General features: G+C 69.8%; 46 protein-coding genes, 2 tRNA genes and 5 pseudogenes (1 of these 53 cut by a window edge). 21 read left to right on the plus strand and 32 right to left on the minus strand.

Going from position 1 to position 57,671, the window contains the following annotated elements:
• Positions 1–230 precede the first annotated feature (230 nt).
• Complete coding sequence (locus tag ACQPZF_RS06745; RefSeq protein ID WP_433269360.1) at positions 231–3,200, minus strand: tetratricopeptide repeat protein; 2,970 nt, start codon at positions 3,198–3,200, stop codon at positions 231–233.
• A gap of 189 nt (positions 3,201–3,389) precedes the next feature.
• Here ACQPZF_RS06745 and ACQPZF_RS06750 point away from each other — a divergent pair, with 189 nt between their 5' ends.
• Positions 3,390–4,580, plus strand: a complete 1,191-nt coding sequence (locus tag ACQPZF_RS06750; protein WP_433269362.1) for a hypothetical protein — start codon at positions 3,390–3,392, stop codon at positions 4,578–4,580.
• Positions 4,577–4,924: a hypothetical protein gene (locus ACQPZF_RS06755; protein ID WP_433269364.1), complete on the plus strand. Its 348-nt coding sequence runs from the start codon at positions 4,577–4,579 to the stop codon at positions 4,922–4,924. Before ACQPZF_RS06750 ends, ACQPZF_RS06755 begins: the two co-directional genes overlap by 4 nt.
• Here the strand turns inward: ACQPZF_RS06755 and ACQPZF_RS06760 are convergent.
• Both ACQPZF_RS06760 and ACQPZF_RS06765 read right to left on the minus strand, forming a co-directional pair.
• Complete coding sequence (locus ACQPZF_RS06760) at positions 4,886–6,979, minus strand: ATP-binding protein (RefSeq protein WP_433269366.1); 2,094 nt, start codon at positions 6,977–6,979, stop codon at positions 4,886–4,888. The genes ACQPZF_RS06755 and ACQPZF_RS06760 overlap by 39 nt on opposite strands.
• A gap of 253 nt (positions 6,980–7,232) precedes the next feature.
• Positions 7,233–7,305 (minus strand) — tRNA-Lys (locus ACQPZF_RS06765).
• Positions 7,306–7,527: 222 nt separating this feature from the next.
• Between ACQPZF_RS06765 and ACQPZF_RS06770 the strand changes: the two genes are divergently transcribed.
• Entirely contained in the window at positions 7,528–8,721 is a 1,194-nt protein-coding gene (locus ACQPZF_RS06770; protein WP_433269368.1) for a L,D-transpeptidase, read from the plus strand.
• Here ACQPZF_RS06770 and ACQPZF_RS06775 read toward each other — a convergent pair.
• The 3 genes from ACQPZF_RS06775 to orn form a co-directional block, all read right to left on the minus strand.
• Positions 8,718–10,346 carry an ABC-F family ATP-binding cassette domain-containing protein gene (locus ACQPZF_RS06775; RefSeq protein ID WP_433269370.1) on the minus strand — a complete coding sequence of 543 codons (1,629 nt, stop codon included), beginning with the start codon at positions 10,344–10,346 and terminating at the stop codon, positions 8,718–8,720. The genes ACQPZF_RS06770 and ACQPZF_RS06775 overlap by 4 nt on opposite strands.
• Before the next feature lie 60 nt (positions 10,347–10,406).
• Positions 10,407–10,482, minus strand: a tRNA-His gene (locus ACQPZF_RS06780).
• A 63-nt stretch (positions 10,483–10,545) separates the two neighbouring features.
• Positions 10,546–11,157 carry an oligoribonuclease gene (orn, locus tag ACQPZF_RS06785; RefSeq protein WP_433269372.1) on the minus strand — a complete coding sequence of 204 codons (612 nt, stop codon included), beginning with the start codon at positions 11,155–11,157 and terminating at the stop codon, positions 10,546–10,548.
• Between the two features lie 83 nt (positions 11,158–11,240).
• On the opposite strand from orn, the gene ACQPZF_RS06790 reads away from it, so the two are divergent.
• Together ACQPZF_RS06790 and ACQPZF_RS06795 are read left to right on the plus strand one after the other, a co-directional pair.
• Entirely contained in the window at positions 11,241–12,758 is a 1,518-nt protein-coding gene (locus ACQPZF_RS06790) for a helicase HerA-like domain-containing protein (protein WP_433269374.1), read from the plus strand.
• A 35-nt stretch (positions 12,759–12,793) separates the two neighbouring features.
• Positions 12,794–13,036, plus strand: a complete 243-nt coding sequence (locus tag ACQPZF_RS06795) for a hypothetical protein (protein ID WP_433269375.1) — start codon at positions 12,794–12,796, stop codon at positions 13,034–13,036.
• 39 nt (positions 13,037–13,075) lie between these two features.
• On the opposite strand, the gene ACQPZF_RS06800 is transcribed toward ACQPZF_RS06795, so the two are convergent.
• A complete protein-coding gene (locus ACQPZF_RS06800) occupies positions 13,076–14,365 on the minus strand; it encodes an MFS transporter (RefSeq protein ID WP_433269377.1) in 1,290 nt (429 codons plus the stop codon).
• Between the two features lie 71 nt (positions 14,366–14,436).
• Here ACQPZF_RS06800 and ACQPZF_RS06805 point away from each other — a divergent pair, with 71 nt between their 5' ends.
• Entirely contained in the window at positions 14,437–15,405 is a 969-nt protein-coding gene (locus tag ACQPZF_RS06805) for a GlxA family transcriptional regulator (protein ID WP_433269379.1), read from the plus strand.
• A gap of 71 nt (positions 15,406–15,476) precedes the next feature.
• Here ACQPZF_RS06805 and ACQPZF_RS06810 read toward each other — a convergent pair whose 3' ends face one another.
• The 9 genes and pseudogenes from ACQPZF_RS06810 to ACQPZF_RS06850 form a co-directional block, all read right to left on the minus strand.
• The gene (locus ACQPZF_RS06810) at positions 15,477–18,617 is read right to left on the minus strand and encodes a BTAD domain-containing putative transcriptional regulator (RefSeq protein ID WP_433269381.1); all 3,141 of its coding nucleotides are present in this window, start codon (positions 18,615–18,617) and stop codon (positions 15,477–15,479) included.
• Between the two features lie 221 nt (positions 18,618–18,838).
• A complete protein-coding gene (locus tag ACQPZF_RS06815) occupies positions 18,839–20,263 on the minus strand; it encodes a PH domain-containing protein (RefSeq protein ID WP_433274458.1) in 1,425 nt (474 codons plus the stop codon).
• A 68-nt stretch (positions 20,264–20,331) separates the two neighbouring features.
• Positions 20,332–20,823, minus strand: coding sequence for a PH domain-containing protein (locus ACQPZF_RS06820; protein ID WP_433269383.1), 492 nt, complete (start codon positions 20,821–20,823; stop codon positions 20,332–20,334).
• Between the two features lie 62 nt (positions 20,824–20,885).
• Complete coding sequence (locus tag ACQPZF_RS06825) at positions 20,886–21,023, minus strand: hypothetical protein (RefSeq protein WP_433269385.1); 138 nt, start codon at positions 21,021–21,023, stop codon at positions 20,886–20,888.
• A gap of 528 nt (positions 21,024–21,551) precedes the next feature.
• Positions 21,552–22,874, minus strand: a complete 1,323-nt coding sequence (locus ACQPZF_RS06830) for a response regulator transcription factor (RefSeq protein WP_433269387.1) — start codon at positions 22,872–22,874, stop codon at positions 21,552–21,554.
• 22 nt (positions 22,875–22,896) lie between these two features.
• Positions 22,897–24,477, minus strand: coding sequence for an AMP-binding protein (locus ACQPZF_RS06835; protein ID WP_433269389.1), 1,581 nt, complete (start codon positions 24,475–24,477; stop codon positions 22,897–22,899).
• Positions 24,474–25,151, minus strand: a pseudogene (locus ACQPZF_RS06840) (SDR family NAD(P)-dependent oxidoreductase); the annotation flags it as partial. The pseudogene ACQPZF_RS06840 and the gene ACQPZF_RS06835, both read right to left, overlap by 4 nt.
• A 51-nt stretch (positions 25,152–25,202) precedes the next feature.
• Positions 25,203–25,427, minus strand: a pseudogene (locus tag ACQPZF_RS06845) (SDR family oxidoreductase); the annotation flags it as partial.
• Positions 25,428–26,057: 630 nt separating this feature from the next.
• Positions 26,058–26,261, minus strand: a complete 204-nt coding sequence (locus ACQPZF_RS06850) for a hypothetical protein (protein WP_433269390.1) — start codon at positions 26,259–26,261, stop codon at positions 26,058–26,060.
• 172 nt (positions 26,262–26,433) lie between these two features.
• On the opposite strand from ACQPZF_RS06850, the gene ACQPZF_RS06855 reads away from it, so the two are divergent.
• Positions 26,434–27,639, plus strand: coding sequence for an NAD(P)/FAD-dependent oxidoreductase (locus tag ACQPZF_RS06855; RefSeq protein WP_433269392.1), 1,206 nt, complete (start codon positions 26,434–26,436; stop codon positions 27,637–27,639).
• A gap of 18 nt (positions 27,640–27,657) precedes the next feature.
• Here the strand turns inward: ACQPZF_RS06855 and ACQPZF_RS06860 are convergent, their stop codons facing one another.
• On the minus strand, positions 27,658–28,128 hold the full coding sequence (locus ACQPZF_RS06860; RefSeq protein ID WP_433269394.1) for a MarR family winged helix-turn-helix transcriptional regulator: 471 nt from the start codon (positions 28,126–28,128) through the stop codon (positions 27,658–27,660).
• Positions 28,129–28,232: 104 nt separating this feature from the next.
• Here ACQPZF_RS06860 and ACQPZF_RS06865 point away from each other — a divergent pair, with 104 nt between their 5' ends.
• From ACQPZF_RS06865 to ACQPZF_RS06890, 6 genes are all read left to right on the plus strand, one after another.
• Positions 28,233–28,838, plus strand: a complete 606-nt coding sequence (locus ACQPZF_RS06865; RefSeq protein ID WP_433269396.1) for an FMN-dependent NADH-azoreductase — start codon at positions 28,233–28,235, stop codon at positions 28,836–28,838.
• Between the two features lie 97 nt (positions 28,839–28,935).
• Positions 28,936–29,928: a tetratricopeptide repeat protein gene (locus ACQPZF_RS06870; protein ID WP_433269398.1), complete on the plus strand. Its 993-nt coding sequence runs from the start codon at positions 28,936–28,938 to the stop codon at positions 29,926–29,928.
• Positions 29,929–29,969: 41 nt separating this feature from the next.
• Entirely contained in the window at positions 29,970–30,305 is a 336-nt protein-coding gene (locus tag ACQPZF_RS06875; protein ID WP_433269400.1) for a hypothetical protein, read from the plus strand.
• 29 nt (positions 30,306–30,334) lie between these two features.
• The gene (secD, locus tag ACQPZF_RS06880) at positions 30,335–32,497 is read left to right on the plus strand and encodes a protein translocase subunit SecD (RefSeq protein WP_433269402.1); all 2,163 of its coding nucleotides are present in this window, start codon (positions 30,335–30,337) and stop codon (positions 32,495–32,497) included.
• Positions 32,494–33,663, plus strand: coding sequence for a cation:proton antiporter (locus ACQPZF_RS06885; RefSeq protein WP_433269404.1), 1,170 nt, complete (start codon positions 32,494–32,496; stop codon positions 33,661–33,663). Before secD ends, ACQPZF_RS06885 begins: the two co-directional genes overlap by 4 nt.
• Before the next feature lie 744 nt (positions 33,664–34,407).
• Entirely contained in the window at positions 34,408–35,823 is a 1,416-nt protein-coding gene (locus tag ACQPZF_RS06890) for a PIN domain-containing protein (protein WP_433269406.1), read from the plus strand.
• A 48-nt stretch (positions 35,824–35,871) separates the two neighbouring features.
• Here the strand turns inward: ACQPZF_RS06890 and ACQPZF_RS06895 are convergent, their stop codons facing one another.
• Positions 35,872–36,666: an inositol monophosphatase family protein gene (locus tag ACQPZF_RS06895; RefSeq protein WP_433269408.1), complete on the minus strand. Its 795-nt coding sequence runs from the start codon at positions 36,664–36,666 to the stop codon at positions 35,872–35,874.
• Positions 36,663–37,550: a DUF5919 domain-containing protein gene (locus ACQPZF_RS06900; RefSeq protein WP_433269410.1), complete on the minus strand. Its 888-nt coding sequence runs from the start codon at positions 37,548–37,550 to the stop codon at positions 36,663–36,665. The genes ACQPZF_RS06895 and ACQPZF_RS06900 overlap by 4 nt, the downstream gene beginning before the upstream one ends.
• A gap of 190 nt (positions 37,551–37,740) precedes the next feature.
• Between ACQPZF_RS06900 and ACQPZF_RS06905 the strand changes: the two are divergent.
• A pseudogene (locus tag ACQPZF_RS06905) lies at positions 37,741–38,206 on the plus strand (hypothetical protein).
• An 86-nt stretch (positions 38,207–38,292) separates the two neighbouring features.
• Here ACQPZF_RS06905 and ACQPZF_RS06910 read toward each other — a convergent pair.
• The 3 genes from ACQPZF_RS06910 to ACQPZF_RS06920 all read right to left on the minus strand — a co-directional run bounded on the left by ACQPZF_RS06910 (position 38,293) and on the right by ACQPZF_RS06920 (position 40,750).
• A protein-coding gene (locus tag ACQPZF_RS06910) for an IS3 family transposase (RefSeq protein ID WP_433269412.1) occupies positions 38,293–39,491 on the minus strand; the annotation gives its coding sequence in 2 pieces (ribosomal slippage) (positions 38,293–39,203 and positions 39,203–39,491; 1,200 coding nt in all).
• A gap of 69 nt (positions 39,492–39,560) precedes the next feature.
• Entirely contained in the window at positions 39,561–40,451 is an 891-nt protein-coding gene (locus tag ACQPZF_RS06915; protein ID WP_433269414.1) for an IS3 family transposase, read from the minus strand.
• Complete coding sequence (locus ACQPZF_RS06920; RefSeq protein ID WP_433269416.1) at positions 40,448–40,750, minus strand: transposase; 303 nt, start codon at positions 40,748–40,750, stop codon at positions 40,448–40,450. Before ACQPZF_RS06920 ends, ACQPZF_RS06915 begins: the two co-directional genes overlap by 4 nt.
• Before the next feature lie 125 nt (positions 40,751–40,875).
• Here ACQPZF_RS06920 and ACQPZF_RS06925 point away from each other — a divergent pair.
• From ACQPZF_RS06925 to ACQPZF_RS06945, 5 genes and pseudogenes are all read left to right on the plus strand, one after another.
• Positions 40,876–42,229 (plus strand): annotated as a pseudogene (locus tag ACQPZF_RS06925) (replication initiator); the annotation flags it as partial.
• A gap of 18 nt (positions 42,230–42,247) precedes the next feature.
• Entirely contained in the window at positions 42,248–42,436 is a 189-nt protein-coding gene (locus ACQPZF_RS06930; RefSeq protein ID WP_433269418.1) for a helix-turn-helix domain-containing protein, read from the plus strand.
• Positions 42,437–42,736: 300 nt separating this feature from the next.
• Positions 42,737–42,952 (plus strand): annotated as a pseudogene (locus ACQPZF_RS06935) (phage integrase central domain-containing protein); the annotation flags it as partial.
• A gap of 221 nt (positions 42,953–43,173) precedes the next feature.
• Positions 43,174–43,764, plus strand: coding sequence for a tyrosine-type recombinase/integrase (locus ACQPZF_RS06940; RefSeq protein WP_433269420.1), 591 nt, complete (start codon positions 43,174–43,176; stop codon positions 43,762–43,764).
• 28 nt (positions 43,765–43,792) lie between these two features.
• Positions 43,793–44,956 carry a lactate 2-monooxygenase gene (locus ACQPZF_RS06945; protein ID WP_433269422.1) on the plus strand — a complete coding sequence of 388 codons (1,164 nt, stop codon included), beginning with the start codon at positions 43,793–43,795 and terminating at the stop codon, positions 44,954–44,956.
• Here ACQPZF_RS06945 and ACQPZF_RS06950 read toward each other — a convergent pair.
• The 4 genes from ACQPZF_RS06950 to ACQPZF_RS06965 are packed head-to-tail and all read right to left on the minus strand — an operon-like array spanning position 44,928 to position 48,120.
• A complete protein-coding gene (locus ACQPZF_RS06950) occupies positions 44,928–45,749 on the minus strand; it encodes an ESX secretion-associated protein EspG (RefSeq protein ID WP_433269424.1) in 822 nt (273 codons plus the stop codon). The two genes, ACQPZF_RS06945 and ACQPZF_RS06950, sit on opposite strands and share 29 nt — an antisense overlap.
• Positions 45,750–45,791: 42 nt before the next feature.
• The gene (locus tag ACQPZF_RS06955) at positions 45,792–47,138 is read right to left on the minus strand and encodes a hypothetical protein (RefSeq protein WP_433269426.1); all 1,347 of its coding nucleotides are present in this window, start codon (positions 47,136–47,138) and stop codon (positions 45,792–45,794) included.
• A gap of 2 nt (positions 47,139–47,140) precedes the next feature.
• Complete coding sequence (locus ACQPZF_RS06960; RefSeq protein ID WP_433269428.1) at positions 47,141–47,749, minus strand: DUF3558 domain-containing protein; 609 nt, start codon at positions 47,747–47,749, stop codon at positions 47,141–47,143.
• Positions 47,750–47,754: 5 nt separating this feature from the next.
• Complete coding sequence (locus ACQPZF_RS06965) at positions 47,755–48,120, minus strand: hypothetical protein (protein ID WP_433269430.1); 366 nt, start codon at positions 48,118–48,120, stop codon at positions 47,755–47,757.
• Positions 48,121–48,307: 187 nt separating this feature from the next.
• Here ACQPZF_RS06965 and ACQPZF_RS06970 point away from each other — a divergent pair, with 187 nt between their 5' ends.
• On the plus strand, positions 48,308–49,171 hold the full coding sequence (locus tag ACQPZF_RS06970) for a hypothetical protein (RefSeq protein WP_433269432.1): 864 nt from the start codon (positions 48,308–48,310) through the stop codon (positions 49,169–49,171).
• Here the strand turns inward: ACQPZF_RS06970 and ACQPZF_RS06975 are convergent.
• The 4 genes from ACQPZF_RS06975 to ACQPZF_RS06990 all read right to left on the minus strand — a co-directional run bounded on the left by ACQPZF_RS06975 (position 49,153) and on the right by ACQPZF_RS06990 (position 54,158).
• A complete protein-coding gene (locus ACQPZF_RS06975) occupies positions 49,153–49,830 on the minus strand; it encodes a helix-turn-helix domain-containing protein (protein WP_433269434.1) in 678 nt (225 codons plus the stop codon). The genes ACQPZF_RS06970 and ACQPZF_RS06975 overlap by 19 nt on opposite strands.
• Positions 49,827–50,522: a carbon-nitrogen hydrolase family protein gene (locus ACQPZF_RS06980; protein ID WP_433269436.1), complete on the minus strand. Its 696-nt coding sequence runs from the start codon at positions 50,520–50,522 to the stop codon at positions 49,827–49,829. The genes ACQPZF_RS06975 and ACQPZF_RS06980 overlap by 4 nt, the downstream gene beginning before the upstream one ends.
• Positions 50,523–50,809: 287 nt before the next feature.
• Complete coding sequence (locus ACQPZF_RS06985; protein WP_433269438.1) at positions 50,810–52,213, minus strand: carbohydrate-binding protein; 1,404 nt, start codon at positions 52,211–52,213, stop codon at positions 50,810–50,812.
• A gap of 274 nt (positions 52,214–52,487) precedes the next feature.
• On the minus strand, positions 52,488–54,158 hold the full coding sequence (locus ACQPZF_RS06990) for a bifunctional 3'-5' exonuclease/DNA polymerase (protein ID WP_433269440.1): 1,671 nt from the start codon (positions 54,156–54,158) through the stop codon (positions 52,488–52,490).
• Between the two features lie 86 nt (positions 54,159–54,244).
• Here ACQPZF_RS06990 and ACQPZF_RS06995 point away from each other — a divergent pair, with 86 nt between their 5' ends.
• On the plus strand, positions 54,245–56,734 hold the full coding sequence (locus ACQPZF_RS06995; RefSeq protein ID WP_433269442.1) for a tetratricopeptide repeat protein: 2,490 nt from the start codon (positions 54,245–54,247) through the stop codon (positions 56,732–56,734).
• On the opposite strand, the gene ACQPZF_RS07000 is transcribed toward ACQPZF_RS06995, so the two are convergent.
• Positions 56,721–57,644 carry a proline dehydrogenase family protein gene (locus ACQPZF_RS07000; protein WP_433269444.1) on the minus strand — a complete coding sequence of 308 codons (924 nt, stop codon included), beginning with the start codon at positions 57,642–57,644 and terminating at the stop codon, positions 56,721–56,723. The genes ACQPZF_RS06995 and ACQPZF_RS07000 overlap by 14 nt on opposite strands.
• Before the next feature lie 3 nt (positions 57,645–57,647).
• Positions 57,648–57,671, minus strand: partial view of an L-glutamate gamma-semialdehyde dehydrogenase gene (gene pruA, locus ACQPZF_RS07005; RefSeq protein ID WP_433269446.1) — the final stretch only. The gene runs 1,602 nt beyond the window's last position; the window shows 24 of its 1,626 coding nt (coding positions 1,603–1,626); its start codon lies beyond the right edge, outside the window — the gene reads right to left on this strand; the stop codon is at positions 57,648–57,650.

Consider the following 57,671-nt stretch of genomic DNA (forward strand, 5'->3'; position numbering starts at 1 on the left):
GGCGAAGGTAGACACGCCGAGCACGAGCGCCAGCGTAAGCACGGCCGTCAGTAAGCGGGGTCGATACACGCCCTCATCATTCCATACCCACCAAGAATCGAAGATCTCGGGGGGTCTTCTACACATGGTTCGGTGTCCCCCGCAGGTGGTACCCGTCTACCGCCTGTGAAGGGGTTAGGGGCCCTGATCGTGTGACTGATCCCGATGGTAGAGTGAGCGCGAGGGGTTGATCACCTTGGCGTCACCTCCTTCGATGGCGAACTGCTCAATCTCACGTCCGGGTCACGAGGGTCCGGAATCGTGCGCGAGGACTCTCGGAGTTCCGTCAAATGCTTCTCGATCAGTGCGCCTTCCAAGCTTCCTGTGCCGCCTAACAGTGCCACCGCCTCAATCCAATTGCGCTCGGCGGCCGCGAAATCGTCTACCGCCACCAGTGCGTGTCCGATCATGTGCAGGGCACGGGCGTGGTCTTTGGCCGTCCCGGCGTCCGCACACAATTCGATGGCGCGTTCCGCGCAGTTGATCGTTTCTTCGAATTGCCCGAGGTCGTAGTGCGTCTCGGCCTTGGCGACCAGTGCTTCGATCGTCCTGGACCGGTCGCCGCTCGCCTGGCTCACCGCCAGCGCCGCCTCCAGTCGACCGAGCGCTTCCTCGTTCTCGCCGTGCTCGTGCAGCAGGCTGCCAATCTTCGTCAGCGTGGTGCCTTGCCCGCGCAGGTTGCCGATTCGCTTCCAGATCGCAAGGGCCGATGTGTAGAACTCCAGCGCCGAATCGTCGCGTTCCATCCGTCGGTGCGCCAGTCCCAGTTGCCCCAGTGTGGCGGCTTCCAAGCTGGGCACACCCAAGCTCCTTGCGGAATCCAGTGCGTTGTGCAGGAGTCCGACGGCTCGGAGGATCTCGCCACGTTCCAAGTGGACATTGGCCAGGTTGTTGACGTCGATCGCCGCCATCTCCGTCAGGTTCAGTTCGCGGGCGATCGCCAGCGACTGCTCGAATGCCTGTGCCGCCTCGTCGTACTGGCGAAGTCGGAAGTGGACGGTTCCGGTGTCCGCCAACGTGCCTGCCTGCGCCTCTCTGTCACGGAGCACCATGGCCGCCTTCAACGCGGCGCGCTGGCACGTCAACAGGTCCTCGTAGTAGCCGAGACGGTCGAAGATCTCGTGCACGTTGGCCGCCAGCCGCCAGGCGTGCTCGGGGAAACCGTGGCTCACGGCTCGGGGTACGGCGGCGACCAGGTTCGCGCGTTCGCGTGTGAACCAGTCGAGCGCCTCCTGATCGGCGGCGAACGGGTCGACGGCCGGCAAGCCTTCCAGCGGCGGCACGGGCGAGAGGTCCGGGTTCAGGCGTTGACAGGCTGCGGTTGCGGTAGCCAGGTAGTGGTTGAGCAGCCGAGTGAGGGCGGTTTTCCCCGCGCCCAGGGAATTCTCGTAGCGGACCAGGTCGACGGCGTAGCCGTGTAGAAGGTCGTGCAGGCGGAATCGGCGCATTGCCCCGTACTGGAGGAGATTGGCCTTCGTGAGGGTGCTCAGGTGGCTGGTCGTGGTGCTGACCGGTTCGCCGAGGAGCGCGCTCGCCGCCTCCGGGCCGAATTCCGTGGTGAAGTGCAGACCGAGCAGGCGGAACATCCGTGCGGCGTCCGCGGGGAGTTCGCGGTAGGACCACGAGAACGCGGCGGACAGGGTGGCGTTCTCGTCGTCGCTGTCGTCCGACGACCCCAGGATGCCCAGGCCCTCAGGGCCCTTGAAGTCCTCCACAAGATCCGCGACGGCGATCTCCGGGCGCAGGGCCACGTGCTGCGCGACGATCTTGAGCGCCAACGGGTGGCCGTTGGAGCGACCGGCCAGCTCGTTCACTGCGGCGGGGTCGTCATCGGCCCGGTCTGCTCCGATCACGTCGCGCAGAAGGGACTCGGACTCGGTCGCGGACAGCGGCGGCACGTGGATCACGTGCGCGTCGTCGTGCACCGGCAGCGCGAACGGCCGGGTGCGGCTGGTGATGATGGTGAAGCACGCCGCGGTGGCGTCGAGGATCGGGCGGACCTGGTTGCTGTCGCTCGCGTTGTCCAACAAGACCAGCACGGCTTGGCCGTCGAGCACGCGGCGGAGCTTGGCCCGGCGTTCCTGCCCGGTCACCGGAACCGGTCCGGCGTCCAATTTCGCGAGCAGGATCCCCAACGCGTCGTCCGGGGCTAGCGGGTTGCCGGGGCCGAAGCCCTGGAGGTCGAGCACGAGTTGGCCGTCCGGGAACCGGTCGACGTGCCGGTGCGCCCAGCGGACGGCCAGCCTGGTCTTCCCGATGCCGGGCATCCCGTGCAGCGCGACGACTTGCCCGTGCAGGCCCGATTCGAGCACCTCGTCCATCCGCGCGAGGAGGTCCGCCCGGCCTGCGAACCTCTTGATGTCTCTCGGCAGGTCACGCGGTGGCGACCGGCGTGGTGCGGGCTCGGCGGGGGCGGTGCCCGCCTGCTTGCGCAGGATGTCCTGGTAGACGCCCCGCAGCTCCGGGCCCGGCTCGGCGCCGGTCTCGTCGAACAGGTGTGCGCAGAACCGGGCGTGGAATTCCAGTGCGCGGGCGTATCTGCCCAATCCATCGAGTGATTGGATGTAGAGGCGGGCGAAGTTCTCGTCCAGCTCGTGCTCGCGGGCGAGTCGGCCGGCCTCGCCCATTACCTCGACGTGCTCGCGCAGGTGCAGTCGACTGTCCAGCAGGGCGTGCTGTGCGGGCACCCGGTCGAAGGTCTCCATCTGGTCGCGACAATGGTCCGCCCACGGACCGTCGAGTTCCTGGAGTGGCCGGCCCTGCCAGAGGTCCAGAGCTTCCCGGAGCAATGCTTTTGCCCGTTGGTGATCATTTTGCGCGGCTGCCGCACGCCCTTTTTCCGCCAATATGCGGAAACGGTGGTAGTCGACCAGTTCCGCGGCGAGCTCCAGTCGATAGGCATCGCCGTCCTTGTGTATCCGGCCCTCTGAACCTGACCTGGCCAGGACGCCCCGCAAGCGGCTGATCAGCGGTTGGAGCTTGCCGCGCACCTCGGTGGGCGTGCTACCCCGCCACAGTGTCTGTGCGATTCGGTCGACCGGTACGGGCGTGCCTGTGTAGTACAGCAGCAATGCGAGGACGCCCCGTTGCTTGGCTGAACCGAGGTCGAGGTCATTCCCGTCGATGTGTAATCTGGTTTTCCCGAGGATCTTGAATTCCACCAGCGCCTCCCTTCACCGGCGGGCGCCACGGAAACACAGTGTGAGGTAACCGGTCAAGGTTCCGCAGCATACTTGCGCGTATTGCTCCAATCTGAGTACGACCGCCCGGCGATCGGCGGTGCAAGCGAACTGCAAGTTCACCGGCAAACCCGGATCGGACCCTTGGCGCAGCCAAGGGGAGGGGACTGCATGACGAACGCCGAATGGTTGAGGGTGCCGATCGGGATCGATGCGCCGCGGTGGGTCACCAGGGGGCAGTGCCGGCAGGTGCTGGCGGTGGTCCACACCGTCGCCAGCGGGCAGCGGTTGCTGGAGGCAGTGGAGGTGATCGAGTCCGATACGAGGGTTCAGGTCACGTTCTGTCAGGCTCCGGACACCTTTTCCACGGGTGTGGCGGAGTTTCTCCGGTCTACCCGCGGGGTGGTCCTGCCGTGGGAGCAGGCGATCCGGGAGCGGTTCGATCTCGCGTTGGCCGCGTCGTATGGATCTCTGCACCGGGTACACGCGCCGATGCTCGTGATGCCGCACGGAGCCGGCTACGGGAAGTCGGTATCCGTTGCCGGGCCACCGCAGGTGTACGGGTTGGACGCGCAGCGGTTGCTGCACAACGGGGAGGTGTTGGCGGCGGCGTTGGTGTTGTCGCATGAGAACCAGCGTGAGGTGTTGCGGCGGCAGTGCCCGGAGGCGTTGGACGTTGCGGTGGTGGCAGGCGATCCCTGCTACGACCGGATGGTGGTGAGCCTGCCTCGGCGTGCCGACTACCGGTCGGCGTTGGGCGTGAAGGCGGAGGAGCGGCTGTTGGTCGTCACGTCCACGTGGGGGTTGGACTCGTTGTTCGCCCGGTTCGAAGACCTGTTGCCCCGTCTGTTGGAAGAACTCACGGAGTTGGGGTTCCGGGTGGCGACGATGTTGCACCCGGCGGGCTGGTTCGCACACGGGCCAAGGCAGATCGACGCGTGGCTGGCCGATTGCGCGGACGCGGGGCTGATCGTGATCCGACCTGAGGTGGACTGGCGGGCGGCTGTCATCGCGGCTGACCACGTCATCGCCGACCACGGTTCGGTCGGGGTGTACGCGGCGGCGATCGGCACGCCGGTGGTCCTCGCCGGCCCGCCGATGAGCGCGGTGCTCGGGGACGGGTCGGCGCAGGAGTTGCTGCGTCGGACCGCCCCCCGGCTGGAGTTCGACCGGCCGGTGATCGAGCAGTTGGACGTCGCGTCCCGGAACGCCGTGGGATTGGCCGACCGGATCCGTGACTGCCTCACCTCGTGTCCGGGACGGTCCGGAGCCGAGTTGCGGCGGGCCATGTACCGGCTGCTCGACCTGCCGGAACCCGGCCGGCATCGGGCGTTGACGACGGTTCCGGTGGTGGCGTTGTGAGGTATTCCACGCTGGCCGACGTGTTGGTCGAGTCGACTGTGGACGAAGAGGCGTTGCGGTGTTCGTTGCGACGCAACCCGTACGGGGCGCTCGCGGTCGGAGTGTTCGAGGACAGGATCGTGGCGCTGACGGCAGACGGGGAGTCCGTGGCGTTCGAAGCCGAATATTCCGAATGCCTTGCGGCGGAGGGAGTGTGGCGGTCGGTGGTCGGCGCGCTGCACACGTGGCGGGTGGCGCGGCTCGACCTCGCGATGCTGCGTCGTCACGGGCTGCTGTTGTGGTGCGCACGGCACCGTGCGGAACTGTCACCCTGCGGGCGGCTCACGCCCGCGCAGCCGCGCTGAGATCTCGTCCACGCGCCGGGAACCCAGCTTGGTCAGCAGGTCCAGCGCGTGCCGCCAGTGCTCGGCGGCACGCGCCGGATCGTCCGCCGATTCGGCCAGCACCTCGTGCGCCTCCGCCGCACCCCGATCCGAGCGGAGCGCCTGCATGTCCGCCAGCGCTTGCGCGCCGATACGGGTGGCTCCTGCCCTGTTGCCGGATTTGAGCTGCAGGCGGGCTTCGGCGACCGTGACACGGGCCCGGTTGTACGGGTCCGGCTCGGCCAGGCTGTCGAGGAGTGTCGCGGCCTCACGCAATGCCGCCAGGCCATCCGTGACGCGCCCTGCTCGGCTGAGCGCGTCGGCGAGGTGGATCAGAGTGAGGCCCAGGCTGCGGACCGCGGCCAATTCGCGGTTGATCCGCGCCAGTTCCTCGAGTTCGTCCAATGCTTCCCGGAGTCGTCCCTGATCCAGGTGCAGCAGCGCCAGCATCTCCTGCGCGTCCGCCGCGCCACGCCGGTCGCCGGCCTTCGTGGCGCACGCCATGGAGGCGGTCAGGTGCTCCTCGGCCTCGGCAAGCCTGCCCAACGTCGTGCAGGCCATGCCCTGACGTCTCAGCATGACCGCTTCCGCGACCGGGTTGCCCCAGCGGCGTGCGGCCGTGATGCCCCGATCGTTGATCTCCAGACGATCACGGTAGTGCTTGTGGTGCAACAACAACGGCCACATGACATCGGCTAGCTGCCAAGCCAGGGCGGGCCAGTCGCGGTCCAGCGCGACCCTGCCCGCGGCGATCAGGTTCGGCCGTTCGGCTTCCAACCACGCCAGGGCCTCGGTGCGGTCCAGCGTGGGGAGGTGGGCGGGCTCGGCCGTGAACACGTACGGCAGGCGGCCCCGGTAGGGCGTGACGGCGAGGTCCGCAACCTGTGCGGCGGCCAGGTACCACTCCAGCATCCTGCGCAGTGCAAGGGCCCGTTCGTCGGCGTCGGCCTGATCGCGGGCGTGCAGCCGGACGAGATCGTGGAAGCGGTATCTGTCTTCGTGGACCTCTTCCAAGAGGCTGCCCTCCACCAACTCCTCTAGGACGTCCGGGGTGGCGTCTTCGAGGACCGAAACCGCGACCGATGGGCCGAAGTCCTGGCCCGGGTGCAGTGCCAGGCGTCGGTAGAGCGTGGCGGCCGTGGGGCGTAGGGCGCGATAGGAGAGGTCGAACGTGCTGCGCACGGACAGCTCCGGTGACGTCGAAAGCACGGCGAGCCGGCCGCGTTCGTCGTTCAGCTCGGCGACTACCCGTTCCACAGACCACCTGGGGCGGGCGACCAGGCGCGCGGCGGCTATCCGGAGCGCGATCGGCAGGCCGCCGCACATCGAGGCCAACGTGCTGGCCGGGGCGTGTTCCCGGGCGACGCGGGTGCCGCCGACGGCGAGGTCGAGGAGTCGGATGGCCGACGTGACGCCGAGCGGACCGACATCCACCAGCCGGGCGCCCTCCGTGACGAGACCGGCGAGCCGGCTACGGCTGGTGACGATGACGGCGCTGCCGCGCGAGGCGGGCAGCAGCGGGCGGACCTGGGCGGCGGACAGGGCGTTGTCCAGCACCACCAACAGGTTCCGGTCGGCTGTCAGCGACCGGTACAGCGCGGCCTGCTCGACCAGCCCGGCGGGCACGCGCTCCGGCGGCACACCCAGACCGCGCAGGAACAGTCCCAGCGCCTCACCGGGTGTGACGGGCTCCTCGCCGCTGAAGCCCGCGAGGTCCACGTAAAGCTGGCCGTCGGTGAATCGGTGCCGGTACGCCCAGTGCAGGGCGAGCGCCGTCTTGCCGACGCCGCCCGGACCACACAGCACGGCGAGCATTCGCCCGTCTTGGCGGAAAATGCCGTCGAGTTCGGACAATTCGTCCACGCGACCGGTGAAATGGGCCGGCGCGGCGGGCAACTGGCGCGGGGCGGGCGTTTGCGGCACCGTGTGATGGAAGTGGATATCGCCGTGGACTTCGCCCGCCTGCACCGCGCCGCCGACCACGGAACCGCACAGCACATTGTGCCGCTCGGTGCCCCCACCGCTACCGGCCGTCATGCGGTCCCCTCCCCGCTGTGCCAAGACGACCGTACGGTACGCAGCACCGGACAACGGCCGGGTCCGCCGGAATGGGGGGCAAGAACCACCCGTGCCGTGCAGCGGAGGGGCCGAGATCGACACGGTGCGTTCGCGGTCGGCACCGATGGCGTCCCACTTGGTGGACCGCGGCGCGGCGTGTTCGGTTCGGGAGGGCGAACGACCGGGAATGCAAAAACCAGGCCGGTGGAAATACCGGCCCGGTTCTGGGAAGTGCGCCGCCAGGGACTCGAACCCCGAACCCGCTGATTAAGAGTCAGCTGCTCTGCCAGTTGAGCTAGCGGCGCTTGTGGACTGTCTTGCTCCGTCCGACGTGGAGAACATTAGCACAGCGTCCTACGCGGCTCCCAATCACCTGGTCAGGACCGGTGCGCGACGCTGTCCCAGGGGGAACTTCGCGTGGGTAACGATCCGGCATCTCGGGCAACATCGTCAACCCTTTGGGCGTCACCTTGTAGTGGGACACCAATGGGGTTTGGTGTCCCTGGTGACGTGAAGCGGAGGCGCGGATGTCGATCAGCCGGGGGGCGCGGAGAGCGCTGGGGGTCGTCGCGATCGGGTTGGTTGCGGTGTTGGTCACAAGTTGTTCGTCCAGTGGCGCGTCCGAGGGGGCATCCACGCTCGAAACCACTACCTCTTCCACGCCGCCGCCCAAGCCCGTGACGTTGAGCACCGGGCCCGCGGACCAGGCGGTGGACGTCGCGCCGGGAGTGCCCGTGGTCGCGACCGCCGCCGACGGCAAGATCACGCAGGTCGCGCTGACCAACGCCGACGGCAAGGCCGTCGCCGGGCAGGTCACGCCGGACGGCCTCCAGTGGACCAACAGCGAAGCCCTCGGCTACGCCAAGACCTACACGCTGGCGGTGACCGGGACGGGTGCGGACGGGAAGCCCGTCACCAAGACGTCGACCTTCACCACGGTGAAGCCGCGCACGCTGACGTTCCTCTCGGTCAACCCGATGGACGGCACCACGGTCGGCATCGGCCAGCCGCTGGCCTTCTACTTCGACGAGCCGATCGCCGACAAGGCCGCCGCCGAGGCGATGATCTCCATCACCACCGAGCCCAAGGTCGAGGGCGCTTTCTACTGGTTCGACGAGAAGCAGGTGCACTGGCGTCCGCAGAACTACTGGGCGGCCGGCACCAAGATCACCATCAACGCCAAGATCTACGGCAAGCACCTCGGCAACGGCATCTACGGCGAGGAGGACCGCCTGATCAACACCACGATCGGGGACGCGGTCGTCCACGAGGCCGACGGCGGCACGCACCAGGTCGTCACCAAGATCAACGGTGAGGTCGCCCGCACCATGCCGACCTCCATGGGCAACGCCGCGAATCCCACTCCCACGGGCACCTACGTGCTCATGGAGAAGCACGACCACATGGTCATGGACTCGCGCACGTACGGCCTGGCGCTCGACGCCGGCGGCTACGTCACGCCCGTCGACTGGGCCACCCGCATGTCCAACGGCGGCATCTTCTTCCACAGCGCCCCGTGGTCGGTGGGCGACCAGGGCCGGCGCAACGTCAGCCACGGCTGCCTGAACCTGTCGCCGGAGAACGCGAAGTGGGTCTTCGACCTCTCCAAGCCGGGCGACATCGTGGTCGTCACCAACTCCGGCGGCCCGCCCCTGGAGTCCTGGGACGGGTTCGGCGACTGGCAGGTGCCCTGGGAAGAGTGGGTCAAGGGCAACCGCTAGAGGTCTTTCACGCGACCCGCCGCCACTTCCAGGCGGCGGGTCGTGCGCACGGTGTCGAGCATCCGGCGGTCGTGGGTCACCAGGAGCACGGTGCCGGGGTAGGCGTCCAGGGCGGACTCCAGTTGTTCGATCGCCGGCAGGTCCAGGTGGTTCGTGGGCTCGTCCAGCACCAGCAGGTTGACGCCCTTCGCCTGGAGCAGCGCCAGGGCCGCCCTGGTGCGTTCGCCGGGGGACAGGGAGGCCGCCGGGCGCAGGACGTGCGCCGCCTTGAGGCCGAACTTGGCCAGCAGGGTCCGTGCTTCGGCCGGCGGCAGGTCGGGCACGGTGGCGCCGAACGCGTCCAGCAACGCCTCGTCGCCCAGGAACAGGCCGCGTGCCTGGTCGATCTCGCCCACGACCACGCCGGGGCCCAGCGACGCCGTGCCCGAGGTCGGCGGCACCCGCCCCAGCAGGGCCGCCAGGAGGGTCGACTTGCCGGCGCCGTTGGCCCCGGTGATGGCCACCCGGTCCGCCCAGTCGATCTGCAGGTCCACCGGGCCGAGGGTGAACGTCCCCCTGGTCACCACGGCGGCCCGCAGCACGGCCACGACGGCTCCGGCGCGGGGGGCCGCGGCGATTTCCATCCGCAGTTCCCATTCCTTGCGGGGTTCCTCGACCACGTCCAGGCGTTCGATGAGGCGTTCGGTCTGCCGTGCCTTCGAGGCCTGCTTCTCGGTCGCCTCGGTGCGGAATTTGCGGCCCGCCTTGTCGTTGTCGCCCGCTTTGCGGCGGGCGTTCTTCACGCCCTTCTCCATCCACGCCCGTTGCGCCCTGGCGCGGTCTTCCAATGCCGAACGGGTGTTGGCGTACTCGTCGTAGTCCTCCCGGGCGTGGCGGCGGGCGATTTCCCGTTCCTCCAGGTACGACTCGTAGCCGCCGCCGTAGCTGCGCACCTGCTGCTGCACCAGGTCGAGCTCCACCACCCTGGTCACCGTGCGGGCCAGGAACTCGCGGTCGTGGGAGACCACGACCGTCCCGGCGCGCAGGCCGGTCACGAACGCCTCCAGGCGGGCCAGGCCGTCCAGGTCCAGGTCGTTCGTCGGCTCGTCGAGCAGGAAGACGTCGTAGCGGCTGAGCAGGAGGGACGCCATGCCGGCGCGGGCCGCCTGGCCGCCCGACAGGGACGTCATGAGCTGGTCCAGGTCAACCGACAGCCCCAGGTCCGCCGCCACCTCCTCGGCACGTTCGGGCAGGTCGGCGCCGCCCAACGCCAGCCAGCGCTCCAGCGCGTCGGAGTAGCCGTCGTCGGCGCCGGTGGCCAGCGCCTCGGTCGCGCGGTCGAGTTCGGCCTGGGCCGCCGCCACGCCCGTGCGGCGGGCCAGGAAGTCGCGCACGGTCTCGCCGGGGCGGCGGTCCGGCTCCTGCGGCAGGTGGCCCACGGTGGCCGTCACGGGGGAGAGGCGGATCACACCCTCCTCGGCCGGGAGCAGGCCCGCGAGGGTGCGCAGCAGAGTCGACTTCCCGGCCCCGTTCGCGCCGACCAGCCCGACGACGTCGCCGGGCGCGACCACCAGGTCCAAACCCGAGAACAGGACCCGGTCGCCATGTCCGGCCGCCAGGTCTTTCGCGACGAGTGTGGCGCTCACGGCAAACTCCCGAAGTGACGGAAAACGCCCCTTGACCGGGTGGCCAAGGGGCGTTTCGCTTGGGGTGAGTGACGGGACTTGAACCCGCGACACCTGGGATCACAACCCAGTGCTCTGCCAGCTGAGCTACACCCACCAAGACCGGTCGACCCGGCGGCACGAAGCATAGCGTGCCCTACCGCCGGGTCTGAAATCGACCCTATTTCTCCCGGTCAGCGGCCAGCAGCTCGCTCGCCACCGCCTGGGCCTGCTCCGAGGTGGGTCCGGGCTGCGGCACGAACGCCGTGCGCCGGTAGTACGCCAGCTCCCGGATGGACTCCCGGATGTCGGCCAGCGCCCGGTGCGCGAGGCCCTTCTCCGGCTGCGCGTAGTAGATCCGCGGGTACCAGCGCCGGCACAGTTCCTTGATCGACGACACGTCCACCATCCGGTAGTGCAGGTGGCCGTCGAGTTCGGGCATGTCGCGCGCGATGAAGCCCCGGTCGGTGGCGATCGAGTTGCCCGCCAGCGGCGCGGTGCGCGGGTCCGGCACCCATTCCCTGAGGTAGGCGAGCACCTGGGCCTCGGCGTCGGCCAGCGTCACGGTGGACCGGCGGACCTCTTCGGTCAAGCCGGACTTCGCGTGCATCGCCATCACGACTTCCGGCATCGAGTCGAGCGCGGTGTCGTCGGCGTGGATCACCACGTCGACCCCCTCGCCGAGCACGTTCAGCTCCGCGTCGGTCACCAGCGCCGCGATCTCGATCAGGGCGTCCTTGCCCAGGTCGAGCCCGGTCATCTCGCAGTCGATCCACACCAAGCGATCCATCACCCGAGCGAGCCTAGTCGTCGGATGGTCGGACTCCGCGGGCGCTTCGAGTGGCGGGTCCTTCCAATCTCATTACGCTCGGCGCAATGACGGCTCAGACCGATATCGCGGCCGGTTACGCCACCGAGGGCGCGGCCGTCGAACTCGGCGCCGTGCTGGTCGACGGCACGGTCGAACCCGCCGCGCGGGTGCGGCTCCCGTTGGCCACGCTGAACCGGCACGGCCTGGTCGCGGGCGCGACGGGCACCGGCAAGACCAAGACGCTCCAGGTGATCGCGGAGCAGCTCTCGGCGGCGGGCGTGCCGGTCGTCATGGCGGACGTGAAGGGCGACCTGTCCGGTCTGTCGCAACAGGGTTCGGCGAACGACCGGATCACCGCGCGGGCCGCCGACACCGGTGACGACTGGCAGCCGCAGGCTTGTCCGGTGCGGTTCCTGTCGTTGGGCACGGGCGGCGCGGGTGTGCCGGTGCGGGCGACGATCACCGGCTTCGGGCCGATCCTGCTGTCGAAAGTGCTGGGGCTCAACGAGACCCAGGAGTCGACGCTCGGTCTGATCTTCCATTGGGCGGACACGCGCGGCCTGCCGTTGTTGGACACCAAGGACCTGCGTTCGGTGATCGCGCACCTGACCGGCGACGAGGGCAAGGCGGACCTGAAAGGTCTGGGCGGGGTGTCGTCGGCGACGGCGGGCGTGATCCTGCGGTCGCTGGTGAACCTGGAGGCGCAGGGCGGCGACACGTTCTTCGGCGAGCCCGAACTCGACCCGCGCGACCTGATGCGCTCGGTGGACGGTCGTGGCGTGGTGTCGTTGCTGGAACTCGCCGAGTTGCAGTCCCGGCCGGCGTTGTTCTCGACGTTCCTGATGTGGCTGTTGGCGGAGTTGTTCCAGGAGCTGCCCGAGGAGGGCGATCTCGATCAGCCGAAGCTGGTGTTCTTCTTCGACGAGGCGCACCTGTTGTTCGCGGACGCGTCGAAGGCGTTCAAGGAGCAGATCACGCAGACCGTGAAGCTGATCCGGTCCAAGGGTGTCGGGGTGTTCTTCTGCACGCAGTTGCCTACCGATGTGCCTAACGAGGTGCTGTCGCAGCTCGGTGCACGGATACAGCACGCGTTGCGCGCGTTCACGCCGGAGGACCAGGCGGCGTTGGCGAAGACCGTGAAGACGTATCCGACTACGCCGCACTACTCGCTGGACAAGGCGTTGACGTCGTTGGGGACCGGGGAGGCGATCGTGACCGTGCTGAGCGAGACGGGCGCGCCTACTCCGGTGGCCTGGACACGGTTGCGCGCGCCTCGGTCGCTTATGGACACGATCGGCGTGGAGGCGATCAGGCAGGCAGCGGGGTCGTCGGAGCTGCACGGGAAGTACGCGGCGACCATCGACCGTGAGTCGGCGTACGAGAAGTTGAGCGCGAAGGTGACGCCTCCTGCTTCGGAAGGGGAGCGGGAGGCGCCGTCGTCGGAACCTCGGCGCGATGATCCCGGCTTGGTGGAGAAGGTGTTGGGGAACTCGGCGGTGAAGTCGTTCCTGCGGTCAGCGGCGGGTGCTCTGGGGCGTGAGATCACCCGTGGGGTTTTCGGGACTGCCCGCAAGCGTCGGTAGCTGCTTCCACGTGTACCGGGTATAGGCGGTGGACGATGTCCAAGCAAGACATCACGATTCAGTTGGACGAAGAGATCATCCAGCGGGCGCAGGCGCTCGTTGCACGTAGGGGGATGTCGCTCAGCACCCTGCTCTCGCATCAGATCGCCGCGCTCGCAGCGGTTGACGAGCGGTACGAGGAGGCCCGACGCAGGGCGCTGGATGCGCTGGACCGAGCGAGCGATCGCGCCGCGACATCGGTGCCGGAGGGTCTCCAGGACGGTGGTCCGCGAACCTGACGATTCGCAACCCCTTCCGCCCTGGAGCCTGACCCCCGGTCAGCGGCGGGTGCTCTGGGGCGTGAGATCACCCGTGGGATTTTCGGGACTGCCCGCAAGCGCCGTTGACCTGCGCACGCGCATCGACAGGAAGGCCGCGCCGATGCTGAGCACCCCGGCCACGTACCAGGCCGGCGCGTAGTTGCCGAAGCTGTCGCGGGTGATGCCGGCCGCGGTCGCCGCGAAGGCCGCACCGAGTTGGTGCGAGGCGAAGACCCAGCCGAACACGACCGGCGCGGACATGCCGAAGACCTCGCGGCACAGGGCGACCGTCGGTGGCACGGTGGCGACCCAGTCCAGGCCGTAGAAGATGATGAACACCAGCATGCTCGGGTGCACCGAGTCCTGGAACAGTTGCGGCAGGACCAGCAGGGACGCGCCGCGCAGGGTGTAGTACGCGGCGAGCAGGATGCGTGAGTCGACGCGGTCGGTGAGCCAGCCGGACAGGACCGTGCCGACGATGTCGAACACGCCGACCAGGGCCAGCAGGCCGGCCGCCGTGGTGGTGGGCATGCCGTGGTCGTGCGCGGCGGGGATGAAGTGGGTGCCCACCAGGCCGTTCGTGGTGGCCCCGCAGATCGCGAAACCGCCCGCCAGGTACCAGAACGGGCCGGTGCGGGCCGCCGACGCCAGTGCCGTGACGGCACGTTTCGCCGCGCCGGGCCCGGGGGTCGGCCGGGGCACGATCTCGTCGCCGCCGTAGGGCGGGATGCCCAGGTCGGCCGGGTACTCGCGGAGGAACAGCAGCACCAGCGGCACGACCGCCAGCGCCGCCACGGACACCAGGATCGACGCCGAGCGCCACCCCGACGACTCGGCCAGCGACGCCACCACCGGCAGGAACACGAGCTGGCCGGTCGCGCCGCCCGCCGTCAGCACGCCCGTGACCAGGCCCCGCTGCTTGACGAACCACCGGCCGGTGATGGTGGCGACGAACGCCAGCGCCATCGAGCCCGTGCCCAGGCCGACCAGCACGCCCCAGAACAGCACGAGCTGCCAGCTCGTGGTCATGAACACGGTCAGGCCGCTGCCGACCGCGACCAGCGTCAGCGCGAACGACACGACCTTCCGCACGCCGAACCGCTCCATCAGCGCGGCGGCGAACGGCGCGGTGAGGCCGAACAGCATCAGGTTCACCGACACCGCGAGCCCGATGGTGGCGGTGGACCAGCCGAACTCCTCCTGGAGCGGTTCGATCAGCGCCCCCGGCGTCGCCCGGAACGCCGCCGCCCCGATGAGCGCGACGAAGCTCACGCCCGCGACCGCCCATGCCCAGTTGCTTCGAGTCACGTCAGGAGCGTCCTGGATCGGACCGTTCGGCGAAAAGTGGCCGGTCGGCCATCATGTGCAAGAATCCGGCCATGACCCACCTGGTTGCCGTGCTGGCCCTGGACGAGGTGGTCGGCTTCGACCTCGGCACCCCGCCGCAGATCTTCCACGCCGCCCGCGACGACGACGGCGTGCGCTACTACCGGGTGCGTATCTGCACGCCCGGCGGCCGGCCGGTGCGCAGCGCCGCGGAGTTCACCGTCACGCCCGATCACGGCCTGGAGCTGCTGGCCGACGCGGACACCGTGATCGTGGCCGGGGTGCACTACGGCGCGCAGGTGCTGGAGGACGGCACCATCGGCGACGACGTGCGGGACGCGCTGCGTGCCGCCGCTGCCAGGGGCGCGCGGATCATGTCCATCTGCACGGGGGCGTTCGTCCTGGCCGCTGCGGGCTTGCTGGACGGCCGTAAGGCCACCACGCACTGGCTGCACGCGGATAACTTCCGGCGGCTGTTCCCGCACGTCCCGCTCGACCCCGACGTGCTGTTCGTGGACGACGGTGACGTGCTGACCTCGGCGGGCGTGGGCGCCGGCATCGACCTGTGCCTGCACCTGGTGCGCAACGACCACGGCTCGGAGGTCGCCAACGGCGCCGCACGGCGGTGCGTGGTCCCGCCTTGGCGTCCGGGCGGGCAGTCGCAGTTCATCGTGCGCCCGGTGCCCGACGTCGCCGACGCGTCCACCGCGCCCGCCCGCGCGTACGCGGTGGAGCACCTGCACGAGCCGCTGGAGCTGCGGGCGCTGGCCGAGCACGTGCGGATGAGCGTCCGGACGTTCACCCGGCGGTTCCGCGAGGAGACCGGGGTGAGTCCGGGCAAGTGGATCACGCAGCAACGCGTCGAACGGGCCCGGCACCTGCTGGAGACCACCGACCTGGCGATCGACCAGGTCGCCCGGCACTCCGGCTTCGGCACGGGCGCGGCGTTGCGGCAGCAGATGAGCGCGCTGCTCGGCGTCGCGCCGAGCGTGTACCGGACGACGTTCCGCTCGGCGGGCTAGCCATCCGAGCCCGCATCACCGGACCGCGGGCGTCCGCGGGACGAACCTTCGTCCCGCACCGCGAACCTCGTTCAGTCCGGAGCTGCCCGCGCCGCACGGGCGAGGGCCCGCTGTTCGAGCAGGCGATAGCCGCGGGTCCGCGCGGTGGCCAACGCTTCCCGCAACGACTCCGGGTCGCCGATCCCGATCAGTGCCCGCACCTCCCCGAACGTGGCCTTGACCCGCCTGGCCAGCGCGAGGGCTTCCCGGTAGAGATCGCGGGCGTGGGCGGGTTCGCCCAGCACCTCCCGGATCCTGCCCAGGCTGATCAGGGCGTCGACCTCACTGGCGCTCTCGCCGCTCTGGCGGCCCAGTTCCAGGCCGACTTCGGCGAGTGCGAGGGCGCTGTGCGCGTCGCCCGCCGTCCGTTCGATGTCGGCGAGCACCACCAAGGCACGGCCTTCCGACGCGCGATCGCCGACCTCCCGGAAGTAGGCCAGCGCACGGAGCAGGTGGTCGCGGGCTTCACCGGTCCGGCCGCGCCGCCGCAGCACGTCCGCCCTCGAGCCCATCGCCATCGCTTCGACGTAGGGCGATCCGATGGCGCGGCACAGGACCAACGCCTCGCGGTAACGACGCTCGGCCTCGTCGAGATCGCCACCGTACGCCGCCACGTTCCCCGACGTGATGAGGGTGCTGGCTCTCGCCTGGTCCAGGCCCAGGTCGGTGGCCAGCCGCATGGCGAGTTCGAGGTGCGTCGTGGCCTGCTCCAACTCGCCCAGGTGGTAGTGCACCGACCCCAACGTGCCGCTGGCGGCCACCTCGCCGACGACCCAGCCCGCCCGGCGGGCGAGGGTGAGTGTGATCGCGCACTGCTCGGCCGCCCGCACCAGGTCGCTCCGCCTCAGGTGGGCGCCGCTCAGGCTGAAGCTGCCGGCGGCGGCGGCCAGCGTGTCGCCTTCCTCCTGCGCGAGGGCGATCGCGGCCGTGGCGGTCGACTCCCACAGCGTGATTTTCATCGACAGCCAGAGGTAGCCGCGCAGCGCATCCGCCAGCAGCCACGCGGTCGGGCGCAGTTCCGGTAATCGGCAGTCGACCACCGCCGCGGCGAGGTTGGAGATCTCGTCGTTCAGCCAGGACAGGGCGGCCTCCGGAGCCGGGAACGACGCGGTCGCGGCGATCTCGACCGGCAGGCGCAGCATATGCGGGTAGGCCGCGCGCGCGGCGCCGTCCGCCTGTCCCAGGTACCAGCGGTACAGCCGTTGTGCCGCAGCGGTTTCCGGCTCGGCCAGCTCTTGGGCGTAGAGCCGGAGCAAATCGTGGAAGCCGTAGCGGCCGGGGGAGTGCTCCTGGACGAGGTGCGCGGACAGCAGCACGCGGAGGCCGCGTTCCGCGTCGCGCTGGTCCGCGTCGAGCAGCGCCGCGGCCACCTCCCCCGTGAAGTCGCGCCCCGGGACCGCGCCGAGCAGCCGGAACAGCCTGCGGTGGGGCGCGGCGAGCCGTTGGTAGGACAGGCCGAACGCGGTGCGGACCGCGGCCTCCTCGGTGCCGTCGATGCTCAGCTCCGCCAGCCGGTTCCCTTCCCGCAGCTCCACGACCTGGTCCGCGATGGACCGGTGCGGCTGGTCGGCCAGGTTGGCCGCGACCACCCGCAGCGCCAGCGGCAGGTACGCGCACAGTTCGGCCAACTCCCCCGCGGCCTGCGGCTCCGCGGCGGTGCGGTGTGCGCCGAGCGTCCGTTCCAGCAGTGCCCGCGCGTCGTCGGGGCTCAGCACGTCGAGCGCGAGCCGCTCCAGGCCTTCGTGCGCGGCCATGCCGCCCAACCGGTTCCGGCTGGTGATCAGCGCCATGCTGCCCGGCCCGCTCGGCAGCAGCGGACGGACCTGGTCCGCGCCGGCCGCGTTGTCCAGCACCACCAGCACCCGTCGGTCCGCGAGCAGCGTCCGGTACAGCGCGGCGGCCTCGTCCGCCTCCGCCGGCACGCGTTCGGGCGGCACGCCGAATGCCCGCAGGAAACGCCCGAGCGCCTCGGCAGGGCGCATCGGCACGTTCGCCGCGAACCCGCGCAGGTCGACGTAGAGCTGGCCGTCCGGGAACCGGTCCCGGACGTGGTTCGCCCACGCCGTCGCGAGCGCGGTCTTCCCGACCCCGGCGGTGCCGGCGATCGCCGTGATCAGCACCGCCCGGGTCTGCTCGGCGAGCATCCCGTCCAACCGGGCGAGCTGCGCCCGGCGGCCGGTGAAGTGGCTGATCGGGACCGGGAGCTGCGCGGGCACGTCGACCTGCGGGTCCGGCAGGTCTTGGCGGAGCACCCGGACGTGTGCCTCCCGCAGCTCCGCGCCCGGCTCGACACCGAGTTCGTCCACGAGGCGGTCGCGGATCCGGGCGAACTCCTCCAGCGCGGCGGCCTGCCTGCCGTCGGCGGCCAGCGCCAGCACCAGCCGGGCGTGCAACCCCTCGTGCAACGGCTCCTCGACCGCCACCCGCCACAGGCGCTCCACCGCCTCCCCGGCGACGCCGTGCGCCAACGCGAGGTCGGCCAGCATCCCGGCGGCGGCGGTGCGGCGGGCCGTGATCGCGTGGGCGGCGGGATGTCCGCGGACCGCGTCCGGCAGGTCCGCGAGCAGCGGCCCGCGCCACAGGTCCAGTGCCGCGCCGAGCAGCCCGACCGCCCGGGTGGGTTCGGCGTCCCGTGCGCGGGTGATCAGCGCGTCGAACCTCAGCAGGTCGAGTTCCCCGTCCCGCACCACGAGCCGGTACCCGCGGCGGGTGGCCTCCACCGTCGACGGGTCCTCCAGCGCGGCGCGAACCCGCGCGATGTAGCCGTGCACGAGGTTCTGGCAGGTGGGTGGCGGCTCCTCGCCCCACAGCGCGTCCACGATCTCGGGCCGCGACACCGGCTGTCCCGCGTGCATCGCGAGAACCGCGAGGAGCACCCGGGACTTCCGCGATCCCCAACGGATCTCGCCGTCCGCCGTCTCGACCGTCAGCGGACCCAGCACGGAGATCCGTGGACCGGTGGGCGGCCAGGCGAGGCCGACCGCGTCCGCCAGCCTGGCCAGCGACGTGGTGTGCGGCCGGGCCGCGCGCCCCTGCTCGACCGCCCTGATCGTGCGCACGCTCACGCCGGACCGCGCGGCCAGCTCGGATTGGGTCATCCCGGCGTCCAGACGGTGTTTCCGCACCGCTCGCGCGAAGCGCAAGAGCTGGTCGGCGTCCGGCATGGTCTCCATCGTGGCAGCGTTCGGGCGGCGTTGCCGCCGGTATTGCCGATTCCGCCGTGCGCAGGACGAGATGCCCAGGTCAGGACGGGTCGCTTCGCAGTACGGCCGATACAGCCGGACTTCCACCGGCTACCCCTAGCCTGGTGTTGCGCGCAGACGCCTTATCCGCCGGAAGGCGTGATGCGCGGGCGTGAGCGGGGCATCCCGGACGAGGGGCCGGGACGCCCCGCTCACCGTGCCAGGAACGGCCGCAACAGCTCCGGCACCGCCTCGTCGGCCAACGCCAGGCCGTCGGCCTCCGCGACGTCCACCACGTGGTAGGCCCCGTCACCCGCGGCCGTCGTGGCGGAGATCGTCACCAACCCAGACCGCCGCTGGAAGAACGACCGCGAGACCCGCCAGCCGATGATGCCGGTACGTTGCAGCGCAACCGTTTCCCGCACCGCCGACCCCTGCCGTGCGATCACGTACCGTTCGGTCAGCGCATGTCCCAGCGAGCGGTACCGGTCCCAGCCCAGCAACGCCGAGAACGGCACCAGGGCCAACGTCACCTGCCACGTCCACCCGGGCGCGAACCACGCCAGCACCCCGGCCAGGACCAGCAACGGCACGACCGCGCGCACCATCCGCCGCCGCAGGGCCGCGATCGGATGCCGGCGCAACGGCGTCAGCGTCGGCGACGCGTCCAGCCGCAGCACCTCGGCGGCCACCCGGTGCGCCTCGGCGACCGGCGCGGGCGGCAGCAGGAGGTTGCTCTCGCCCTTGCGCCCCAACCCGGTGGTCACCGACTTCGCGTGCGCGCCACGACCGGCCCGCAACAGCAGCGGCTCCTCCACCTCCACACCGCGAAGTCGTTGCTCGGCAACCGAAACCGACCGGGTGGTCAACAGCCCGCGGCGCACCCGCACCGTGTCGTCGGGCTCACGGGTCAGCCGGTAGCCCCAGAACTGCACGATGTACACCAGCACCGACCCGACTCCGGCGATCAGCAGCACGGCGACCGCGAACAGCGACACGGTCAGCAAAACCGGCTGCTGGACCACCCAGTGCGCGGCGTCCGTCAGCGGGTCGAGCACCTCGATGTCCAGCTCGCGCGCGTAGTTCGCCACCAGACCGGCCAACGCGCCGACCGCCACCAGACCGGACAGCGTCAGCGGCGCGTACCGCAACCACCTCGGGTCCAAAGTGGACAAAACCTCGCTCGGGCGTTCTTCCGCCGCCTCGCCGCTTTCCGCGGCGCCCTCCGGCACGGCCTGGGTGAGCAGCAGCACCCGCAGCCGCTCCGCCTCCACCGACGACACCGCGTCGAGCGTCAGCCCGTCCTCACCGGGCTGGTCGCGCTGCCCCGTCCCCACCCGGATCGCGGACAGGCGGAACAGCCGGTGCCCGAGCTTCGCGGTCAGGTCCACGGTCCGGATCCGCTCCCGCGGCACCGCCAGCCGCTTCCGCACGAACAGCCCGGTGTGCATCTCGACCTGCTCGGCGGTGATCCGGTACCGCGTGGTCACCCAGCGCAGTAAACCGAACAGCACGATGGCGCCGATCACACCCGCGCTGACCACGATCCGCCAGGTCTCGCCCTTGCCCAGCACCAGCAGGCCGATGAACACCGGGACCAGGCCCAGGATCTCGTTGAGCGGTCGCACGATCAGCATCCGCACGTCCAGCCGGTGCCAGTCCACGACCGGCTCGGCGTACTCGGGGGCGGCGGGCAGCTCCGTGGTCACGTGGCGTCACCCGGCGTGGCCTGGGTCGTGGTGGTCAGCTCGTCGGCCAGCCGCACCGCGTCGTCGTGGTCCAGGCCCTCGATGTGCACCGGGCCGGCCGCGGACGCCGTGGTCACCGTCACCGTCGACAAGCCCAGGAGCTGCTGCAACGGCCCGCGCTTGGTGTCCACCGTCTGGATCCGCGACACCGGGGCGATGCGCCACTCCTGGTTCAGCCAGCCCGCCAGCGTGTAGACCGCGTCCGGCGTCGCCTCCCAGCGGTGCACCCGGTACCGCCAGCGCGGCATGACCAGGGTGTGCGCGGTGCCGACGGCCAGCGTCGCCACCGCCAGCCCGAGCTGCCACGGCGTGCGGCTGAACACCAGGACGACAAGCTGGGGCACCAGCAGCACCGCCCAGCCGATCACGGCGTGCAACGTCCAGAGGGTGATCGACTTGCGGCTCACCCGGTGCCGCGGCGCACGGAGACTCAACTGATCGGTGCTCACGGCGTCCACAATGCCCCAAGGCCGGGCCCGCGGTGACGCGAACCCGGCCTTGGCGAGATGTCTTACGACGGCAGTGCGTACGGCGGCATGAAGATTTCCTTCTCGGCGCTCTCGGTCTGCACGTCCGCGCTCGCGGGCGCGGCCAGGATGGCGCCGAGACCGGCGCAGAGGGCCACCACGGCGAAGAATCTGCGGATCACGTTCACAACCATCGTCAAGCTCCGTTCGATTGGTAGCGGCCTGGGAGGAGTGCGATGACCACGGTCATCGGCGCCGGCCGGCAGGGCCCGCGCGCGGTTCGGCGCTCGGTTGGGCACGGCACGTCAGCGGCGCGGCGGAGCGCCGGCCGGTCCCGTCGTGTCGACAGGGCGAGTGTCGTGGCTGCGTGAACCTGGGGCGCTCCTGGCGGCGGGCGAGCCACGTGCGGGCCGGGCGCGGCGAATCGGGCACGCGGCGCCGCACGGGCGCGACGGTGCCAGGGCGTTGCACTGATCGCGGGCCGATCCGCCCACCGACCACCAGCATCGCACTACCGCCGCTTTCGCCAGGGGACGCAGGGACGAGCGTCCAAGCGGAGCATGGCACACAGGTTGCATCCGGCTCATCACCCACTTCTGCCACAGCGGAATAGGCAAAACCCCCAAGCGGGACGCTCCGGTTGTCGTGAACATCCCACCATTGGCGGCAACGAGCCGCCGGCGGTTCGGTTACCCCGTCGGGCCGTGGTCTCACCCAGTGGGCTCGTCGACCAGGTCCATCCACCAGACGGCGGCACCCGCCCGGTCCCGCACGCCCAACGTCCGATAGATCCGTTGGAGGTGGTTCTGCACCGTTTTGGGGGACAGCTCCAGCTCCTCGGCGATGGCGCTGGTGCTCGCACCGCCCGCCAGCCGCCGCAGCACCTCGATGCCGCGCTTGGTCAGGCCCGCGGCCAGCGCCCGCGCGATCCGCCGGTTGACCTGCTCGGCGGTCGACGTGGTGCGCAGCGGCTCGTGCCGGGGCGGCCGGACCACGGTGTTCTCCCGCCGGGGCTCGAACCGGTGGTGCGCCAACTGCTCCACGAGCCGCGCGGACAGGTCGTGCTCCCGCATCCGCAGCAGGTCACGGCCCTCCTGCAACTCCCACAGCCGGTACTGGTCGAGCTGCGACCGGGCGTGCCGCAGCGCCGCGTCCAGCTTCCCGGCCCGCTCGTGCGCGACGCTCAGCGCGCCGTGCGCCCGGACGGCCACCTCCCGCGCCAGGCACCCCATCGCCAGCTCGGCGGCCTGCGTGAGCTGTCTCACCTGGTCGTTGAACCGGCCGCGCGCCCCGTTGACGCGGGCCCGCGCCATCAGCAGCTCGGCCCGCAGCACCGGCCGTTCCTTCCCGGCCAGGAGCTGGTCGGCCCGCTGGCACGAGCGCACCGCGCGGTCCAGTTCGCCCAGGTCCAGCCGCACGTGGGCGAGCAGCAGGTTCACCCGCGCCATCCGCACCGGCTCGTCCAGGTTCTTCCACTTGTCCCGCACCTGCGCGCACAGCGCTTCGGCCCGCCGCAGCTTCCGCACGCACGGCTCGCCGTCCGGGCTGCACCGCGTCGCCTCCGAGCGGATCATGCAGTGCTCGTGGTACTGCGTGCACATCAGCTTGGCCTGCTCGAACAGGATCGAGCCGACCAGCTCGTGGTCACCGGTCAGCTCGGCCAGCCCCAGCGCGCGCGACAGCGAGTGCAGGGACCGCTCCCGCGAGTCGAGCCGCAGCTCCACCACGGCCTGCGAGAAGCTGCACCACGCCTGGAGCCGCACGTGCCGGTTCGCGGAGGCGATCTGCTGCACCCGGTCGATGGTGTCCAGCGCGCCGGGCAGCAGCCCACGCTTGCCCAGCGCGACCGACTGGGCCAGCACGCTCTGCGCCACGCCTTCCGCGTCGTCCAGCCAGGAGAACGCCGCGACGGCCTTCTCGGCGAACTCCAGCGCGTCACCGGGGCGCCCCTCGTCCAGCGCCATCCGCGCCTCACGCAGGTTCGTCACCGCGTTGGCGCGTGGATCGGCCGCTCGCTGAACGGGAATGGTCATCAGCCCCCCGCGCGCAGAATACTCACCGCAGCTCCTGTTTGAGCACCTTTCCCGTGGCGTTGCGCGGAAGCGCGTCGAGGAACACCACTTCACGCGGCACGGAGAACTTCGCCAGGTGGTCCCGGACGTGCTCCCGCACGGCGTCCTCGTCCAGCTTGCCAGGCTCCTCGGGCACCACGTAAGCCGCCAGTCGTTGGCCGAACCGGTCGTCCGGCACCCCGACCACGGCCACCTCCCGCACCCCGGCGAGCCCGGCCAGCAGGTCCTCCACCTCGCGCGGGTAGACGTTCTCACCGCCGGAGACGACCATCTCGTCGTCCCGCCCGGCGACGAACAGCAGACCGGAGCCGTTCCGGTACCCCACGTCACCGGTCGCCATGAGCCCGTCCCGGATCTCCTTGCCGCCGCCGTTGGTGTACCCGTCGAACAACATCTCGTTGGTGACGAAGATCCGCCCGGTCGCACCCGCCGGCACCGGCCGCCCGTGCTCGTCCAGGATCTCGACCCGCGTGCCCTGCGGCGGCATCCCGGCGGTGTCCGGGTACCGTGCCAACTCGTCCGGCCGCGCGATGGTGACCCACGAGACTTCCGTTGAGCCGTAAAGGTTGTAGAGCACCGGCCCGAAGTCGTCGAGACAACGCCGGGCCACCGGGGGCGGCAACGCCGAGCCGCTGGAGGCGATGACGCGGAGCCGGGGCAGGTGAGGACGCCCGGTCAGCTCCAGAATCCGTTGTAGCATCACGGGAACGACGAACAACGCCGCACTGCCGTGCCGCCCGGCGTCGGCCAGCGTCGAAGCCGGGTCGAACTTCCGCCGCAGCACGAACGTCGCACCCAGCACGAGTCCGATCTGGAACGCTGCCAGGCCCCAGGTGTGGAACAACGGCGCGGGCACGGAGAACTTGTCGCCCGCCTTCAGCGGAATCCGGGACAACAATGCCGCCGCCGGGCTCAAACTGGCCGGCTCAGGCCTCTTGGCGCCTTTGGGCGCACCGGTGGTGCCGGACGTCAGCACGATCATCCGCCCGCGAGGAGGGCGCTTCGGCAACGGCGTGGCGGGGGCCCCGGCGATCAAGCCCTCCAACGTCCTGCTCCTGGTGGTCCCGTCCACCCAAGCCATGACCCGCCGCACCTTGCGGGGCGCGTTGGTGAGCAACTGCCGGAACTCGGTGTCCGCGACAACCACCGAGACATCTTGCTCCCGCAGGACAATCGCGATCTGCCCGGCACTCAACCCGGTGTTGAGCAACACGGTGTGGGCGCCCAACTTCACACAGGCGGCGACCGTCTCCACGAACCCCCGGTGGTTGCGGCACAACACGGCGACCTTCCCGCCCGCGCCGACACCCAGGTCCCGCAACGCATGCGCGAGCCGCGTGGTCCGCTCGTCGACTTCCCGATAGGTCAACGTTCCCAGGTCGTCCACCACCGCGGCGCGGTCGGGATGCCGAGCGGCCCCGATCGCGAACCCGGACGCGATCGTGAGGTCCCACCGCAAATACGCGTCGAGCACACCCAACAGCCGGCCCGGCCCCATCGGCCGGACGACACCGGCCTTCACCAGTGCCACCACCGCGCGCAACGCACCTACCACCCGGTTCACCGGACGGCTCGCAGCGCCAGGCGCGTGACACCCGAGGCGACGGACGCCAGGGGAGACGTGCGAGGTCGACCTTTCTCGGGCATAGCGCGATATCCCAGGTGAACCAACGACCTCATCGTCTTGGGGGCGATCTTGCGGGCCAACTCGGCAAGGACGCCGAACGGCAGGTTCACTTCCTCGGGCCGGCGTTCCAACGCGCGCACCACCCACTGCGCGGCACGTTCGGGCGTGGCGGCGGGAAACGCGTCGTAGACCTTCGTGGGCCCGATCATCGGCGTGCGCACCAACGGCATCCGCACGGAGGTGAAGGTGACACCGTCGCCGACGCTCTCACCGGCCGCCACTCGCCATCCGTGAGGTCGCACGGGTAGGTGAAGGCGGTGCCACCGCCGGCCCGGATCTCGTCGGCGACCTCGTCCAAACTCATCCGCTCGCCGAGCCACCAACAACAAGGTCGCGCCTTTCCGCGCAACGGCCAACGCACTGGCCCGCCCGATCCCGGACGAGGCCCCGGTGATCAGGACCGTGCGCCCGGCCAACCCGTGCCGACGCGCGGGGCGCAGAGGATCGAGGTGCTCCGCCCAATACCGCCACAGGACGTGCGCGTAGGCCGGAAACTCCGGCGGCTCCAGCCCGGTCGCGGTCCGGGTGGCCGTCGAGTCGAACTCGGCCTCGTGGAACGTCCCGCGATAGTCCCCGGCCACCGCGACGGACGAAACGTGGTGCACGAGCCCACACCCAACCGGAGCGGCATGCTCGACCCGCGAGGCGTCGATCCGGGAGGTGAGGTCCCCCAGCACCAAGGTCGCCTTGCGATGCGCCGGGACCTTCCCCACAGACTGCGGCCTGACCAGCACAAAAACCCGCTCGCAGTCCGCCCGCAAGACCAGCCTCTCAACCAGCCGCCGCCCCATGAAGCCCGTCGCGCCAGTGACGAAGTAGGTGCCCACAGCCCGATACTGACACTACCTACCCGCGAGTAGGAAGGCTTGAGGCAGAATTCGGACCCCCGACCCTCCCACGACCGATCCACGACACCACGACACCACGCCACCGCCAGCACCGCCGCACCACCAGCACCACCAGCGCACCACCACCACCACCACGCCACGCGCCGCTCGAAGCCAAGGCGCGCGCAGCCGCGCACACCGGTCGGTGGGCTGCGTGTCATCCCCGTATGGCCTGCCCGCAGGGAACCGCATGTGTCAAGGGGAGGTCGGTCGCGCGGTCGAAGGACACCAAGACGATCTCCCCTTGACGCATGTGGTTGTCTTTGACCTGGCCATACGGGGATGGCACGACGCCCGGGTCCTGCTCTTGTGATCATCCTTGGCGGCCTGCCCAGCGGCGAGCGACGCTTGAAAGCAGTTCGACTCCGCGCAGCCGAGGCACGCCCCACCCAGACCCGACACTCCCCACCCAGACCCGACACGCCCCAATGACGTGGCTACGCAGGGATCCCCTCGAAGCGAGCACCCCCCGACGCACACCCCACCACGGGGGTACGACAAATCCCGCCGGAGAAGCTGAGAACGGCCAGGCCGGAAACCGACCGGCGTAAGAGCCACCACCAACCGGGATCAGTTCTCCGGCATCCCGGAAGCGTTCACCACCGCATCCCGCAGGGCAGCCCGCAGCCGCCCCACCTCCAACGGCGTCAACACGGCCGCCTCCCCGGGCGGCACAGTGACCACCACATGCCCCTGACTGACGAAAACGGTCATGTCTCGGCGACGGGATGCGATGTCGCGGCAGGAGATCTGCCACTCCTTGGCTGTACCCACGGCCCCGAACCTCCAGCTTGTCTCGACACGGGTGCTCGGACCAATCCGGGCGCTCGCGGGGATGAGACGCACGCGGGTTGGTGCCATGACGGGAAGTCCCGACGGGCGACCGTGCCGAGCTGCCGATAGCGTCGCATGTAGTCATCACTCCAGTCACCTGGGAGGGTGAAAAATGGCTGAACCGCAACGGATCGTGATAATCGGGTCGGGCCTCGCCGGGGCCTCCGCGGCGGGCGCGTTGCGGGAACGCGGCTACGACAAAAAGCTCATGCTCCTCGGCAGAGAGGCGCATCAGCCCTACGAACTACCCGCCCTGTCCAAGGATGTGTTGCTCGGGAACGCCGACGAGCCGCACCGCGTCCACGAGCCGGACTTCTACGAAACCCACGGCGTCGACCTCCGGCTCGGCGTCGAAGTCACCGAGATCCGACCAGGTGAGCGGGTGGTCGTCGACTCGGATGGAGCAACGCACTCGTACGATCGGCTGGTCCTCGCGACGGGCTCGACGCCGCGCACGCTGCCCGTCCCGAACGCAGACCTCCCAGGTCTGCGCACCCTCCGCACCGTCGAGGACTCGCTGAGCCTCCGCGGCACCCTCACCGCGACCGCCGAAGTCGTGATCGTGGGCGCGGGCTGGATCGGCTGCGAAGTCGCCGCCGCGGCCCGTTCCCACGGCGCGGACGTCACCGTGGTCGACCCGGTCGACCTTCCACTCAGGAGGGTTCTCGGCCCGAAGGTCGGCGAGGTGTTCCGCCGGCTCCACGCCGACCACGGCGTCCACTGGCGGCTGGGCGTCGGGGTGGAGGCTTTCACCCCCCACGGCGTGCGCCTGGCCGACGGGTCCGAGGTCGCCGGTGACGTGGTCGTCCTCGGCGTGGGCGCGAAACCCAACACCGACCTGGCCGAGAAAGCCGGCCTGACCCTCGCCGGAGGCGGAGTGGCCGTCGACGCCGCCCTGCGGACCTCGTCCCCCGACATCTGCGCGATCGGCGACATCGCGGCCCACGACCACCCCCGCTACGGACGTCGGGTGCGCGTCGAGCACTGGGCGAACGCCAAGGACCAGGGCGCGCACGTGGCCGGCACCATCCTCGGCCGCGACGAGCCCTACACCACCGTGCCGTACTTCTTCTCCGACCAGTACGACCTGGGCATGGAGTACCGGGGCCTGGCCGACGCCGAACACGACCAACTTGTCGTCCGGGGCTCCCTGGAAGCCCGCGACTTCACCGCGTTCTGGCTGCGCGAAGGACGCCTGCAAGCGGCGATGAACGTCAACCAGTGGGACGACGGCGTCGCACTCCAAGCCCTGGTGGACGCGCACGCGGCCGTCTCACCCGACCAGTTGCGCTCAGCGACCCTCTCCGACCTGGTCTGACGCGCCCCGACCACGCGGCTAGAGGCAGGAACCGCTGCCCGGCCGGTGGTCGGCCGTGATCAGCCGCCTCAACAACGCCCGGAGAACGTGTGCCTCCGCGGGCTCCAGGCCGGCGGTGAACTCGGTCTCCACCTCGACGTGGAGCTTCTCCACCTCGGCCTGGACCGTGCGCCCCTGCTCGGTGATCACCGGCACCCGCACCCGCCGATCGGTCGGGTCGGGCTTGCGCACGATCAGCCCGGCCTGCTCCAGCCGGTCCAGTTCGGCGGTCAGCGTCGTCTTGTCCAGCCCCAACGCCTGCCCCAGCGCGAGCTGGCTGCGCCGGAACTCCTCGCTGGTCAACGCGCTCAGCACGAGCTGCCCGCGAGTGGTGACACCGTGCCGTGCCGCCGCCTCCTGCGCCACCGAACCAAGCTGCTGAGCCGCGCGGTGCAGCAGCCAGTTCAGTCCGGACCGGCTCACGCAGCCGGCGTCGACAGGGGCGTTCATGGCACCGATCATACGCCCACGGCGCATTTTTCTCGGATCAGAACATCTTGACTCGGAACAACTCAGGTCATACGTTCTCAATCAAGAACTTCCGAGGAGGAACAGTGCTGCTCCACATCGACTCCAGCCTGCGCACCGAGGGCTCGGTCTCCCGCGAGGTGACGGCCGCTTTCGCCACGGCGTGGCGGGAGGCGCACCCGGACGCCGGCTACCGGTACCGCGACCTGTCCGCCGACCCGCTGCCCCACGTGGACGGCGAGGTCCTGGCCGCCCGGGAGGGCGCGGACCGGCACGAGCTGGAACAGCGGCTCAAGGCCGAGCTGGAAGAGGCGGACACGATTGTGATCGGCGCCCCCATGTACAACTTCTCCGTGCCGTCGAGCCTGAAGGCCTGGCTGGACTGGATCCTCGTGCCGGAGCTGTTCGTGGACCAGGAGACCGGCGTTGGTGCACTCACCGAGAAGCGTGTTGTCGTGGTGACGGCCAGGGGCGGCTCCTACGCGCCCGGCACCCCGCGCCACGGCTTCGACTTCCAGGAGCCCTACCTGCGCGCCGTCTTCGCCATGCTCGGCCTCGACCGCGATCTGGAGTTCGTGCACGCGGAACTGACCCACGCGCACGTGACCCCGCGGCTGGCGCAGTTCCGCGACCAGGCCGACGCGTCCCGCCAGGACGCCCACCGGGTGGTCCGGAAACTCGCCGCGGTGTGACCGAACAGGATCGATCACTCCCCGTAGACCCGCTGATCACCTGTTAGGGAAGCGGGTGAAGCGCTGTCACACTTGTCGGCGAAGTCCGGGAGGTGTGATGTCCGAGCCGATCACCGCCGCCGTGGTTCGTGCGGCGGAACTCACGGCTCGTGGGTTTCCCCGCCAGGCGATCGACCTGCTGCGGCCCGCGCTGGCGGCCAACCCCCTGAACGCGGAGGCCTGGTGCCGCTTGGCGGCGGCGCACCTCGACGTCGGCGAGCCCGATCCGGCGCTCGACGCCGCCAAGCGGGCGCTGGTGTTGGACGGGGACCACGCGTGGGCCCAGCGCTTGGCCGCGCTCGCGCTCAGCGAGCTGGGTCGGCACACCGAAGCGGTGGTCGCGGCACGGGAGTGCGTGCGGCGCAAGCCCGGCGACTGGCGGTGCCGGGTGGTGCTGGCCGAGGTGCTGGCCGCCACGCCCGAGACCCGGCGGGAGGCGGTCGACGCGGCGAAGGAGGCCGCCCGGCTGGCTCCCGCCGAGGCTCGGGCGTTCCAGGTGCTCGGGGACGCGGCGTTGCGCATCAGGGACTGGGGCACCGCCGAGTGGGCCTACCGGAGGGCGCTCCGGCTGGACCCGGCGGACGAGGACGTCCGCGCCAACCTGGCCACCGTCCAGCGGAAACGGGGCGGCGCGGCGCCCGCGCCGCCGTCGGCGGACGCGTTGACCGTCGCCCACGCCCTGGCCTGGGCGGCGCTGTCCCGGCTGGCCGCGCTGCTCGTCGGGGGCGGGCTGCTCCTGCTGCTCGCCGGGATGCCCACGCCGACCGCGCTGCTGGGCTGGTTCTCCGGGCTGCTGGTGGCGGCCGTCGCGGCCGTCCTGCTCCAACTGCTCGTGCGTGCCCGGCGCGGCGTGCGGAAAGCGCTGTTCGCGCTGCCCCGCCACCGGCCGAAAGTGGCCGCCGCCACCACGATGTTCGGGCTGTCCACGGTCGTCGTCGCAAGCTGGACGGTCGCGCTGTTCCTCGGCGCCACGACGATGCAGCCGCTGGTGATCGCCTGGCTGTGCGCGGTCCTCGGCGGAGCCGTCGTCGTGCTCGGCGGCGGACGCTGACCGGTCCGGCCGCTAACCTGGTCCGTGGAGAGGAGGGCCACGTGACGCGACTGCTGATGATCCTGGCGTTGATCGCCGGGTTCGTCGTCGCCGGCCCCGCCACCTCCGACCCGGTCGACCTCGCCGCCGTCTCGGCCGCCGTCGACGCGGCCCACCTGCCGCCCGGCGCGGCGAGCCGGGTCACCGGCCACCCCGTCCAGCACCAAGGGCACCTCGGGCAGCCGCTGGACGGCGTGCAACCGCCCGTCCACGTCCCGCCCGCGCCCGTGCCGCGCGCCGACGTGGTCGACCCGACCCACCGCACCCCCGAGCGGACCAGCCAGGCCCCGCTCGGCGAACGCGCCCCACCGCAGACCTCCGGCAGCCGAACCCGCTAGTCCACCCCGACCCCGGAGGTCACCCCGTCATGCCGCGCCCAGCCGCGCGGCGAGAACTCCTCGTCCGAGGGCTGCTGTCCCTCGGCGTGCTCGCCGCGTCCGCGTTCCTCCTGCTCACCAGCCAGCCGCGCCTCGGTCTCGACCTGCGCGGCGGCACCCAGATCGTGCTCGAAACCCCGTCCGAGGCCACCTCCGACAACACCGACCGCGCCATGGAGGTGCTGCGCCGCCGCGTGGACGAACTCGGCGTGGCCGAACCCGTCCTGGCGCGCTCCGGCGACCACCGCATCGTGGTGGAGCTGCCCGGCGTGCAGGACCCGGCCGAAGCCATCGACGTGCTCGGCCGCACCGCCCAGCTCGCCGTGCAACCGGTCACCGGACCGGGTGACATGCCGACCACCGAAGGGGACTCGGTGGCGTTGGGACCGGTCGCGCTGACCGGTGAGGGCATCAAGGGGGCGCAGGCCTCGCCCAACCAGACCGGCGCGGGCTGGCAGGTCACCGTCGACTTCCAGGGCGACGCGCCGGCCACCTGGCAGCGGGTGACCGGCCAGGCGGCGTGCTTCGCGCCGGGCGACCCGCAGCGGCGGGTGGCGTTCGTGCTGGACGGCAGGATCGTGTCCGCGCCGCAGGTCGACCCGTCCGTGCCGTGCCGGACCGGGATGATCGGCTCCAGCACGCAGATCACCGGCAAGTTCGCCAAGGCCGAAGCCGAGGAGCTGGCGCTGGTGATCCGGTCCGGCGCGCTGCCGGTGCCGGTCGAGGTCGTGGAGCAGCGGACGGTCGGGCCGACGCTCGGCGCGGAGGCCATCGAGGCGAGCAGCCGGGCCGCGATCATCGGCATCGCGCTGACCGGCCTGTTCCTGATCTTCGTCTACCGGCTCGCCGGGCTCGTCGCCGTGCTTGCGCTGGCCGGGTACGCGGCGCTGGCGTACGCGGCGCTGCTGGCGATCGGCGCGACGCTGACGCTGCCGGGACTCGCCGGGTTCGTGCTGGCCATCGGGATGGCGGTGGACGCCAACGTGCTGGTCTTCGAGCGGTCACGGGAGGAGTACGCGCGCCGCAAACGCTTGCCGCGAGCGGTGGACCAAGGGTTCAAGGGCGCGTTCAGCGCGGTCGCCGACTCGAACGTGACCACGCTGCTCGCCGCGGGCCTGCTGTTCTGGCTGGCCACGGGACCGGTGAAGGGGTTCGGCGTCACGCTGTCCATCGGCGTGCTGGCGTCGCTGTTCAGCGCGCTGGTGCTGAGCCGGGTGCTGTTGCAACTGGCCATGCCGCTGCTGGAACGCCGTCCGAAGTGGAGCGGCCTGCACGACCTGGGACGGGTGCGGACGTGGCTGACCAGCCGCGGCTTCCGGCTGTTCCGGCGGCCTCGGAGGTGGCTGCTCACCGCCGGGATCGTGCTGCTGGTGGCGTTGTCCGGGCTGTTCGTGCGCGGCCTGGAGCTGGGCGTCGAGTTCACCGGCGGCCGGATGATCGACTACACGGCGTCCACTGTGGACGCGGCACGCGTGCGCGCCGAGCTGGCCGCGGCGGGCTTCGGCGACGCCGTGGTGGCGACTTCGGGCGACAGCGGGATCTCCGTGCGCACCGGCCCGATCGACGAGGCGGCCTCGGCCCGCGTCGGCGCGGCGGTGGACCGGGCGACCGGCGGCGCGGAGCAGGTGAGCAACGAGCTGATCGGCCCCAGCCTCGGCTCCGAGTTGCGGCGCAACGCGCTGATCGCGCTGGCCGTCGCGGTGGCCGCGCAGTTGGCGTACCTGGCGGTGCGGTTCGACTGGCGGCTCGGCCTCGCGACGGTGACCGCGCTGGTCGCCGACGTCGTGGTGCTGGTCGGCGCGTTCGCGTGGCTGGGCAAGACCGCCGACGGGGTGTTCCTGGCGGCGCTGCTGACCGTCATCGGCTACTCGGTCAACGACTCGGTGGTGGTGTTCGACCGGGTGCGGGAACTGCGCCGGGCGCGGCGCGGGGAACCGTTCGCCGGGGTGGTCGGCTCGGCCGTGCTGCAAACCGTGCCACGAACGGTGAACACCGGTATCGGTGTGCTGTTCGTGCTGGCAGCCCTGCTGGTGCTGGGTGACGGGTCGCTCGCCGACTTCGCCACCGCGCTGCTGATCGGCGTCGTCGCCGGTACCGTTTCGACCGTCCTGACCGCGGCACCGGTGGCGATCGCGTTGGAGGGTCGACGATGAGCACGGGACACGCGCTGCTCGCGGTCGGAGGGGCGTTCCTGGCGGCCGGCATCATCGGCCGCGCGGGTGTCCGGATAGGACTGCCGACCATCCCGCTGTTCATGGTGGCGGGCATCCTGTTCGGACCGAACACGCCCGGTCTGTCGCTGGTGGACGACCCGGGCGAGATGGGCGTGCTGGCCGGGCTCGGCCTGGTGTTCCTGCTGTTCTACCTGGGCCTGGAGTTCTCGGTGGACGACCTGGTGGCGGGCGGGCGCAAACTCGCGCTGGCCGGCGCCGGGTACCTGCTGCTGAACATCGGCGGCGGGCTGGCGTTCGGGTTCCTCCTCGGCTGGGGCAGCCGCGAGGCGCTGGTGATCGCGGGCGCGATCGGCATCTCGTCGTCCGCGATCGTGACGAAACTGCTGGTCGAGGCGTCCCGGCTGCGCAATCCCGAGTCACGGCTGATCATGGGCATCATCGTGATCGAGGACGTGTTCCTCGCCCTGTACCTGGCCGTGTTGCAGCCCGTGCTGGGCGGCACGTCCGGGATGCGGGCGCTGCTCGACTTCGGGAAGGCGTTCCTGTTCCTGCTGGTCCTCGCGGCCGTCGCGCGCTGGGGCGGCCGGGTGGTCACCAGGCTGTTCGCGTCGGCCGACGACGAGCTGCTGGTGGTGTGCTTCGTCGGCGCCGCGGTGACCGGCGCGGCCATCGCCGAGGAGCTGGGCGTGTCCGACGCGATCGGCGCGTTCATGATCGGCGCGGTGATCGGCGGCTCCGAGGTGGCGCCTCGCGTGCACAAGCTGGTGCTGCCGCTGCGGGACGCGTTCGGGGCGTTGTTCTTCTTCATCTTCGGGCTGAGCATCGACCCCAATGCCGTCGGCGGGGTGGTGCTGCCCGTGCTGGCGGCGGTGGTGTTGACCATCGTGCTGAACCTGGGCGCGGGGCTGTTCGCGGCGAAGCTGCACTCGTTCGACCGGCAGCAGGCCGTGGACATCGGGCTGACGGTGCTGACGCGCGGTGAGTTCTCGCTGGTGTTGGCGGCGATGGCGGTGACGGCGGGGCTGGACTCGCGGGTCGCGCCGTTCGTCGCCGGGTACGTGCTGCTGCTGGCCGTGATCGGGCCGTTGGCGGTGCTGCGGTCGGCGAAGCTGACGTGGCTGCTGCCGAAGCGGCTGTTCGCCTGACGTCGGAGGGCGATCTTGCGGTCGGCGGCGGGCAGGTCGAGCATGATCGGCGGAGCTGACGGCCGCTGCGGACGGTAAGGACGACGGATGACGGGGTTCGCCGGGTACCAGAACGAGATCTTCTGAGTGCTGTTCTAGCTGACCAGTCCTCTTCGGACTCGGCAAGCTGCTGACCAGCGCAGACTCTCTCGTTACTTCTCGGTGGTTCTCGTGACCGCCCGACGTTGTACGGCCTGGTGACGGCCTGAAAATTGATCACCACTCGGGCGCTGCCCTTGATGCGAACGACGCGTCAGGGACAGCGCCCGCCGTGCATTCCTGGGCCTGGCGCTCATCGCCAGTGACCTTCTCGATGGCAAGACGGCGCAGCCGTCGCGGCAGCCGATCGCCGTGCCCAGCCCGACCAGGCCGCGTGACCACGCGATCGTCCCGACCGGTGTCGCTCCCGAGCTGCTTGTGGTTGCGGCCTCCGTGGTGGCGCGCCGCTCCCCGGCCACATGCACCGACTCCGCGCACGGCAGACGGGCGGAGCGGAGCGGGAGCCCGGCGTGCCGTGATGCGGGGAGTTGGTGCCAACGTGCGCCGGACCTGCCGCGCGCTGTCGCAGTCGGCGCGCCTTGATCCTATAGAGCCAAGTTCGGCAGCGATACACGAATACGTCTCGCTTCCGGGGATGCGGGTGTTTTGTAACGATGTCGACATACGCTGCTTACGCAGAGCGAGTAAATCGTATAGTATGGTCGAATGCGTGACGTGTTTCATGGTTACTTTCCGCCCACTGATGATGAGTATAAAGAACTCCTGAAATCGGCAATTATCGTGCTCGATACAAACGCTCTCCTTAATCTATATCGCTATACTCAGAAGTCGAGGGAGGAGTTGCTTTCTGCGCTGACCTCTTTGTCTGACAGAATGTGGATGCCTCACCATGTTGGGGTTGAGTTTCATCGACGAAGGATCGACCTAATTAGAGCGCAGTTGAGATTTGGCGAAGATATTTCAAGTGCGTTCAATGAGATCGCGAAGACGGTTGACAGTCAGCTCGGTAAGCATGCGAAGAACGCCTTCATCGACACTAAAAGTATGGTTTCTGAGGTTAAAGCAAGCATCGCTGCCGTGGCGGAGCGCGTTCAAAAGTTGGTCCAGTCCCGTATAGGCGAGTACGGAGTACAGGTAAACTCGGATCCGCTTCTAGATCGAATTGCATCGTTGTATGCGGGGAAAGTTGGAGTCGAACTCACTCCTGAGGAGTGGGCAGAAATTAGACTCGAAGGCGAAGATCGCTATAGTCGCGAAGTGCCTCCTGGGTATCTTGACAGGAATAAGAGTGGTGATCAGCGGTACGGGGACCTAGTGATATGGAGGCAGTTGCTCAAGGAGGCGAAGAATTCGGGTTCTAACGTGATTTTTGTGACTGATGACATTAAGGATGATTGGTGGTGGAAGGCTGATGGGAAAATCATAGGACCTCGGCCGGAGCTACGGTCAGAATTCAGACAGTATACCGATAGAAACTTCTATGCTTACCGTGCCGAGCATTTTGTGGAGATCTTGAAGGAAAATCAATCGCTGGGTGTTTCTGCAGAAGCGGTTCGTGAGGTGCGTGAGACGAGTCGCCGCATGGAAGACGCGGAGCGGATCCAAGTAGCGATTCAGGTTCTCGAAGAGGAGATATACGAGACTGAAGAGGAAATGATCAAAGCTCGAGCCAGTGAAGCCGCGGCAAGAGCGCGAATGACAGCGCTGAACGATGCTCTGGCAAATGGCCCGCAAGTCTCACTCGAAAATAACCTCCAAGAGCTTAGGGTAATTGAGCACGATATTGCAAGATTGACCAATCTGCTCGATGCGATTCTGAGGCAGAATAAAGGCGTGGAAGGCCCTCATCACGACACATTCGATCGTGTCAAAACTGGGCAAAAGGTGATCGAGACCCGTGGTGCTCTCGAACAGCTCATCATGCGTAGGGATGAACTGATGCAGGGTATTGGTCGTCTACGTACGGATGAACAGAGTGACGTGCGGCAACGTGCACTGGTTGAGAAACAGGCGGTAACTGCTTCTGCTGCGGCAGAGCGGGCAGTTGAGCGGTACCTCAGACTCAAGCATAAGTTGGATGACCTGAGGGGTCGAGATGTTACAGATCATGTCGATGGGTGACCGCTTACTGGCCGGTCATGGTCACATATTGGTAATGTGACGTGTGATTCAACTTCTCGAAATCAGATCGAGAAGTTCGTCTGCTATGCCTTTTGTGCTTGCAATGGTATTTTGCGAGCTTGACGAATGGCTGCTATTGGTAGTATCGAACACCTTCGCGCCAGATTCGCGCGCGATGAGAACTCCGGCCAAGGTGTCCCACGGATTGTTGGACAAGATTATCGCTGCGTCCGTTCGACCATCGGCTAGCCACACTAGATCGTGGGCGGCTGAGCCGAACATGCGCACTCGTTCGACTTGTTCGGCGAGCGAGGCCGTTAGGGAGATTCTTCGTCTGTTTTTGATCTTCGCATCAATCCCTGTGGCGTAATCTCCTATGGATACAATGGCCTTGGAAAGCTTCTTGGTCTCGCTGACATTTATACGGTTGCCGTTAAGAAATGCGCCCGTTCCGTGCGCGGCCCAGTAGTGCATATCCATGTGCGGCAAGCTAACGGCCGCAACAACGGCCTTGTTATGGTGTACTAGTGCGATTTGTGTCGCACATAGTGGTATTCCATGCACAAAATTGGCCGTTCCGTCGATGGGGTCGAGGATCCAGACATATTTGTTGTTAACATTATCGGTATTTGCGCCCTCTTCTTCGCCGAGGAACCCAATTTCCGGTGTTTTCTTTTTCAAGAAACTGCGGACCTCATGCTCAATCCGTACATCTACATCAGTGTAGGTGTCGCGGTCAGATTTTTCAGAGATTTTCTGAGGGCGAGTACTCTTGATAAGGTCGTTACCAATGCTAACGGCCTGTCGTGCAACCTTAGTCAGCTCGTCGAGCGGTCGCTTCACGCGGTCTCCTTTGCGCGATCCCACATGGAGTCGAACACCTGGGAGAAGGTGGCGAACAGACCCGGTACGGCGTCGTCCTTCTCGATCACGAGCGTAGGGGATTCGACGCCTCGTGCGTCGGGCAAGTAGGGCTGGACCACGCATTTCGCTCGGTCCGTGATGAGGATGTTATAGCGGAGTGGTTCGTCGTAGACGCGTATGTAGAGTTGGCCGAGCGCGTCGGGTGAGACCTTGGCTCCGACTCGGCGTAGGGCTTCGATGTTGAGGCGGGTGAGCATGGAGAGGTGGCCTTCGGGTAGACCCTCTTCGTGTTCACGGGCGGTGATGTTGTGGCCGTTGGGGTCGAGGAACAGGGCCTTGATGACGGTGCCGGTCTCGATGGAGTCGAGTAGGGCTTTGTCGGAGTACTGCTGGCAGAGGACGTTGAGGGACAGGCCTGCGATGTGGATCTCCTGTGCGCCTTCGAAGAGGTCGCGTGGGGTGACGTTGTGCAGGAACTCGGAGCGGCTGGCGTAGACGGCAGTGACGTCGGCCAGGCGGGTCTGTTGGGGCATCTGGACCGGGCGGGGTACCGGGTGGGGAGTGGCTGTGGGGCGTTGGGGTGGGGTGATGAGGCTGTCGGTGTCGCCCTCGTGTGGGGTGAGGAGTTGTTCGGCGGTCCAGCCGGGGAACATCTTTTCGAGGATGCGGCAGTGGTCGGCGTAGGGCAGGCCGAGTAGGTCGCCGGAGAGCCAGCGGTAGAACTGAGCCTTGCTCGGGTACTTGCCGATGAGGTCGGTGTCGAGCTGCTTGGCGATGCGGTCGTACTCCTTGCAGAAGGTGCGGTAGCCCTGCATGTGGCGTTGCCGGAGTAGGACTCTCAAGAGAGTGGACTCTGTGGCCATGTGGTCTCCCCCACGTGGTTCGTTCAGTCGAGGCTAGCACCGAGATGAGACCAAGACGAGACAACTTGAGTACGACACGCGGTAGGCGCGCGGCAGGTGAGATTGTGGCGGACCTGGGACGGGACCATTGGCCACCGAATCTGGATGGGCAAGCCGCAGAAGAGCGGCCCCAGTCAGAGGAGTGACACCGATGGCGATCAGTAGGGGTTACCGGTTCCCCGTCTCGTTCGATGACGCCTTCCCGCAGGGCCTGGTGATGGTCGGGGAGGTCATGCCGGACGTCGAGTACCAGACGCGGGAGGAGAGGGCGGCGGGTCGGCCGGTGCGTCAGCGGGTGGACGAGGCGACCGGGTAAGCGGCAGTGGAAGGTCACGGTCACCGACCCGCACGAGCTCAACGCCAAGCGCAAGAGCTTCGAGATCACGTTGCTGGCCGACGTTCAGCCGGTGCCGACCACCGGTGAGGTGTTGCCGGGGATGCGGCCGGTCGAGTTGGACGGGCTGACGGCTGAGCCGCGCATCGCGGGCAACGGTGAGTTCAAGTACCAGTCGTTCCTGTTCCGGGCGACCGGGTTCCGGGCGGTGAGGAGGTCTGCTGGGTCGGCCCCGGGCGGCGGCAAGTCGAACGCTGGCAGCGCTGACGCCAAGGCCGCGTGAGTCGTGGCCGATCTTCAGCAACTGGTCGTGCAGTGGCAGGCGGCGTACCGGACCTAGGGACTTCACCTCGGATGTTGGACACGGGGTTATGCGGCGTGGGTCAGCGTAGCCGATGTCGAAGTGAGGCTGTTCTCGTAGTCGATCGGGGACTCCTGGCCGACGTGTGGATGGCGTCGTCGGGTGTTGTAGCGGTGCGCCCAACCGAACACCGCCAGTCGTGCTTCCCTTTCACTGCCCCAACTCCGGGTGCCTTGGAGGGTTTCGCGTTTGAGGGAGGCGTTGAGACTCTCGGCGGCGGCGTTGTCCGCGGAGCTGCCGACCGCGCCCATGGACCGGGTCACTCCGGCGGCGTGGCAGGCGTCGGCGAAGGCCCGGGCACCGTATTGGGCCCCGTGGTCGCTGTGGAAGATGGCCCCGGCCAGGCTGCCCCGTGTCCGCTCGGCCGCGTGCAGGGCGTCGACGACCAGGTCGACGCGCATGTGACCGGCGACGGCCCAGCCGACCAGGCGGCGCGAGCACAGGTCCATCACCGTGGCCAGGTAGAGGAACGTGCCGTCGGCGATCGGCAGATACGTTATGTCGCCGACGTAGCGAGTGTTCGGCGTGTCGGCGGTGAAGTCGCGGCCGAGCAGGTCGGGGGCTTTGGCCGCGGCGGGGTCGGCGAGGGTTGTGCGGTGCCGGCGGCGCAGCCGCAGCCCTTCCAGGCCGATCCCGCGCATGACCCGGGCGACCCGCTTGTGGTTGACCTGGTGTCCGGTGTCGTGCAGTTCGGCGGTGATCCGCGGGACGCCGTAGGTGCCGGCCGACTCGCGGTGGATCACCCGGATGCGGGCGGCCAGGCGGGCGTCGTCCGCGGCGCGGGCCGCACGATCGGGCGCGGTGGCCTTCCAGTGGTGGTAGCTGGACCGGGCAAGGCCGATGACCTGGCACAACCGCTTCACGCCGTACTGGCGTTGATGGTCGGAGACGAACCCGAAGCGGTTCACCAGCGCGTCTCCCCCGCGAAATACCTGGCCGCCTTGCGCAGGATGTCGCGTTCCTCTTCCAGTTCGCGGATCCGCCTGCGCAGCGCGGCGTTCTCGTCCTCCGGTGAACCCGACGGCGGCGCGGGGGCGGCGGCCGGCGATCCGGTGCGTTGTGCGACGTCGAGACGGATCCAGTTGCGCAGTGTCTCGTGGTTGACCCCGAGGTCCTGGGCCACCGACTTGATCGTCACGCCGGGGCGGGACCGGTAGAGCGCGACCGCCTCGGCCCGGAACTCCGGCGGGTAGTGCTTCATCACCATCTGAACGGGACTCCTGTCCACCCGGATCTGGGGTTGACCCGTTTTGACGGACAGGGTCGATGAGTGTGGTCAGGCTACTTGCTCCACCGGGTGGTGTCGGGTGGCTTCGTAGGCGGCGGGGCTGAGGTAGCCGAGGCTGGAGTGCAGGCGGCGGGTGTTGTACCAGCCCTCGATGTATTCGAAGATCGCTTTGTGTGCCCTGGTCCTGGTGGGCCAGGGCTGCCGGTCGAGCAGTTCGGTTTTGATGGTGGCGAAGAACGACTCGGCGACGGCGTTGTCCCAGCATTGGCCCTTGCGGCCGACCGACAATCGGGCGCCCAGGTCGTCGGCGAGGGTGGCGAGCTGGGCGGATGTGTATTGACAGCCGCGGTCGGCGTGGAAGATCACGCCGGGCTCGGGGCGTCGTTGGCGCATGGCGTTGTCCAGGGCTCGGGCGACGAGGTCGGTGCGCAGGTGGTCGGCGGTGGCCCAGCCGACCACGCGGCGTGAGGCGATGTCGATGACGGTGGCCAGGTAGAGCCGGCCTTCCCAGGTGTGGATGTAGGTGATGTCGCCGCACCATCGTGTGTCGATATCCGTTGCGGCACAGGAGAAGTCGCGGCGGATCAGGTCCGTTGGAACCGTCGCGGCGGGATCGGGGACGGTGGTGGTGCGCCACCGCTTCGGTGCGCGTCCCGCACGTCCCTCCTGCCGTAGGAGCCGGGCGACGCGTTTGCGGGAATGCCGATGGCCCCGGGCTCGCAGCTCGGCGTGCACCCAGGGTGCGCCGTAGGTGCCCTTGGATTCGTCGTGGATCGCGACGACCCGCGCGGCCAGGTCGGCGTCCTGTCGTGCGTGGTCGGTGGGCGTGGCGGTGCGGCGGGCGTAGTAGGCGGACCGGGAGACCTTCAGCAGCGTGCACGCCCGATGGACGTTGCCGCCGCCCGCTTGCTCCGCCTCGATGAACGGGTAGACGTTCACCGGATCTCCTTGGCGAAGAAAGCCGTGGCGCGCTTGAGGATCTCCACGTCCTCGGTCAGACGGCGGTTTTCCCGGCGCAGCCGGGCGAGTTCCTCGCGTTCGTCGGTGGTCAGCCCGTCGGCGCGGGTGCCGGAGTCACGTTCGGCCTGCACGACCCACTGCCGCACCGCGGTCTCGGTCAGGTCGAAGTCCTTCGCGACCTGACCCACCGACCGGTCACCCCGCGAGCACAGCTCCACGATCTCGGCCTTGAACTCCGGGGTGAACGACCGCCGAGGCCGCCGCTTCTTCCTGCCCATGGACTCCATGATGGGACATCCCTCCGGGGACACGCGTCCCCTGATCTTGAATGTCCGTCAAAACGGGTCAAGCCCAATCGTCAGGATCCAAGTGTGTCTGGTGTCCAACATCCAGGGTCAAGTCCCAACCGGACTTCACCCCGGATCCTCAGCAAGGACCAGACGGACCTGCTGACGTTCCGGGCGGGTCTGGTGAAGGCGTACCGGGACCCGGTCGAGGCGAACGAAGCGGGGCACGCCGACGAGATGCGGGAGGAGATCCACTCGGTTGACGCGGAACTTCGGCAACTCGGCGTGCGGGGCCGCTTCCCCTCGCCCGACGTACCCACCGGGCGGCCGGTGAAACGGTCCACCAAGCGGCGGCAGGACGCGCCGAACCTGCCTCGGCGGCGGGTCGAGAAGCGGACTGTGGGGCGGGAGTACGCGGGCGGGTTCCGGCCGTCGATGTTCGTCACGCTCACCCTGGACACCTACGGGCGGGTGCGCGACGACGGCACGCCGGTCGATCCGGACGGCTACGACTACCGGAGGGCGGCTCGGGACGCGGTGCACTTCGCCTCCCTGGTGGACCGCTGGTGGCAGAACCTGCGGCGGGTCGTCGGCTGGGACGTGCAGTACTTCGCCACCGTCGAACCACAGCGACGAGCGGCGCCGCATCTGCACGCGGCGGTCCGCGGTTCGATCCCGCACGAGACCATCCGGCTCGTCACGGCGGCCACCTACCACCAGGTGTGGTGGCCCAACCACGACGAACGCGTCTACTCCGGCGACCACCTGCCCGTGTGGGACGCGAGGGCGGAAGTGTTCGTCGATCCGGACACGCGGGGGCCGCTGACGTCATGGGCGGACGCGGTCGAGGCGGTGGAGGAGCCTGCGCACGTGGTGACCTTCGGCCGTCAGGTGCACTCGAAGGGCATCCTGGGCGGCTCGGAGGAGGCCGGACGCCACATCGGCTACCTGACCAAGTACCTCACCAAGTCCATCGGTGAAGTGGTCGAGCAGAACACCGACCGGCAACGGCGGCACGCTGACCGCCTGGCGGACGAGCTGGCCGTGACACCGTGCTCGGACCGTTGCTCGGTGTGGCTGCTCTACGGCGTCCAGCCACGCGGGGCGGGCTCGCGCACCACTCCGGGGCACTGCAGAGGAAGGGCTCATAGGCGAACGACCCTGGGCCTGCCCGGTCGGCGGGTGCTGGTGTCGCGGAAGTGGTCGGGCAAGACGCTGGCGGACCACCGGGCGGACCGGAAGCAGTTCGTCATCGAGGCCTTGGCGGCGGTCGGGATCGAGAAGCCGGAGCCGGACACGTCCCTGCTCGTCTGGCACAAGGTCCGGCCCGGCGACCCCAACGTGCCACCACGAGCGCACCTGTTCATGCACGCCATCGCGGAACGAACGCGCTGGAAGGCCGAATACGACCGGGCGATGCTCGCAGCCGCCGGCCCTCCAGAAGTTTCGGCAACTCCGCAAGCAGCCTGACAACCGTGGGGGGAAGTCATGACTGAGATCGAACCTCTGTGGGGTGTGGAAGAGGTTTCGGCGTTCCTGGGCGTCCCGATAAAGACGCTCTACCAGTGGAAGTGGCAGCGCATCGGACCGCCTGTGAAGAAGGTGGGGAAGTATCTCCGTTACGTGCCGGCCAAGGTGCGGGCCTGGGCTGACCAGGCCGACGAGAACGCCGCCTGATTTTTCGGCAATTCGATAGACGGGAGAAGACTGTCATGGGGCACATCCAAGATCGCTGGTGGTGGCCGAAGCTGGACGAGGCAGGCACGCCTGTGCTTGACGGCAGAGGCAAGCCAACGCGGGAGAAGACCGAACTGCACGGCATCGGGATGCGGTACAAGGTCCGTTATAATCGATCCCTCCGGGCAAGAACGCAGCAAGAGCTTCCCGGACAAGCAGCGCGGCGCGGCTGACGCCTTCCTGCTGAAGGTTGAGAACGAGAAGCGCACCGGTACGTACCTCGACCCGGAAGCGGGCAAGGTGTCGTTCCGGACCTACGCGGACGCCTGGCTGATAGATCAGGCGTTTGACGGCAGTACGCGAAACGCGGTCGAGCGGCGGTTGCGCAAGCTCGTCTACCCGTACCTCGGTGACCGGGAGATTGGCTCGATTCTTCCGACGCACATTCGTAGCTGGCTGCGAGCTTTGCAGCAGAAGAAGCTCGCCGGTGGAACGCGGGCGGTCACGTTCGTCCATGTTTCGGCAATCTTCAACGCCGCGATAGACGACAACAAGATCGGCGAGAACCCGTGCAAGGCCAAGAGCGTGACTCGGCCTCAACCTGACAAGCGCAAGATCGTTCCGTGGTCGCCGGGCAAGCTGGCGGCTGTCCGGCTTGCGTTGACGGCCAAGTACAAGATCGTCGTCCCCTCGGTGCCGGCTGCGGTCTGCGCCAGGGGGAAGTTTTCGGGCTCTCGATGGATGACGTGGACCGTGACGAGAAGGTCTTGCACGTTGTTCGGCAAGTTCGGGTCGTGGACGGCGTACAGGTGTTCGCGCCTCCCAAAGGAGGCAAGGAAAGGGACGTGCCGCTGCCGGACAGTGTCCTGCGGGACCTTGACGCCTACGTGGAGGAGTTCCCGCCGGTCGAGGTGACCTTGCCGTGGAAGGAGGCGGACGGGGAGCCGGAGACGGTCTCGCTGATCTTGGTGAACAAGGACGGCAACCCGATTCGGCGGGACGGGTTCAACCAGTACGTGTGGACGCCGGCGCTCGAACGGGCCGAGGTCACGCGAGTGCTGCGGCAGGACGGGATGCACGCGCTGCGGCACTTCTATGCCTCGGTGCTCCTGGACGCGGGGGAGTCGATCAAGGCGCTCGCTGAGTGGTTGGGGCACTCCGATCCGGCCTTCACCATGCGCGTCTACACGCACCTGTTGCCGCACCTGTTGCCCTCCAGCAGTGACCGAACGAGGAAGGCGGTTGATCGTGTGCTTGCGGGCTCGCCCGAGGAGGCAGAGCATGATCCGCAGACCGACGACGTGGACGGTGCCGCTGACGGCCTGTAGACAGCCTGAGCGGGGGATGAGGGACGAAATGGCTGGTCAGTTCGCTGCCTACCAGAACGAGATCTACCTGCAAGGGCTGGCGGGCAACCGGCCGCCGTTCACCACCGATCCGGAAGCGCTCGAAGCGTCCGCCCGGGAACGGCTCGGGCCCGGACCGTTCTGGTACGTGGCGGGCGCGGCCGGCGCCGGGGCCACCGCGCGGGCCAACCGCGAGGCGTTCGACCGGTGGCGGATCGTGCCGCGGATGCTCACCGACGCCACCGACCGGCACCTCGGCGTGTCGGTGCTGGGCACGGAGATGCCCGCGCCGGTCCTGCTCGCGCCGCTCGGGGTGCAGTCGATCCTGCACCCCGAGGGCGAGTTGGCCACCGCGCGGGCCGCCGCCGAGCTGGGGGTGCCGTTCGTGCTGTCCACCGCCGCGTCGCACACCATCGAGGACGTCGCGGAGGCGTCCGGCGACGGGGCCCGGTGGTTCCAGCTCTACTGGCCGAACGACCCGGACGTGTGCGCGAGCATCCTCGACCGGGCGCGGACGGCCGGGTACCGGGTGCTCGTCGTCACGCTCGACACGTGGACGCTGGCGTGGCGCCCGCACGACCTCGACCAGTCCTACCTGCCGTTCCTGCGCGGGATCGGCACGGCCATCCCGTTCTCCGACCCGGCGTTCCGGGCGGGGTTGGCGTCCGCTCCGGAAGAGGACCTGCCGATGGCGATCCTGCGGTGGGTGCAGCTCTTCACCGGCACCGACAAGTCGTGGGACCGGTTGGCGTTCCTGCGCGAGCACTGGGACGGGCCGATCGTGCTCAAGGGCATCCAGCACGCCGACGACGCGCGCAAGGCCGTCGACGCCGGGGTGCAGGGCATCGTCGTGTCCAACCACGGCGGGCGGCAGGTGGACGGGGCCGTCGGGTCGCTGGACGTGCTGCCGGAGATCGCCGACGCGGTGGGGGAGCGGATCGAGGTGCTGTTCGACTCCGGCATCCGGACCGGCGCGGACATCGTGAAGGCGTTGGCGCTCGGCGCGAAGGCGGTGCTCGTCGGCCGCCCGTTCGCCTACGGGCTCGCCCACGGCGGGCAGGCCGGCGTGCGGCACGTGCTGCGCGGCCTGCTCGCCGACTTCGACCTGACGCTCGGCCTGTCCGGGCACCGCAGCCCGGCGGAACTCAGCCGCGAGGTGCTGCGTCCGCGCTGAGCCGGCGCAGGCGGTGCTGCACGGTGGCGAAGTCGGCGGGCTGCACGGTGATCCACGGGGTGCCGTCGCCGCCCTTCGACTTCGCCGACAGGTACCGGCCGGTGACCGTGTCGAAGTACGTCAGCGGCGCGGCGCACCGGTGCTTCCGGCCGGACCGGTCGCGGCGGGCGGCGAACAACTGCCCGCCGCCGGTGCGCTTCTCGGCCAGCAGCTTGCGGATGTTCTGCACCTCGGCGACGTGCCCCCCGGTGGGCCTGCTCGCCTGTAGGAACGACCGGTCGTCGTCCTCGTTGAACCGGGGCCGCTGCGGCTTGTCGTTCAGCGCGTCGGCGGGCAGCGACAGCACGCCACCCCGACCCGGCTTCGCCTCCGGCAGCGCCGACACCAGCGACTGCACCGCATCCTCCGCGCGCACCGGCTCCACCACGAAGTGCTTGTCCGGCCGCAACACCACGCGCACCGCGTCGTCACCGGACACGGCCACCAGCGCGGTGAGCGTGTCGCCGTCCCCGTGGTTGAAGAAGGCGTAGTACTCCGCGCCCGCCTCGGCGATCAGCCGCAACGACCGCCCGAGGTCGGCGTGCACCTGCCGGCCGCGCGCCAGGCCGAGCCGCTCCAACGCCACCCAACCACCCCGCGCGAGATCCGCCAGCCCGCTCACGTCGCCCTCGGCGAGGCGGTCCTCGTCGAAGTCGACCTGGGTCAGCAGCGCGTTGTGCAGCGTCGGCAGACCTTCGGCCTGCCAGGCGGTGTAGAGCGCGACGACCGGGATCGCCACCTTGGTGCGCAGCACAGTGCCCCCCTTGCTCCTCCTCGCCGGTGACCGGCGGGACTCCTACTCGCCGATGACCGGTGGGGCGACCATCGTGCCGTCGCCGAAGATGTCCTCGGTCTCCTGCAGGTACGACGCGGACTTGTGCTCCTTGTCCTCGTCCCCCTGCCCTTGACCGGCCCCGGCGCCCATCCCGCCGGCAGCCATGCCGCCCGCCCCACCACGACCGGCCGCACCGGCGCCGCCAGGCCCGAACCCGCCACTACCGCCAGGCCCGAAACCACGCTCACCGGGCGTCATCGCGCCCGAGGTGCCACCGGGCCCGAAGCCGCCGGCACCGGGGATACCGCCCATGCCACCGATACCGGGCATGCGACCGCCACCCATTCCGCCGCCGCCGCCACCGCCACCGCCACCGCCGCGTCCACCCGAGCCGCCGCCTCCGGGAACACCGGGACCGCCGCCACCGGGCACCCGCACGGGCGGCCGGTTGTTCGGGTTGTTGGGGTTGCGCGGGTGGTTGGGGTTGCGCGGATCGTTCGGGTTGCGCGGGTCGTAGGGCAGCCGCGGGTCGAACGGGGGGAACCTCGGGTCGTTGGGCAGACGGGGGTCGTTGGGCCGCGGCGGGTCGACGTTCAACGGAGGCGGCGTCGGCCGCTCGGGCACATCCGCATACGACTTCCGCGTGTTCCCGCCACTGTCGTCGCCCGGCGGCGGGATCGTCGGATCGGCCCACGACTTCTTGGTGTCGTTCTTGCCGGTCTCCTCCGTGCCGTTCTTGTCGGTGCCGTTCTCGTCGATGCCGCCCCACTCCTTGGGACGGGGAATCGGCGGCTCGCCGCCACCTTCCTCGATGCCCGCGCCGACCTCGTCGGGGGACTGGAAGGTCGGCATCGACGCGCCGGCGGCGTTCGCGGAGGTGCCGTAGCTGCTCAGCACCTGCATGTTCCTGGAGTTGACCTCTTGGCTCTTCTCGACCGCGTCGTCGTAGTCGGTGTCCCACGGCAACGCGTCGTTGTACCAGGGCTTGTCCGGGACGTCGACGGGCTTCTCGACCGAGTCCCGGGCGAGGCGGAACGACTCGCCGAGGTCGGACGTGCTCCGACTCGCCGACTGGGCGCTGGTGCCGGCCGCCTCGGACCAACTGGCCAACGGGGTCGTGGAGGACCGGGCCTGGTCACCGGCCGCGCCCTCCCAGGACGCGCCGGAGTCCTGCACCGCCTTGTTGATCAGGTAGGCGATGTCGGTGTGGTTCCGGTTGACCTGCTCCCAGTTCCGCTGGGTGGCGTCGGTGGTCTGCTCGGGGCCCTTGCCGTCCTTGAACCAGCCGTAGATCTTGTTGGCGCCGACGCCCATCTGGAGCAGCGCGAAGCCACCGAGGTCCATGTCCACGTTGCCGGGAGGAGTCATGACTACCCCTTCAGGTTCCCGATGACCGTGGCGGCGACCCGCTCGGTCGTGCCGCACGCTTTGCCGTCATTCAGTTTGGTGTCGTTCTTCGCGATGCTGCCCTGGATCAGGACGAAAGTCCGGTCGGAAGTGCGAATCGCGGTGTTGCAGTGCCGTTTGCCGTCCGTGCCGTCGAAGCTGGCTGCCCGGTATCCCTCGATCTTGGTTTCCTGGAAGACCGGGAACTTCGTGTCGCCGTCCTTGACGGCATCGTCGAACGTGTTGCCCTTGACGGCGAGAACGATCGTGAAGCTCGAGTTCTCCAGCACGTCTTTGCCCTGGTAGGTGCAGCTAGGGCCGTTGACCCCGTCCTCCCCGGCTTTGGCCTCGCGGAAGGTGCCGAGTGCCGTCTGCTGGGCCTGCGTGAGGATGGTGCAAGGCGCGCTGACGAATTTCTCGATGTCCAGGGTCGGCTCGTTGCTCGACGGTGAGCTGCTCTCCGTCGGCTTGGCGGACGAGGTGTCGGTGGCGGGCGCCGAAGTCGGATTGCCGCCCACCTCTTTCGAGGTGCACGCGGCAAGGGCAGCGGTGACCGCACCGACGACGAGAACGGTCCGGATAGTGCGGTTCAAGGAATTCAGTCCTTCGGCTTCAGTGCGTCGGCGGCGGCCGAATCGGTGCCCTTGTACTCGTCCAGCGCCTTCGTGATGTTCTCGATCGTGTTCTCCAGCGCCTCTTGCGCCTTCTGGTTGGCCCAGCTATAGCCGCCCTCTTCGCTGCCGGCCGTCTTGTGGATCGCGAGCGTCGCGAATCCGCTGTAGACGTCCTTGCCGGGCGAGCCGGTGAAAGTGATCTCCTCGGCGGTGTCCCGTGTCTCGATCAGCTTCTCCAGCGCCTGCTTCAGGCCGTCGATCAGCCGCTGCGCCTCGCCGGGATCGACGAAGAACTTGGTCTTCGTCGTCACGAACCCCGCGCCCGGCCCCTTCGCGACCGTGTCGGCCACGAAACCGAGCTTCGCACCCCCGCCACCAGCGTCGAACATCGCTCGCGCTCCCCTCACGCCAACTACGCGATCAATGATGACATAGCGGTCGGGTGGCGTCCGGGAGTTCGGTGGGGTTACTCCTGGCGGGGGATGGTGTCCGATTCGTTCAAGACCCCGGGTGGTGGGCGGGCCTAGGGTCGGCGGCATGATCGAAGCAGCCAGGTCTTTTCTGTGGCGCAACGCGCGTGTGTTGGAGCAGCGGCGGTTCGCGTGGCTGTTCGACGGCGGGGCGGCGGAGCCCGTGGTGGCGGCGGTGGCTGCCTATCGGAATGACGACGGTGGGTTCGGGCATGCTCTGGAGCCCGATGGGCGGGGGCCTTCCAGTCAGCCGTTGCACACCTTCACGGCGTTGAGCCTGTGTCATGAGGTGGGGGACGACCGGTTCGTCGGTGGGGCGGCGGGGTTTCTCGCTTCCGTTGCCAATCCGGACGGTGGGGTGCCGAACTGTCTTGCGACCGCGCGGGACCACCCCCGTGCGCCCTGGTGGCAGGTGTCCGGGGACAGCGATCTGCTGATGACGGCGTTGGTCGCGAGTGTGCTCCACCAGTTCGGCGCGGACCATCCGTGGCTGGGGAAGGCTACGGAGTTCTGCTGGGACCGGATCGGGATGCTGGACAAGTCGCACCCGTACGAGGTTGCCGCCTGTGTGGCGTTCCTCGACCACGTGCCCGACCGTGCGCGGGCCGAGGAGGAGGCCGCCCGGCTCGGCGAGTTGGTCCGGGAGCAGGGGCTGGTGGATCTCGGGGACGGTCAGGCTCCGGTCGGGTATGCGGCGGGGGAGACGCACAAGCCTCATCACTACGCGTCCGCGCCGGACAGCCTGGCTCGGCGGTGGTTCACCGACGAGGAGATCTCCCGTGACCTCGACCAGCTTGAGCAGGCGCAGCAGGACGACGGCGGGTGGACGTTCCCCTGGCCCGCGTGGACTCCGGTGACCACGTACGAGTGGCGGCCGATCGTCACGATCGTGGCGTTGCTGACGTTGCGCGCCTACGGCCGGATCAACTGACCGAGTGGGACGCCGGCCAGGTCCTTCACCTCGCGGGACAGGTGGGCCTGGTCGGCGTAGCCGGTGCGGTGGGCCACGTCGGCGAACGGCACGCCCGTCCACGCCAGTTTCATCGCACGGTCGAAGCGGAGCACGCGGTGCAGGACTTTCGGGCCGTAGCCGAACGCGTCGAGGCTTCGGCGGTGCAGTTGGCGGGTGCTCAGGCCCAGGTCGTCGGCGAGGGCGGCGACGGAGGACCCGGGCGTCGCCGCCGCGATCGCCGTGGTCAGCGGGTCGGGTGGGGTGGCGCGCAGGCGGTCGCGGGCGGCGGTGGCGAGTACGGCGCACGGGTCGTCCGCTGTGGCCAGGGCGTCCTCCAAGGCGGCGGAGGGGCCCCAGAGTTCGGCCAGCGGGACTCTCAGGTCGCGTAGGGCGTGGGCCGGGACGCCGAATGCCGACGGGCCGACGCCGGGGCCGAAGCGGACGCCGAACAAGGTGCCCGGACGCGTCGTGGTCATGTGGCCGGTGGTGTCGGGGCCGGCCACGAAGAGAGTGCCCGCGGAGGACCAGATGATGTCCGTGCAGCCGTCGGGCACCACCCGGCCGACGATGGGTGTCGACGACGTCCGCCGCCAGACGCAGTCCAGTCCGGCGGCCGGGTGTTCGACGTAGGTGTTCATGGTCGGGTCAGCGTCGCCACGGCGATGCCGGGGTCACGGCCCAGTCGGATCTCGACAGCGCCGCCAGGACGCCACACGCCACTGCCGCCGCACGTGTCGTAGCCGCCGGTGTGCCCGGTGAACTGCGCCAGCACCGCCCACATGCCGAGGCCCGCGGCGTGGCCCAGTTGCTCCGCGATGCGACTCTCGGAACCGTTGGTGTACAGGGCGCTCACCACGTAGACGTCCGCGCCACCCGCCGACACCTCGACCGCGTGGGACGGGGCGGCGGCGTCGGCGCAGACCGCCAGGCCCAGGGTCCAGCCGTCGACTTCCAGCAGCAGGTGGTGGTCGCCGGGCGTGTACCGCTCGGTCTCTGCTCCGTGCAGGTGGCGTTTCGCGTAGTGGCCGAGGGTTTCGCCGGTCGGTCCGATCACGACGGTGGCCACCTGAGGACCGTCCGGAGTGGACAGTGGTGCGCCTACCAGGGCGTAGGTGTCGTTGGACGCGCAGGCGGAGCGGATCGGGGCCCAGTGGTCGTCGTCTTCGGTGAACGCTCGGGTGGGGTCGAGGGTGTAGCCGGTCAGCGACAGTTCGGGGAAGACGCACACGTGCGCGCCTCGCGTGGCGGCCTCGGCGATCAGGCGGGCGTGCTCCGCGGCGTTGCCCGCCAGGTCGGGTACGGGCGTGGTCTGGATCGCGGCTACCTGCACGGAAGCCAGCCTAACCGGGTCGGGTGGGTGCGGCAGCGGGCCCGGTGGGCGGGGCTTGAGTGATGAGGCGCGGTGCGGTGGGCGAGGTGAGGTGAGGTGCGGTGCGGTGCGGTGGGGTGCGGTGGGCGAGGTGAGGTGCGGTGCGGTGCGGCGGGGTGCGGTGGAGAGGTGAGGCGCGCTGCGGTGCGGAGGGGCAGGGTGCGGTGGGTGACTTGGTGGAGTGGCGCGGGTTGGGGTTGTGGAGTGGCGGGCCTCGGATGGGGTGGGAGTTCCGGGCCCGCCACTGGTCACGGTGCGAACTTCAGCCAGTTCACGCTTGTGTAGGCGGCGGGTTGGCCGCTGGTGAAGGTGATGTAGACGTCGTGCGTGCCGGTGACGCCGGAGATGTTCGCGGGCACGGTTCGCCAGGTTTGCCAGCCGCCGGTGTTGGCGATGGCGAAGCTGCCGATCGGGGTCGCGGTCGGACTGTCCAGCCGGACTTCCACCAGGCCGCTGACGCCCCCTGCCGCGCCGGACGCCGCCCGTGCGATGAACTGCCGCGCGGTGCCGGAGCCGAAGCGCACGCCGGAGAAGCGCAGGGAGTCGCCGTTCTTCAGCCGGCCGATGTCCTGGCCGCCTTCGGACGCCGGTTCCAGGATGCCGCCGGACCTCGTCGTCGCGTCTTCGGCCTGGATCTCGCCGTACGCGTCCCAGCCGGAGCCGCCGGGCGGGGTGGTCGTCGTGGTGGTCGGCGGGTTGGTGCTGCCTGCCGTCGACACGGATACGTAGTCGACCACCAGTGAGTGGCCGGGCACGGTGGCGGCGGTCGGGGTTCGGCTGCCCGCCAGGGCGTCGGGGAAGGCTCCGCCGATGGCCAGGTTCAGCAGGAGGAAGTAGCCGGCGTGCGAGGTCATGTTCCGCCACGTGCCCGCGTCGAACTGGTTCTCGCTGACGGCGTGGAACTGCTGACCGTCCACGTACCAGCGCAGTTGCTTGGGGCTGACGCTTTCATCCCACTCGAAGCGGTACGTGTGGAACGCGGACTGGCAGGAGGCGCCGGGGCACGCGCGGCTGTTGCCGAGGCCGGACGTCTCGTTGCACGGCCCGCCGGGGTTGACGCCGCAGTGCAGCACGCCCCAGACGGAGTTGAGGCCGTTGACGTTCTCCATGACGTCGAACTCGCCGATGCCCGGCCAGTTCCAGTAGTTGCCGCGGTAGGAGGAGCCGAGCGCCCAGAACGCGGGCCAGTAGCCGAGTGCGGCGCTGCCGGTGACGTTCGGCATCTGGATGCGGCTCTCCATGGCCATCTTGCCGCCCGCCGGTGGCCGGAAGTCGGCGCGTCGGGTCTCGATGCGGGACGACGTCCAGTTGCCCGCGCCGTCGCGAAGCGCGGTGATGCGCAGGTTGCCCGCGCCGTCGAGTTTGATGTTGTCGGTGGAGTTCGTGTAGTTCTGGACCTCCCCGGTGCCCCAGTTGCCCGGTCCGCCCGGGTAGCCGTGGCCGAGGTCGATGATCCAGTCCGAGCCGGCGGGCAGGGTGTTCGCGGGGCCGGTGAAGTCGTCACTCCACTGGACCGTCCAGCCTTGTTGGGCGGGAGGCACCGTGGCGCCGGCCGAGATCGTGGCGAAGACCGCGGCGGGAACGGCGGTGAGCAGGGCGGCGAGCAGAGCGGCGGCGGTGGTCGGCATGCGCCGTCGTCGGCTGGGTTCCATGCGGCGGTGACCTCCTTGTCACTGGTTCGGCACGGCAACAAATTCGGACTGCACCATGAGAGCGCTCTCACGATGGAGACTCAATCAACCGATTGGCGTAATGCATGGTCGGTAGCCGCCGCGAGCGGGGTTCGGCGGATTCAGGCGGTCGCCCGGCCTCGGTGGATCGGCCGAAGTGTGGTTGCCGCGAACCGGTGGGCAGGGTGCGCGGTTGCCGGGGACCGGGGTGCGGTTGCGGGGCCGGTGGGCTCGTGGGTGCGGTTGCCGGTCGGGACTACTTCGCGTCGGCGTAACTGGCCACCGGCACGGCCTTGAGCGGGAAGCGGACCGGGGTGTCGCCGAAGACGAGGCGGGACGCCTCCGCGCCGGCGGCTGTCACCTCCGCGCACACGGTGTCCGCCGAGTCGGCCGGGCAGTGGACCAGGACCTCGTCGTGTTGGAAGAACACCAGGTGGGCGCCCGGCGCGGACTGGTGCAGGCGGCGTCTCAGCGCGCCGAGCAGGGCCGCCGTCCAGTCCGCCGCGCTGGCCTGCACGACGAAGTTGCGGGTGAACCTGCCCCACTCGCGGGCGACCCGGCGGGACTGGCGGATCGCGTCCTCGCCCTCGTCCGCGTTGCCGGTCACCTCGCGCCACGCGTCCGACGGCGGCGGGCTCGTCCGGCCCAGCCTGGACCGCACCAACCGGCCCTGTTCGCCGGCTGTCGCCGCTGCCTCGACGTACCCGACCGCGTCGGGGAAACGTCTTCGCAGCACCGCCAGCAGCGGACCGGCCTCGCCGCTGGTGCCGCCGTACATCGCGGACAGCATGGCGATCTTCGCCCGGCCCCGGTCGCCGTCGAACGCGTCCGCCGCGAGGTTCGTGTACAGGTCGTCGTCGCCGGACACCTCGGCCAGCCTGCGGTCGCCCGACAACGCCGCCAGCACACGCGGCTCAAGCTGCGCCGCGTCCGCCGCCACCAGCCGCCACCCCGGATCGGCCAGCACCGCCCGGCGCAGCGTGCGCGGGATCTGCAACGCCGCCCCGCCGCGCGTCGCCCACCGGCCGGACACCACGCCGCCCACCACGTAGTCCGGTCTGAACCGGCCCTCGGACACCCACTGGTCCAGCCACGACCAGCCGTGCGCCACCCACAGCCTGGCCAGCTCCTTGTACGCCAGCAACGGCTCCACCGCCGGGTGGTCGACACCCTTGAGCACCCACGCCCGCGCCGACGGGATGTCGATGCCCTCCCGCCCGAACGCCCGCACGATGCCGCCCGGGTGGTCCGGGTTGACCGGACGGCCCCCGAACGCCGCCGTGATCCGGTCCGCCAGGTCCGCCAGCCTGGCCGGCCGCGCCCCGTTCACCGGCTTGGGCCCGAGCAGCTCCACCAGCAGCTCCTCGTGCACGTCCGCCCGCCACGGCAGCCCGTGGTGCGTCATCTCCGCGGCGGCCAGGGCGCTGGCCGACTCGGCGGCGAACAGCAGCCGCAGCTCGTCGGCGTGGCCCAGCCCGGCCACGGCGCGCTGCTGCTCGGCGTGCACCGCTGTCAGCGCTTCCAGCGGGTCCGCGGCGCCGGGCAGCGGCTCCCGTTCCGGCTCGAACAACGTCGGCTGGGTGTCGCGCTTGCGCGGCCCGTGGTCCTCCGGCACGGGCAGCCCGCGCAGCCGGGCGACCGCCGCGCCCAGACCGCGTGGCTCCCGATGCCTGCCCTGGTAGGCCAGCAGCAGCGTCTCCACGTGGTACAGGTCCAGGCACCGCTCCACGCGCACGCCCCGCGCCAGCAGCCCGGGGTAGACCTCGGCCGTCGACGCCCACAGCCAGCGCGGCCTCGACCCCTCCAGCCCGGCCACCGCGGACGCCAGGTCGGCCGTCTCCACCACCGGCCCTTCGGGCACACCCGAGTCGGAGAGCAGCCGGATCCGACCGGTGTTCTCCCCGTGGGCGACCAAGGCGACGAGCATGCTTCGGATTGTGCACCGGGGGTACGACAATTCCGGGTCGCGGCGTCGCCCGTTCGTGTCACGGGAAGCCCGGCAGTATGTGCGGTGTGGATCGGATCCTGTCACCCGGTGAGCTGCTGGACCCCCGGCACGAGGTGGTGCCCTTCCACGGCCGGGTGCGCGAGTCGGCGGCCCTCGCCCGGTGGCGTGACGGGGGCAGCCGGTCGTCCGTCCTCCTGCTGCACGGCCCGTCCGGGGTCGGCAAGACCCGGCTCGCGCGCCGGTTCGCCGACGACGGGGTCCGGGTGGTCGACGACGCGGAGCTGATCCACTGGCAGGAACTGCACGGCGTGTTGCAGGAGCAGAGCGCCCGGGTCCTCCTGGTGGCCCGGCGCACGGGCTGGTGGTGGTCGGCGATCCGCCAGCGGGCGGGCGATCTCGACTACGCCGCCGCCGAGCTGGAGCTGACCGCCCGCCCGGCCGACCACGGCATGTCGTTCGCGTCCGCCTGCGCGCACTTCGCCGACGTCCTCGGCCGACCGCGCCCCACCACACCGCCGCCACCCGCCGACACCCTGCACGACGTCCACCTGGCCGCCCTCGCCGCCGTGCACGGCTCACCCGCCGACGACCCGGTGGAGCTGGTGCGCTGGCTGTCCGACGTGGACCCGACCCCGCCGACCAGGGGACGGCTCGCCGAGGACGTGCTGGCGGTGACGCTGCTGGACGACCGGATCGAGCCCGAGCGCACGCCGGACGCCCTGGAAACCCTGCTCCGCGCCGCCGAGCGGTGGCCGCACGCGTTGCGCCGCGCCGAAGAGCTGTTCACCACGAACCCGGAACTCGCCGGCGTCGTCAGCGCCGCGAGCCTGACGGTGCTCGCCGAGCGGCCGGCCGCGGCCAGAGCCGTCGCCCGGCACGTGTTCAACGACCCCCGCTTCCACTGCGACGCCCTGCCCGCCGTCCTGACCCGCACCCTCCTGCACGACAGCGCGGGAGGAAAGCTGGAACGCGCCGAGCTGCACGGGATGCTGGGCGCCCGGGCGGCCCTCGCCGCGCTCCGCGAGGAAGCCCTGGAGTCGGCACGCCAGGAGGTCGCGCTCTACCGGGAACTGGTCGGCGAAGACCCGGCCGAGTACCGCCCGGCGCTCGCCGATGCCGTGGGAGACCTGGGGTTGAGGCTGGTCGCCGTGAACCGGAACGAGGAGGCGCTGGCCGCGTCCGAGGAAGCCGTGGAGCTGTGCCGGCTGGTCGCCGAGGACGACCGGGACTGCGCGCCCCAACTCGCCGCCGCGCTCGACCAACTCGCACTGCGACACGCGGCACTGGGCCGCCGGGACGAGGCGGTGGCCGCGACCGGCCGGGCCGCGCGGCTCTACGAGGAGGTCTCCGAGCGCAACCCGGCGCTGTTCCGGCTGGACCTCGCCAAGGTCACGCACCACCTCGCCGTGCGGCTGTTCGACGCGGAGCGCCCCGAGGAGGCCACCCGCGCGGCGGAGTCGGCGGTCGTGCGGTGGCGGGCCGTGGCGGACGCCGATCCCCGCTACGAAGCCGAGTTCGCGCGCACGCTGGCGTCGGTCGCGGCACTGCTGTCGGCGTTCGGGCGGCACGAGGAGGCGGCCGTGGTGGTGCGCGAGTCGATCGACGTGCTGCGTCGGCTGGCCGCCGCCAACCCGCGGGTCTTCGAGCCGGACCTGGCCGCGGCGCTGGGCAACCTCAGCACCGTGCTGTGCCATTCGGAACGCCGGTCCGAGGCGTCGGCGGCGTCCGGGGAGTCGGTGCTGGTGTGGCGGCGGGTGGCGCGGGACGGCGACCCGCGGGCGGTCGGCGAACTGGCCGCCGCGCTGGGCGGACAGGCCGACCTGCTCGCCCGGCCGGACAAGGTGGCGGTCGCCGAGGAGGCCGTGGCACTGGTGCGGCCCTTGGCCGACAGGTTTCCCGCGAGCCACCGGGTGGACCTCGCCGTCGCCCAAGCCCGGCTGGCGCGGCTGCTGCTCGCCGAGGGCCGTGAGCTGGAGGCCCGGATGATCGTGGACGACCTGCCGGCCGTCGAACGGCTCCGACTTCCGGTGGCGCGCGGCGGGGAGCTGGCGTCCGCGCTGCACCTGCTGGCCGACGCGCTGGCGTCGGCGGGGCACGACGAGTCGGCGCTGCGGCAGGCCGAACGGGCCGCCGAGGTCTGGCGGGACCTGATCGGACGCCACCGGGGCGCGCCGGTCGCCTTCGCCGCGGCCGTGCACCGGACCGCCGTGCTGATGCGCGACGTGGCGCATCCGGAGGCGGTGGCCCGCGCGCGGCTGGCCGTGCTGGTGTGGCACCTGAGCCGGACGCCGGACGAGTTGGCGGCCGACCTCCGCTACGCCGAGGCGCTCACCTGCTACGCCCGGCTGTGCGCGGCGGCCGACGTCCACCTGGACCAGGCGTTGTCGTTGGCGCACAAGGCGGTCATGGTGCTGCGCGCCGCGAAGGCCGCGCCGGACCGGTTCGTCCGCGCCGTCGAGGCGGTGGAGGAAGTGGTCCGGGCGCACCCCGACCCGAAGGCCGCGCGCGCCCGGACCCAGGCGATGGTCGCCCGCGACTGGCCTAGTTCTTCGTGATCAGCGACCGCAGGAAGAACGCCACGTTCGCCGGGCGCTCCGCCAGCCGCCGCATGAAGTAGCCGTACCACTCGTCGCCGTAGGGCAGGTAGACGCGCATCCGGTTGCCCGCGGCGGCGAGGCGGCGCTGCTCCTCGGGCCGGATCCCGTACAGCATCTGGAACTCGTAGCTGTCCTTGGACCGCTTCGCCGCCAGGTCCGCCGCGATCGCGACCAGCCGGGGGTCGTGCGAGGCCACCATCGGATAACCCTCGCCCGCCATCAGGATTTTCAGGCAGCGCACGTACGACAAGTCCACGTCCGCCTTGTCCTGGAACGCGACCGAAGCCGGCTCCTGGTACGCGCCCTTGCACAGCCGGACCCGCGACCCGGCGTGCGCCAGGTCCCGGCAGTCCTGCTCGGTGCGCTTCAGGTACGCCTGGAGCACCGCGCCCACCCACGGGAAGTCGACCCGCAGCTCGCGCAGGATGCCCAGCGTCGAGTCGGTGGTGGTGTGGTCCTCCATGTCCAGGGTGACCGTGGTGCCGACGACGCCCGCCGCCGCGCAGATCCGCCGCGCGTTCTCCAGGGCGGTCTTCTCGCCGTCCACGGGCAGGAACTGGCCCACCGCGGACAGCTTCACGGACACCTCGGCCCGGTCCGCGTAGCCCGCGGTCTCCAAGCGCCGCAACAGTTCCAGGTACGCGTCGACGGTGGCGGTGGCCTGCGCCGCGTCGCGGGTGTCCTCGCCGAGGTGGTCGAGCGTGACGAGGCGGCCGTCGGCCAGCACCTCGCCGGTGGTGGCGATCGCGGCGTCCACGTCGTCACCGGAGACGAAGCGCTTGACGACCGGCCGGGTCAGCGGCGTGCGTTCGACTAGCCCGCGGATGGCCCCGGATCGCGAGGCGGCGAGCAGTGTGGAGCGGAGCATGGGTCACCCCTGGTGCGGGTAGCGGTA

The organism is Actinosynnema sp. CS-041913, from assembly GCF_050942485.1.
Taxonomy (GTDB): Bacteria; Actinomycetota; Actinomycetes; order Mycobacteriales; family Pseudonocardiaceae; genus Actinosynnema.

What these genes read in the sequence shown, in the direction of transcription:
- ACQPZF_RS06970 (WP_433269432.1), top strand. Translation starts at nt 48,308, where the DNA reads ATGATCGAAGCAGCCAGGTCTTTTCTGTGGCGCAACGCGCGTGTGTTG.
- ACQPZF_RS06815 (WP_433274458.1), bottom strand. Translation starts at nt 20,263, where the DNA reads ATGCTGATCGTGCGACCGCTCAACGAGATCCTGGGCCTGGTCCCGGTG.
- ACQPZF_RS06940 (WP_433269420.1), top strand. Translation starts at nt 43,174, where the DNA reads ATGGATGACGTGGACCGTGACGAGAAGGTCTTGCACGTTGTTCGGCAA.
- ACQPZF_RS06955 (WP_433269426.1), bottom strand. Translation starts at nt 47,138, where the DNA reads ATGACTCCTCCCGGCAACGTGGACATGGACCTCGGTGGCTTCGCGCTG.
- ACQPZF_RS06890 (WP_433269406.1), top strand. Translation starts at nt 34,408, where the DNA reads ATGCGTGACGTGTTTCATGGTTACTTTCCGCCCACTGATGATGAGTAT.
- ACQPZF_RS06805 (WP_433269379.1), top strand. Translation starts at nt 14,437, where the DNA reads ATGACCCACCTGGTTGCCGTGCTGGCCCTGGACGAGGTGGTCGGCTTC.
- ACQPZF_RS06830 (WP_433269387.1), bottom strand. Translation starts at nt 22,874, where the DNA reads ATGACCATTCCCGTTCAGCGAGCGGCCGATCCACGCGCCAACGCGGTG.
- ACQPZF_RS06870 (WP_433269398.1), top strand. Translation starts at nt 28,936, where the DNA reads ATGTCCGAGCCGATCACCGCCGCCGTGGTTCGTGCGGCGGAACTCACG.
- ACQPZF_RS06810 (WP_433269381.1), bottom strand. Translation starts at nt 18,617, where the DNA reads ATGGAGACCATGCCGGACGCCGACCAGCTCTTGCGCTTCGCGCGAGCG.
- ACQPZF_RS06975 (WP_433269434.1), bottom strand. Translation starts at nt 49,830, where the DNA reads ATGAACACCTACGTCGAACACCCGGCCGCCGGACTGGACTGCGTCTGG.
- ACQPZF_RS06990 (WP_433269440.1), bottom strand. Translation starts at nt 54,158, where the DNA reads ATGCTCGTCGCCTTGGTCGCCCACGGGGAGAACACCGGTCGGATCCGG.
- ACQPZF_RS06985 (WP_433269438.1), bottom strand. Translation starts at nt 52,213, where the DNA reads ATGGAACCCAGCCGACGACGGCGCATGCCGACCACCGCCGCCGCTCTG.
- ACQPZF_RS06920 (WP_433269416.1), bottom strand. Translation starts at nt 40,750, where the DNA reads ATGGGCAGGAAGAAGCGGCGGCCTCGGCGGTCGTTCACCCCGGAGTTC.
- ACQPZF_RS06770 (WP_433269368.1), top strand. Translation starts at nt 7,528, where the DNA reads ATGTCGATCAGCCGGGGGGCGCGGAGAGCGCTGGGGGTCGTCGCGATC.
- ACQPZF_RS06945 (WP_433269422.1), top strand. Translation starts at nt 43,793, where the DNA reads ATGGCTGGTCAGTTCGCTGCCTACCAGAACGAGATCTACCTGCAAGGG.
- ACQPZF_RS06860 (WP_433269394.1), bottom strand. Translation starts at nt 28,128, where the DNA reads ATGAACGCCCCTGTCGACGCCGGCTGCGTGAGCCGGTCCGGACTGAAC.
- ACQPZF_RS06885 (WP_433269404.1), top strand. Translation starts at nt 32,494, where the DNA reads ATGAGCACGGGACACGCGCTGCTCGCGGTCGGAGGGGCGTTCCTGGCG.
- ACQPZF_RS06930 (WP_433269418.1), top strand. Translation starts at nt 42,248, where the DNA reads ATGACTGAGATCGAACCTCTGTGGGGTGTGGAAGAGGTTTCGGCGTTC.
- ACQPZF_RS06760 (WP_433269366.1), bottom strand. Translation starts at nt 6,979, where the DNA reads ATGACGGCCGGTAGCGGTGGGGGCACCGAGCGGCACAATGTGCTGTGC.
- ACQPZF_RS06750 (WP_433269362.1), top strand. Translation starts at nt 3,390, where the DNA reads ATGACGAACGCCGAATGGTTGAGGGTGCCGATCGGGATCGATGCGCCG.
- secD (WP_433269402.1), top strand. Translation starts at nt 30,335, where the DNA reads ATGCCGCGCCCAGCCGCGCGGCGAGAACTCCTCGTCCGAGGGCTGCTG.
- ACQPZF_RS06790 (WP_433269374.1), top strand. Translation starts at nt 11,241, where the DNA reads ATGACGGCTCAGACCGATATCGCGGCCGGTTACGCCACCGAGGGCGCG.
- ACQPZF_RS07000 (WP_433269444.1), bottom strand. Translation starts at nt 57,644, where the DNA reads ATGCTCCGCTCCACACTGCTCGCCGCCTCGCGATCCGGGGCCATCCGC.
- ACQPZF_RS06795 (WP_433269375.1), top strand. Translation starts at nt 12,794, where the DNA reads ATGTCCAAGCAAGACATCACGATTCAGTTGGACGAAGAGATCATCCAG.
- ACQPZF_RS06855 (WP_433269392.1), top strand. Translation starts at nt 26,434, where the DNA reads ATGGCTGAACCGCAACGGATCGTGATAATCGGGTCGGGCCTCGCCGGG.
- ACQPZF_RS06900 (WP_433269410.1), bottom strand. Translation starts at nt 37,550, where the DNA reads ATGGCCACAGAGTCCACTCTCTTGAGAGTCCTACTCCGGCAACGCCAC.